47 protein-coding genes and 5 tRNA genes (2 of these 52 only partly in view) are annotated in these 57,671 nt (G+C 64.8%); 23 read left to right on the top strand and 29 right to left on the bottom strand.

The features are described 5' to 3' along the window. Positions 1–8: the beginning of a trans-sulfuration enzyme family protein gene (locus C1H84_RS14025; RefSeq protein WP_113607709.1), read on the bottom strand. The gene continues 1,150 nt to the left of window position 1, outside the view; only the first 8 of its 1,158 coding nucleotides appear in the window; its start codon is at positions 6–8; its stop codon lies beyond the left edge, outside the window. Positions 9–104: 96 nt separating this feature from the next. Between C1H84_RS14025 and tmk the strand changes: the two genes are divergently transcribed. The 4 genes from tmk to C1H84_RS14005 all read left to right on the top strand — a co-directional run bounded on the left by tmk (position 105) and on the right by C1H84_RS14005 (position 3,642). Beyond that, positions 105–758 carry a dTMP kinase gene (tmk, locus tag C1H84_RS14020; protein WP_113607708.1) on the top strand — a complete coding sequence of 218 codons (654 nt, stop codon included), beginning with the start codon at positions 105–107 and terminating at the stop codon, positions 756–758. Next, the gene (locus C1H84_RS14015; protein WP_113607707.1) at positions 755–1,909 is read left to right on the top strand and encodes a DNA polymerase III subunit delta'; all 1,155 of its coding nucleotides are present in this window, start codon (positions 755–757) and stop codon (positions 1,907–1,909) included. The genes tmk and C1H84_RS14015 overlap by 4 nt, the downstream gene beginning before the upstream one ends. 55 nt (positions 1,910–1,964) lie before the next feature. Continuing rightward, positions 1,965–3,485, top strand: coding sequence for an alpha/beta hydrolase (locus tag C1H84_RS14010; protein WP_244910914.1), 1,521 nt, complete (start codon positions 1,965–1,967; stop codon positions 3,483–3,485). Between the two features lie 82 nt (positions 3,486–3,567). After that, a tRNA-Thr gene (locus C1H84_RS14005) sits at positions 3,568–3,642 on the top strand. A gap of 62 nt (positions 3,643–3,704) precedes the next feature. On the opposite strand, the gene C1H84_RS14000 is transcribed toward C1H84_RS14005, so the two are convergent. Continuing rightward, the gene (locus C1H84_RS14000; RefSeq protein ID WP_047117948.1) at positions 3,705–4,547 is read right to left on the bottom strand and encodes an aldo/keto reductase; all 843 of its coding nucleotides are present in this window, start codon (positions 4,545–4,547) and stop codon (positions 3,705–3,707) included. 64 nt (positions 4,548–4,611) lie between these two features. Next, positions 4,612–5,061: a hypothetical protein gene (locus C1H84_RS13995; RefSeq protein ID WP_047117949.1), complete on the bottom strand. Its 450-nt coding sequence runs from the start codon at positions 5,059–5,061 to the stop codon at positions 4,612–4,614. Positions 5,062–5,135: 74 nt separating this feature from the next. On the opposite strand from C1H84_RS13995, the gene C1H84_RS13990 reads away from it, so the two are divergent. Both C1H84_RS13990 and C1H84_RS13985 read left to right on the top strand, forming a co-directional pair. Then, positions 5,136–6,032 (top strand): hypothetical protein, encoded by an 897-nt coding sequence (locus tag C1H84_RS13990; protein ID WP_047117950.1) that lies wholly within the window; start codon positions 5,136–5,138, stop codon positions 6,030–6,032. Between the two features lie 145 nt (positions 6,033–6,177). Next, positions 6,178–6,651, top strand: a complete 474-nt coding sequence (locus C1H84_RS13985) for a DUF4913 domain-containing protein (RefSeq protein WP_047117951.1) — start codon at positions 6,178–6,180, stop codon at positions 6,649–6,651. 181 nt (positions 6,652–6,832) lie between these two features. On the opposite strand, the gene C1H84_RS18045 is transcribed toward C1H84_RS13985, so the two are convergent. From C1H84_RS18045 to C1H84_RS13950, 8 genes are all read right to left on the bottom strand, one after another. Then, entirely contained in the window at positions 6,833–7,306 is a 474-nt protein-coding gene (locus tag C1H84_RS18045) for a hypothetical protein (RefSeq protein ID WP_146956095.1), read from the bottom strand. A gap of 5 nt (positions 7,307–7,311) precedes the next feature. Further along, positions 7,312–10,383 (bottom strand): RHS repeat-associated core domain-containing protein, encoded by a 3,072-nt coding sequence (locus C1H84_RS13980; RefSeq protein WP_146956093.1) that lies wholly within the window; start codon positions 10,381–10,383, stop codon positions 7,312–7,314. Continuing rightward, positions 10,380–13,658: a DNRLRE domain-containing protein gene (locus C1H84_RS13975; protein WP_146956091.1), complete on the bottom strand. Its 3,279-nt coding sequence runs from the start codon at positions 13,656–13,658 to the stop codon at positions 10,380–10,382. Before C1H84_RS13975 ends, C1H84_RS13980 begins: the two co-directional genes overlap by 4 nt. Positions 13,659–13,691: 33 nt before the next feature. Then, positions 13,692–14,291, bottom strand: a complete 600-nt coding sequence (locus C1H84_RS13970; RefSeq protein WP_146956089.1) for a hypothetical protein — start codon at positions 14,289–14,291, stop codon at positions 13,692–13,694. Positions 14,292–14,487: 196 nt separating this feature from the next. Then, positions 14,488–14,817 carry a TraM recognition domain-containing protein gene (locus tag C1H84_RS13965; RefSeq protein WP_047117954.1) on the bottom strand — a complete coding sequence of 110 codons (330 nt, stop codon included), beginning with the start codon at positions 14,815–14,817 and terminating at the stop codon, positions 14,488–14,490. 69 nt (positions 14,818–14,886) lie between these two features. Then, on the bottom strand, positions 14,887–15,078 hold the full coding sequence (locus C1H84_RS13960) for a YbdD/YjiX family protein (RefSeq protein WP_047117955.1): 192 nt from the start codon (positions 15,076–15,078) through the stop codon (positions 14,887–14,889). Between the two features lie 2 nt (positions 15,079–15,080). Further along, complete coding sequence (locus C1H84_RS13955) at positions 15,081–17,315, bottom strand: carbon starvation CstA family protein (protein WP_244910913.1); 2,235 nt, start codon at positions 17,313–17,315, stop codon at positions 15,081–15,083. Between the two features lie 112 nt (positions 17,316–17,427). Next, on the bottom strand, positions 17,428–18,405 hold the full coding sequence (locus tag C1H84_RS13950) for an NAD(P)H-quinone oxidoreductase (protein WP_053799312.1): 978 nt from the start codon (positions 18,403–18,405) through the stop codon (positions 17,428–17,430). A gap of 62 nt (positions 18,406–18,467) precedes the next feature. Here C1H84_RS13950 and C1H84_RS13945 point away from each other — a divergent pair. Next, a tRNA-Ser gene (locus C1H84_RS13945) sits at positions 18,468–18,555 on the top strand. 73 nt (positions 18,556–18,628) lie between these two features. Here C1H84_RS13945 and C1H84_RS13940 read toward each other — a convergent pair. Then, a complete protein-coding gene (locus C1H84_RS13940) occupies positions 18,629–20,668 on the bottom strand; it encodes an FAD/NAD(P)-binding protein (protein ID WP_113607702.1) in 2,040 nt (679 codons plus the stop codon). Positions 20,669–20,724: 56 nt separating this feature from the next. Here C1H84_RS13940 and C1H84_RS13935 point away from each other — a divergent pair, with 56 nt between their 5' ends. Then, positions 20,725–22,815: a prolyl oligopeptidase family serine peptidase gene (locus C1H84_RS13935; RefSeq protein WP_113607701.1), complete on the top strand. Its 2,091-nt coding sequence runs from the start codon at positions 20,725–20,727 to the stop codon at positions 22,813–22,815. A gap of 63 nt (positions 22,816–22,878) precedes the next feature. After that, a tRNA-Ser gene (locus tag C1H84_RS13930) sits at positions 22,879–22,970 on the top strand. A gap of 509 nt (positions 22,971–23,479) precedes the next feature. Here the strand turns inward: C1H84_RS13930 and C1H84_RS18305 are convergent. The 3 genes from C1H84_RS18305 to C1H84_RS13920 all read right to left on the bottom strand — a co-directional run bounded on the left by C1H84_RS18305 (position 23,480) and on the right by C1H84_RS13920 (position 26,841). Next, positions 23,480–23,638 (bottom strand): hypothetical protein, encoded by a 159-nt coding sequence (locus tag C1H84_RS18305; RefSeq protein WP_157359297.1) that lies wholly within the window; start codon positions 23,636–23,638, stop codon positions 23,480–23,482. A gap of 122 nt (positions 23,639–23,760) precedes the next feature. After that, complete coding sequence (locus tag C1H84_RS13925) at positions 23,761–24,690, bottom strand: hypothetical protein (protein WP_113607700.1); 930 nt, start codon at positions 24,688–24,690, stop codon at positions 23,761–23,763. Positions 24,691–24,720: 30 nt separating this feature from the next. After that, positions 24,721–26,841: a RecQ family ATP-dependent DNA helicase gene (locus C1H84_RS13920; protein ID WP_113607699.1), complete on the bottom strand. Its 2,121-nt coding sequence runs from the start codon at positions 26,839–26,841 to the stop codon at positions 24,721–24,723. A 146-nt stretch (positions 26,842–26,987) separates the two neighbouring features. On the opposite strand from C1H84_RS13920, the gene C1H84_RS13915 reads away from it, so the two are divergent. The 4 genes from C1H84_RS13915 (at position 26,988) to C1H84_RS13900 (ending at position 30,773) form a co-directional block, all read left to right on the top strand. Next, positions 26,988–28,421: a phosphomannomutase/phosphoglucomutase gene (locus C1H84_RS13915; protein WP_425323568.1), complete on the top strand. Its 1,434-nt coding sequence runs from the start codon at positions 26,988–26,990 to the stop codon at positions 28,419–28,421. A 9-nt stretch (positions 28,422–28,430) separates the two neighbouring features. Next, entirely contained in the window at positions 28,431–28,901 is a 471-nt protein-coding gene (locus C1H84_RS13910; protein ID WP_047117962.1) for a hypothetical protein, read from the top strand. A 91-nt stretch (positions 28,902–28,992) separates the two neighbouring features. After that, entirely contained in the window at positions 28,993–29,445 is a 453-nt protein-coding gene (locus tag C1H84_RS13905) for an RrF2 family transcriptional regulator (protein ID WP_047117963.1), read from the top strand. A 152-nt stretch (positions 29,446–29,597) separates the two neighbouring features. Then, a complete protein-coding gene (locus tag C1H84_RS13900) occupies positions 29,598–30,773 on the top strand; it encodes a globin domain-containing protein (RefSeq protein WP_047117964.1) in 1,176 nt (391 codons plus the stop codon). A 79-nt stretch (positions 30,774–30,852) separates the two neighbouring features. Here C1H84_RS13900 and C1H84_RS13895 read toward each other — a convergent pair whose 3' ends face one another. Then, positions 30,853–31,968, bottom strand: a complete 1,116-nt coding sequence (locus tag C1H84_RS13895; RefSeq protein ID WP_113607697.1) for an alpha/beta fold hydrolase — start codon at positions 31,966–31,968, stop codon at positions 30,853–30,855. Continuing rightward, complete coding sequence (locus C1H84_RS13890) at positions 31,965–32,492, bottom strand: PadR family transcriptional regulator (RefSeq protein WP_047117965.1); 528 nt, start codon at positions 32,490–32,492, stop codon at positions 31,965–31,967. Before C1H84_RS13890 ends, C1H84_RS13895 begins: the two co-directional genes overlap by 4 nt. Positions 32,493–32,638: 146 nt before the next feature. Here C1H84_RS13890 and C1H84_RS13885 point away from each other — a divergent pair, with 146 nt between their 5' ends. After that, positions 32,639–33,841, top strand: coding sequence for a multidrug effflux MFS transporter (locus tag C1H84_RS13885; protein ID WP_113607696.1), 1,203 nt, complete (start codon positions 32,639–32,641; stop codon positions 33,839–33,841). Positions 33,842–33,928: 87 nt separating this feature from the next. On the opposite strand, the gene C1H84_RS13880 is transcribed toward C1H84_RS13885, so the two are convergent. Beyond that, positions 33,929–35,761, bottom strand: a complete 1,833-nt coding sequence (locus C1H84_RS13880) for a phosphoenolpyruvate carboxykinase (GTP) (protein ID WP_113607695.1) — start codon at positions 35,759–35,761, stop codon at positions 33,929–33,931. 318 nt (positions 35,762–36,079) lie between these two features. On the opposite strand from C1H84_RS13880, the gene C1H84_RS13875 reads away from it, so the two are divergent. The 3 genes from C1H84_RS13875 to C1H84_RS13865 all read left to right on the top strand — a co-directional run bounded on the left by C1H84_RS13875 (position 36,080) and on the right by C1H84_RS13865 (position 36,958). Further along, positions 36,080–36,153 (top strand) — tRNA-Arg (locus tag C1H84_RS13875). 56 nt (positions 36,154–36,209) lie between these two features. Further along, entirely contained in the window at positions 36,210–36,794 is a 585-nt protein-coding gene (locus C1H84_RS13870; RefSeq protein ID WP_113607694.1) for a GNAT family N-acetyltransferase, read from the top strand. A 90-nt stretch (positions 36,795–36,884) separates the two neighbouring features. Continuing rightward, positions 36,885–36,958, top strand: a tRNA-Arg gene (locus C1H84_RS13865). 90 nt (positions 36,959–37,048) lie between these two features. Here the strand turns inward: C1H84_RS13865 and C1H84_RS13860 are convergent. The 6 genes from C1H84_RS13860 to C1H84_RS13835 form a co-directional block, all read right to left on the bottom strand. After that, positions 37,049–38,062 carry a LacI family DNA-binding transcriptional regulator gene (locus tag C1H84_RS13860; protein ID WP_113607693.1) on the bottom strand — a complete coding sequence of 338 codons (1,014 nt, stop codon included), beginning with the start codon at positions 38,060–38,062 and terminating at the stop codon, positions 37,049–37,051. Positions 38,063–38,151: 89 nt separating this feature from the next. Continuing rightward, the gene (locus C1H84_RS13855) at positions 38,152–39,570 is read right to left on the bottom strand and encodes a GH1 family beta-glucosidase (protein ID WP_053797352.1); all 1,419 of its coding nucleotides are present in this window, start codon (positions 39,568–39,570) and stop codon (positions 38,152–38,154) included. Continuing rightward, positions 39,570–40,451: a carbohydrate ABC transporter permease gene (locus C1H84_RS13850; protein ID WP_113607692.1), complete on the bottom strand. Its 882-nt coding sequence runs from the start codon at positions 40,449–40,451 to the stop codon at positions 39,570–39,572. Before C1H84_RS13850 ends, C1H84_RS13855 begins: the two co-directional genes overlap by 1 nt. Next, on the bottom strand, positions 40,444–41,574 hold the full coding sequence (locus C1H84_RS13845) for a carbohydrate ABC transporter permease (protein ID WP_113607691.1): 1,131 nt from the start codon (positions 41,572–41,574) through the stop codon (positions 40,444–40,446). Before C1H84_RS13845 ends, C1H84_RS13850 begins: the two co-directional genes overlap by 8 nt. A gap of 64 nt (positions 41,575–41,638) precedes the next feature. Next, positions 41,639–42,970: an ABC transporter substrate-binding protein gene (locus C1H84_RS13840; protein WP_113607690.1), complete on the bottom strand. Its 1,332-nt coding sequence runs from the start codon at positions 42,968–42,970 to the stop codon at positions 41,639–41,641. Positions 42,971–43,279: 309 nt separating this feature from the next. Next, complete coding sequence (locus tag C1H84_RS13835; protein WP_113607689.1) at positions 43,280–45,193, bottom strand: ExeM/NucH family extracellular endonuclease; 1,914 nt, start codon at positions 45,191–45,193, stop codon at positions 43,280–43,282. A 221-nt stretch (positions 45,194–45,414) separates the two neighbouring features. Here C1H84_RS13835 and C1H84_RS18300 point away from each other — a divergent pair, with 221 nt between their 5' ends. From C1H84_RS18300 to C1H84_RS18650, 3 genes are read left to right on the top strand one after another with little or no spacing between them, the layout of a single operon-like run. Continuing rightward, complete coding sequence (locus C1H84_RS18300) at positions 45,415–46,386, top strand: P-loop NTPase family protein (RefSeq protein WP_181728145.1); 972 nt, start codon at positions 45,415–45,417, stop codon at positions 46,384–46,386. Positions 46,387–46,389: 3 nt separating this feature from the next. Beyond that, positions 46,390–48,720, top strand: a complete 2,331-nt coding sequence (locus C1H84_RS13825; RefSeq protein ID WP_113607688.1) for a YhgE/Pip domain-containing protein — start codon at positions 46,390–46,392, stop codon at positions 48,718–48,720. Continuing rightward, positions 48,717–49,325 carry a TetR/AcrR family transcriptional regulator gene (locus C1H84_RS18650; protein ID WP_113607687.1) on the top strand — a complete coding sequence of 203 codons (609 nt, stop codon included), beginning with the start codon at positions 48,717–48,719 and terminating at the stop codon, positions 49,323–49,325. Before C1H84_RS13825 ends, C1H84_RS18650 begins: the two co-directional genes overlap by 4 nt. On the opposite strand, the gene C1H84_RS13815 is transcribed toward C1H84_RS18650, so the two are convergent. From C1H84_RS13815 to C1H84_RS13800, 4 genes are all read right to left on the bottom strand, one after another. Next, on the bottom strand, positions 49,322–50,932 hold the full coding sequence (locus C1H84_RS13815) for an ABC transporter ATP-binding protein (protein WP_113607686.1): 1,611 nt from the start codon (positions 50,930–50,932) through the stop codon (positions 49,322–49,324). The two genes, C1H84_RS18650 and C1H84_RS13815, sit on opposite strands and share 4 nt — an antisense overlap. A 21-nt stretch (positions 50,933–50,953) precedes the next feature. Beyond that, on the bottom strand, positions 50,954–52,087 hold the full coding sequence (locus C1H84_RS13810) for a DUF1611 domain-containing protein (RefSeq protein ID WP_244910912.1): 1,134 nt from the start codon (positions 52,085–52,087) through the stop codon (positions 50,954–50,956). A 187-nt stretch (positions 52,088–52,274) separates the two neighbouring features. Further along, positions 52,275–52,799: a SixA phosphatase family protein gene (locus C1H84_RS13805; RefSeq protein ID WP_053797343.1), complete on the bottom strand. Its 525-nt coding sequence runs from the start codon at positions 52,797–52,799 to the stop codon at positions 52,275–52,277. A gap of 93 nt (positions 52,800–52,892) precedes the next feature. Further along, complete coding sequence (locus C1H84_RS13800) at positions 52,893–53,678, bottom strand: winged helix-turn-helix domain-containing protein (RefSeq protein ID WP_047117976.1); 786 nt, start codon at positions 53,676–53,678, stop codon at positions 52,893–52,895. A gap of 617 nt (positions 53,679–54,295) precedes the next feature. On the opposite strand from C1H84_RS13800, the gene C1H84_RS13795 reads away from it, so the two are divergent. Beyond that, positions 54,296–55,036 (top strand): response regulator transcription factor, encoded by a 741-nt coding sequence (locus C1H84_RS13795; protein ID WP_047117977.1) that lies wholly within the window; start codon positions 54,296–54,298, stop codon positions 55,034–55,036. Further along, positions 55,033–56,550, top strand: coding sequence for a sensor histidine kinase (locus tag C1H84_RS13790; protein WP_113607685.1), 1,518 nt, complete (start codon positions 55,033–55,035; stop codon positions 56,548–56,550). Before C1H84_RS13795 ends, C1H84_RS13790 begins: the two co-directional genes overlap by 4 nt. A 105-nt stretch (positions 56,551–56,655) precedes the next feature. Here the strand turns inward: C1H84_RS13790 and upp are convergent, their stop codons facing one another. After that, the gene (gene upp / locus C1H84_RS13785; protein ID WP_053797341.1) at positions 56,656–57,303 is read right to left on the bottom strand and encodes a uracil phosphoribosyltransferase; all 648 of its coding nucleotides are present in this window, start codon (positions 57,301–57,303) and stop codon (positions 56,656–56,658) included. 145 nt (positions 57,304–57,448) lie between these two features. Between upp and tadA the strand changes: the two genes are divergently transcribed. Next, positions 57,449–57,671: the beginning of a tRNA adenosine(34) deaminase TadA gene (gene tadA / locus C1H84_RS13780; RefSeq protein WP_053797340.1), read on the top strand. The gene runs 251 nt beyond the window's last position; 223 of the gene's 474 nt are visible here — the first part of the coding sequence; its start codon is at positions 57,449–57,451; its stop codon lies off the right edge, out of view.

Here is a 57,671-nt window from a genome sequence, read left to right as displayed (position 1 = left end):
TTGGTCATATCCACCAGATTACGCCTGGCGTTTGTCTGCGTCCCGAAGCGTTTCACTTCATTTCATCGCACGGGATCCACAGGCAGGTTCGTTAGGCTAGTGGGGTGAGTATCGATTCGTCCGCCCCTGCCCGCGGCCTGTTCATTGTCTTTGAAGGCGGCGACGGCGCCGGCAAGTCCACCCAGGTCCAGCGCACCAGCCAGTGGCTGCGGGAGCGCAACGCCACCGTGCTGACCACCCGCGAACCGGGCGGCACGCAGATCAGCGAGGAGCTGCGCGCCCTGGTGCTGGAGCACGGGCACGGAGAGATCGACGCCCGAACCGAGGCCCTGATGTACGCCGCGGCCCGCGCGGCCCACGTCCAGCAGGTCATCATCCCGGCGCTGGAAACCGGCACCCACGTGGTCTGCGACCGTTTTGTCGATTCCTCCCTGGCCTACCAGGGCGTGGGGCGCGAGCTCGGCGTGGAGGCTGTCGCCTCCATCAACAATTTCGCCACCGGCGGCCTGGCCCCGGACGCCACCATCCTGCTGGACATCTCCGCGGCCGACGGCCGTTCCCGGCGCATCGCCGGCACCGGCGGCGTCGAGGAATCGGACCGGCTAGAATCCGAGCCGGATGCCTTCCACAACCGCATCCGCACCGCCTTCGCGGACCTGGCCGCCAAGTCGCCGGAACGCTACCTGGTGCTCGACGCCAACCAGGGCATCGAGCAGCTGCAGGCGCAGATCACCGCGCATCTGGAGGACCTGCTGTGATCCGCCCGGTCTTCGCGGATCTGGCAGGCCAGCAGCGTGTCATCACCACGCTGACCGAGCAGGTCGACCAGGGCGACCCCACCCACGCATGGCTGTTCACCGGTCCCCCGGGTTCCGGGCGCACCACCGCCGCACGCGCCTTCGCCGCGGCGCTGCAGTGCACCCAATCCCCCGCCGGCTGCGGCGCCTGCCCCACCTGCGTCAGCGTCGTTGCCGGCAAGCACCCGGATGTCACCTTCATCTCGACCGAGAAGTTCGAGTACCAGGTCAGGGACGTGCGGGAGATCATCACCCAGGCCCAGGACAAGGCTTCCCAGGCCCGCTGGCGCATCATCATCATCGAAGACGCCGACCGCATGTCTGAGCGCAGCGGCAACGTGATGCTCAAGGCCATCGAGGAACCACCGGCGAACATGATCTGGATCCTGTGCGCGCCGTCCCCGGCCGACGTGCTGGTCACCATCCGCTCGCGCTGCCGCGCAGTGAACCTGTCCATCCCCTCCACCGAAGAGGTCGCCCAGCTGCTGGTCCGCCGCGACGGACTGGACCTGGAACTGGCGCGCTTCGCCGCCCGCGCCTCGCAGTCGCACATCGGCGTGGCCCGCCTGCTGGCCCGCGACGAACAGGCCCGCATCCAGCGCGAGAAGGTCGTCACCCTGCCTTTGCGCGTGACCACCCTGCCGCAGGCCATGGAGGCCGCCGCGGAGATCTCGAAGCTGTCGGCCGAGCGCGCCGAGCACATCACCGGCGCCGACCTGCAGCACAAGGTCGCCGAGCTGCGCAAGGCCAACGGCCTGGGCGAGGAGGAGAACATCCCCGCCGGGCTGCGCGGGCAGTTCCGCGAGCTGGAAGAGAACGCCAAGCGCTTCGCCCGGCGGGCCAGCTTCGACGCCATCGACCGCACCCTGACGGACCTGACCACTTTCTTCCGCGACGTGCTCAGCCTGCAGCTGCACACCCAGGTCGAGCTGGTCAACGAGCACCTGCGCGAGAAGCTCAACGCCTTCGCCGCCCACCAGAGCCACGAAAAGACCCTGTCGCAGATCGACGCGATCGATGAAACCCGCCAGCGCATCGCCGCCAACGTCAACCAGCTCATGGCGCTCGAGGCCCTCATGGCCCGGCTGCTGCAGAACCCCGGCCGCCGCTAGCTTCCCGGATTCCCCCACCCGGACTGCGCATCCACCCCCAAGGAGAACCACCATCTTGTCCGCACGACGCAACCTGTACCGCCTGTCCGCCACGGCCGCCGCGCTCGCCCTGGGATTGACCGCCTGTGCGCCGACCTCCGGCGAGGACAGCGCGGGCAACGCAGCCGACGCTACGAAGACCGAGGTCCCTGCACTTCAGCAGTACTACACCCAGCAGGTTGATTGGGAAAAGTGCGGCAGCACCATCGAATGCGCTGACATCGAGGTCCCGCTGGACTATGCCGCACCGGAAAAGGACAGCATCACGCTGGCGCTGAACCGCCGCGCCGTCGACGGCGCGCAGGGCAACCTGCTGGTCAACCCCGGAGGCCCCGGCGGCTCGGGGCTGGACATGGTCGCCGAATCGGTCCAGCTGATGCTCAGCAACGACCTGCAGCGTGCCTACAACATCATCGGCTTCGATCCCCGCGGCGTGGGGCAGAGCACCCCGGTGACCTGCCAAACCGACAAGGAAATCGACGCTAGCCGCCAGGAGAACCTCAAGGCCTGGGATCCGGCGGACCGCGACGAGGTCGAGGCCGATACCGAGGACTACGCCAAGGACTGCGCGGAAAACACCGGAGACCTGCTCGGACATGTGGACACCGTCTCCGCGGCCAAGGACATGGACATCATCCGCGCCGTGCTCGGCGACACCCAGCTTGACTACCTGGGCTACTCCTATGGCACCTTCCTCGGCTCCACCTACGCCGATCTCTTCCCGCAGAAGGTCGGCCGGTTCGTGCTGGACGGCGCCATGGACCCGCTGGCCACAGCGCAGCAACTGACCCTGGCCCAGGCCCAGGGCTTCGAAGGCGAGATCGACGCCTGGCTGCAGAACTGCCTTGAAGGCGAGAACTGCCCGTTCACCGGAAATCTCGACGAGGCCAAAACCCAGCTGCAGGACTTCTTCGCGCGCATCGAAGAGCAGCCGCTGGAGTCCTCTGACGGGCGCACCGTGCCGATCATCGACTTCATCAACGGCTTCATCATCCCGCTGTACGACGACATGAACTGGCCGTACCTGACCCAGGGCATGGCCGCGGCCATGCAGGGCGACGTGGATTCGATCCTGTACTTCTCCGACCTGTCCGCCGACCGCCAGGAGGACGGCAGCTACGGGTCCAACTCGACCGATGCGTTCACCGCGGTCAACTGCCTGGACCGTCCGATGGACGCGAGCGAGCAGGCCATGGAGGCTGACGCCAAGGCGCTGGAAGAGGCCTCCCCGACGATCGGCAAGTACTTGGCCTACGGAGAGCTCACCTGCGACAAGTGGAGCTACAAGGCCACCGGCCAGCCCGAGTCGCTGGACGCTCCGGGGTCCAATCAGATCCTGGTGGTCGGCACCACCGGCGACCCGGCCACCCCATACGCCTGGTCGCAGTCGCTGGCCGAACAGCTTCAGAACGCCACCTTGCTGACCTACGAGGGCCACGGCCACACCGCGTACGGACGCTCCAACCAGTGCATCACCGACGCCGTGGACGGCTACCTGATTGACGGCAAGGTCCCCGAAGCGGGCACCGTCTGCTAATTGGCAGCGCGAATTCGCCCGTCGTTTTGACGTTGCTAGTTCTACTTGGATAAAGTTACACAGTGCCTGCTTGCAGGCGCAGGCCTCCTTAGCTCAGGGGTAGAGCAGCTCCCTCGTAAAGAGCAGGTCGCCGGTTCAAATCCGGCAGGGGGCTCCATGTGAAGAAAAGGTCCTTGGTTTCAGCTGAAACCAAGGACCTTTTCGCATCCGCAGTGGGTGCTAGGCGAAATCTGCGGTGGCCGGGTCGGCGGCGATACGGCCTTCGGCTCCCCGGTCCAGGCCGTTGATCGCGGCCAGGTCCTCGTCATCCAGGGTGAGCTGCAGCGAGGCGAAGTTCTCGATGATGCGCGCATCGGTCACCGACTTCGGGATGACCACGTTGCCCAGGGCCAGGTGCCAGGCGATGACCACCTGCGCCACGGAGGCCTTGTGCTTTTCGGCGATCTTCACCAGAACCGGGTCGGTCAGGAGGTCGCCGCCCTGGCCCAACGGGGACCAGGACTCGTGCAGGATGCCGTGCTGCGCCTCGTAGGCGCGCAGTTCGGACTGCGGGAAGTACGGGTGGGTTTCCACCTGGTTGATCACCGGGCGCACGCCGGTCTCGGCGTAGAGCTCTTCCAGCGCCTCGATGGTGAAGTTGCAGACGCCGATGGACTTGGCCTTGCCGTCCTTCTGCAGCTGGATCAAGGCCTTCCAGGTGTCCACGTAGGTGCCGCGCTTGGGCTGCAGCCAGTGGATCAGGTACAAGTCGACGTAGTCCAAGCCCAGACGCTGCAGCGACGCGTCGGCAGCGGCCAGGGTGTTCTCGTAGCCCTGGTCGGCGTTCCACACCTTGGTGGTGATGAACAGTTCTTCGCGCGGGACGCTGGATGCGGCAATGGCGCGGCCGACGCCTTCTTCGTTGCCGTAGATCTTGGCGGTGTCGATGTGGCGGTAGCCCGCATCGATGGCCTTGCCGACCACGATTTCAGCCTCGGCGTCAGGCACCTGCCATACGCCGTAGCCGAGCTGGTCGATGGTGTTTCCGTCGTGGAATTTCAGTTCTGGAACAGTTTGGGTCATGCACTTAATCTAGTGCATCCCCAGCCCTGGCCGCAGGGATTTTCAGGAACATCGTAAGGTAGCTTTACTTGAGCGCTTCCAAAAGCTGTGCAGCCCGGTTGACGTCCTCTTTCACGATCTGGGCGCGGTGCACGACGGACAGGACATTGATCGGCGAACCGGCTTCAGCCTGCATGCGCATCATGGCGATCACCTGGGCGGTGGTCGCCAGGTCGTTGGCAGACTTGGTCAGCGAGCGGTGCACGCTGGCGGTGGCCTGCGGAATCACCTCATCCTCGCTGGGAGTGATCCGCTGGGCATCGGTGCACAGCTGGCGTACCATGGGCAGCAGGTCGGCCATCTCGTTAGCCGGCTTCACCAGCTGGTTGTAGACCTCGACGTCGTTGATGCCTTCGAGCACCTGGAAAATGCGGTCCAGGGATCGGGTGAAGCGATCGTGGGCACGGCGCCACACGCCCTCGCCCAATTCGCGATTTGCCGCACGCTGTGCGCGCAAACGTGAGAAGAATGCCATCGCTCTACTTTGCAAGTTGTCGTTTCAAGTCAGTACCAAGCCTACCGGGCAGTACCGCCGCGTGGAGTATCGAAGTGGACTTCGGTGGCGTCGCGCAGGCTGAGTTGGGTTCAGGGATGCAACTGGTCGTACACGCTCAGCGTCGGGCGCAGATGCGAGGTGCGGAAGCGAACGCCAACGCAGAACACGAACGCAACATCGCGCAGCTTGTGCACCGCGATTTATCCTCTCCAAAGTTTTGGAACACTGCTGGCAGCGAAGCGATTGCAGATCGTATGATCGTGGCTAGTGAACTGGCGGGCCGGCACGAAGCCGCCTCCCAGGCATTCATGGCTGGCGCTGACCGTATCCGCAACCAGTTCGGGATCAACGTTGAGGATCTGAATCGGGATCATCCCACGGCGGCCACTGACCGGCACCGTGCCTTGCGCGATGCGCTGGATGACTATTTGGCTGGCCAGCGAGCCAAGGCCGAGCAGCCACCCATGGGCCAGGAGCCGTGGTTTGCGCAGCCGCAGGGGACGTTCCGGGATTATGACTACAACGATGGTTTGGAACGTCCTGTGGAGATCAGCAAACAGGAAGTGCTGCGTCGCTTGGAACTGATGCCGGCGGATACGGTGCGTGACCCGTCCATTGGTGGGCGCGACACGATTAGTTTTGTTCCGTCGTGGTATGGGCATGACGATGAGGTGGACCGGGCGATTGCCGGGAAGTTCCCGCACCTGGTGCCCGAGGGTGCAAAGCTGCCACCGGAGAGACCACTACTGGCGAGGCGGCGGAAGCCCAGCAGGACGAGGCCGCGCATCTGCGGCAAGCTGAACGAGCTGAGGGTCAAGAACATCTTGACCGGGTCAACGCTGACACCGCTGAAGCCAAGGAAGCGGGCACAACGTCCCCGGCGGGGGCTGGCCCGGAGGATGCGGGCACGCTGGCGTTGGATCGGCATAGTGCCGCGTCGGAACGGGTGATCGCTGTCTGGAAGCAGAAGGGCGGGAAGGACGCTGATTTTCCGTTGCCGCCGAGCACCCAGAATCCGCAGACGGCGATGAAGCACCGCAAACGCGGTATGGCAGCGGCAGCGCCGGCCCGCACCCAAGGACAGGAGCTGTCGCGATGGTCGGCATCCCACCGAATGATGATGAGCTGGATCTGGACGGTGACGAGCCCCAGGAACCCGCGGCGCAGCCGGCGACCTCGCCGCAGGATACCGAGCACGCAGTCTCGGAGCGGCCTTTCGTGTATGAGGACGCGCAGCAGTGGTTGCGCGGCTACGCGCTACCGCGTTACCTGCGGAAGTGCGGTCCTTCGGGGCATGCGTGGGCGCCGAACTGGTATGAGTACTCGGAAGTGTATTCGGTGGTTACCGCGTTGTGGGAGACGTGGGAGCAGATGCGGTGGGATGGACCGCAGCAGATCTTGGTGTTCTATCGCGACTACTTCTATCCGTTGATGGATCGGCTCACCGCTCAGGACGGCCCGTTCCATGCGTATGACAAGGTGATGCACCCGCAGCTTCCAGAGATGTTCCCGGTGGCTGAGGCGCCGGAGGGGTACTTCCGCTCATCGGTGGTTTCGGGAGGACAGTGAAAAACCTGGCCAGCTAAGTTCAGCCGGCCAGGTTTTATTGCATTGATTGTCAGATGTATTTCAATAATTAAATACCGATATATGCTAAGTGAATTTCATTTAAATAATGGTGAATTCATTCTGCGACTCGGCAGTATTATAAAATAGGTTTCCTTAATGCGAAAGAACGATCTTCGAGATATTAGAATTTTACGAACTTCGACAAGTTTTTAATTGCTTGTTCGTCGATCGAATATTTCGTACTCTTCTTTTGAAAATGAGGATACTTCGACTCGTCGAATGTAGTCTCGAATTTCTCTCCGAGCTTGGATGGCACTCGAGTGAATTCATAATGGTCAAGAAAGCTTTTTCCGAACCAGTATGTTGTGCGTTCTGAACTGGACGTTGTGCGAGCAATCCAATATCCGATCCGTGGAGCTGATGTTGAATTGAAACTAGACGTTCTGAGGCTACTCATCATTGCATCCCAAGACTTTTGCGACCAGCGAAGCTTTTTTGCGCTAATTATCAGACCGCTAACTACTGTCAGCGATAATACCAAGGCAAATCCATACTCTTCGATGTATATCATCAAGGCAATGATGGCAATGCCGAATAATGAGGATGTTAAAATATCACTTTTTGTCAAATATGATATTTTTTTGTTATTTTTCACGAACACTACCTCCTTTGTCTTGATTTTTTATACGCCCTATAATCTGTGTACATCCCATAGCTTGAATAGCTTGCGGTACCAGTGCTCCAGATTCGGTCAAATCTGTCATAGCGTTTTACAACTCTGTTGTTGTACTTTCGGTACTTTCTTGCTATTTTCTTCCTTTTATATTTGTTGACTCGGTGACCTTTGGGGTACTTCTTCATCTGGGATTTTTTCCACAGTTTACCCGCAGCTCGAAGTCCTTTACCTACGCCAAAGGTAACCGAGCCCGCGATATCTACCCAGCCTTCGCCCTTTTTTCCGTTACGTATTTTATAGATACCTCTGCCAAGCCCAATAGCCGCAGAACCTGCGGCACAGAGCGCACACCCAAACATACCTGCGACAGCGAGCCCTGTGCTTGCTCGATCTAACCATTTTCCCCACTGAAAGAGTCCACTAAGGTCATTCGTTCCCACTGGGTCTTGTGGGTAGGCGTAGGTCGTGGTGTTGCCGCCCTCGACCGGGTCCCGGCTGCTAAACAGCCCAGTGACCGAGTTGTAGAGTCGAGCGCCCATCAGGATCAGCCCGCTGGTGTCTACGGCGCGTTCATCGGCTCCGTGCCATCCGTAGGTGGTGGCGCCGGTGTTCACTGGTTCGGTGAGCTGGTTGCCGTACTCGTCGTACTGCGCCCATCCGGTGATACCTTGCCCTGCCCCGGTACCGGTCAACGGCACGGTGGCGACCACGTCCCCGTGAGGGTTATTCACCGCAAGTTCCACAGTGTTCCCGGTGATGGTCAACGCCAGGTCTCCACCGATGGTGGATTCGTACCTGGTGGTGATGGTTTCGGTGCCTTGCTTACGAGTGGTCCAGGCAGGGTTATCCGAATCATCGGCGTAGTGCTTGGTTTCGGTTCCGGCAGCCGCGGTTCCGGACGAGGTCACCGTCAGGCGGCGCCCTGCAGGATCCCGGGCGATGGTAGAGGTGGTGCCGTTGCGGGTGATGGCTGCGGCAGCGTCATCAGCGAAGTACTTCACCGTGATCGCCCCAGCCCCGGCCTTGACCCCGCCAGCAGCTGCTGGTGCATCGGCGGCTGGGATCGTGGTCTGCCGTCCCAACCCGTCATACACATACCCAGCGCCCACACCGACACGGTCTGCGGCGTCGTAGGCCCAGGTCCGCTTAGCGGTCTGGGTGCCGTTGACCGTGGTGGTCAGCGAGGCGCGGTTGCCGTTCTTATCAAATGCATACTTCCGCACCGTCGTTGGAGTCACGGCCCCTTCCTCGGGGTCGGTGTTCACCGTTTCTCCCGGGGTAGCGGTGATGTCCTTGACCTCGGTGAGACGTCCAGCCCGGTCATAGGTGAACGCACGGTCATAGGCCGCCGCACGGTCCCCGGCAGTCGAGGTGCCAGCGAGCACATCTCCTTCAGGGGTAGTTTCACCCATGATGCGTCCGGTGACGTCACGATTCAGTTCCCACGCGATCCAGGTGCCGATCGAGCTGGTGCCGTCTTCGGCTTTCAACGGTCCGTCATAGGCCAGGCGGACCTGCTTGCCGGATTCGTCGTAGTCCATCCTCTGGATGAAGCCCCCGGGGATGGCCTGGGTGAGGACGTTGCCATCCCCGTCGTAGGTGGCTTTGTAGGTTGCGGTGTTGGTGCCGCCGTGTTTGGACACGGTCATGCTGGTGACTACACCTTGGTATTCACCCATGTTCTCCGCGTCATTGGATAGGGCCCCGTACTTATACGTAGTGGTCGAGACCGGGGAGACCGTCTTGGAGACGTTGCCGAACAGGTCGTATTCGGTGGTAGTCGTTTCTCCTAGTGAGTTGGTGTAGGAAGTGGTACGTCCCCACAAGTCCTGGGTCCATTTCACTTCGGATTGCGGCAGGGAGCCGGAAGCTACTGCCCGCACGCCGTTCTGTACTCCGGTGACGTCGTAGAGCTTCTCCACCGGCTGTACCGCAGTGGTGGTGATTCCACTAGTGGTGACCGTGGTCTTCTCTTCCTGGCCATCAGCCCGGTACGTCTGGGTGGTGATGCGCTTGGCCCCATCGGTTCCGGTCGAGGACTCGGTGAACGTGGCTGGCTGACCGTAGATGTTGAACCCGGTCTGATGCTTAGCGACCGACCCGGCACCCTGCGGGGTGTTCTTGCACAAGTACCCCGCATATTCCGGTTTGCTTCCGCAGTCACTATCCGCTGCGTTCGCTCCAGCGGTGTAGTAGATGCTCTTCGTCGTTCCAGCATCAGCGCCGGCGGACTTCGGCTGCCGGGATTCGATCACGCGTCCTTGGTCATCGAACCGGGTCTCGGTCACAATGTTGTCACCGCTGGTACTCATGACTTGGGTGACCTTAGTGGGTGAACCGATCACCCAACCTGAACGCAGATTGTTCTTATCGGTGGTCGCCTTCCCGTTCTTGTCGACGGTGTAGGCGTTGTAACCGTTCTCCACCTGGGTGATGATCGGTTCGTTGTCAGCGTCGCGATCAATCTTCCCGGAGCTGGCCTTCGAAGTCGCCACCGTTGTCGGCAGCATGCGCGGCATGCCCCCTGCATCAACATCCGTGATCGGAGTGTAGCTGGTCTTGGTATGTACCCGGGAGGGCTCATCGTTTTCATCGGTGGTCACCGGTGAATAGGTGTCGGTGACGTAGCCTCGCAGGAACTCGGCGGTCGCCTCATTCTTGGAAATTTCTTCAGCTTTCTCCGTGGCGTCAGTTTTCGTTGAGAGTCCGTTACCCTCCTTGTCAATCAGCGTTTCCAGATCTGAGTAGTAGACATTCACCTGAGCGTGTTCTTCATGGCTGTTCAACACCCCATTGACGACGTTCGCGGGGGTTCCTGCTGCAGCCTGGATGGTGCGGATCGCTCTAGCATCATAGGCCCGCTCGATATTCCCCTCCGCGTTGAACACGTTCGCGGTGAGCTGCCACGCACCTGCCGCATAGGAGGCGGTGTTAACGACGCGGTTCTGCGCATCAACGTATTGCAGGTCAGCGTACTTGTAATCCGCCATAGCGACCGAAGCCGCTTTGGACGAACCAATATTCTTGCCTGGACCGAACACTGCATAACCGGTCACCGGCTTGTGGGTACCGTCCTGTTCCCGTCCTGTTCCCAGAGCTTGACCTGGCTCTCTGCCAGCTTGGGCGTGTTAGCTCCGTCCCCTGACGGGTTCAGGCCATACACGAACCGAGCATACTGCACTCTGGTATTTCCATCGATGGCATTGCCTCGCTCGACCAGTTCCAGCCAATCGGACCGGTTTGAATCGTTGGCCTTACCGTATTTGTAGTAGGTTGGCGCATCTACTCGGGTGCCGCTACTGGTTTTCTCCTCCGTTGAGGCAAGCAGGGGTACCCCTGCCGCAGATTCTGCCCCGTAGGTGTAGGTCGTGATGTCTCCGGTGCGAGAATCCTTGACGCTGGTCAATCGGGAGTCCAGGCTGGCGCCATCGTAGCCGTATTCAGCAATATTGACGGTCTTCATGGCGCTCGTGGCAGGATCCCAGGCGGTGTAGGTGACCTTGGTGATCTTGCCTGCGGCGTCATAGGACAGGTTGATGCGACGGCACCCCTTCACCGCAGTCGTCTCGGTATGCACAAGTGTCGCTGCTTCGCAGTTAAGGTTCGTTTCAGTACCGGCGATGACCATGGTGGTTTGACCGGCGGTATTCGAAACGAATTTGCTAGTCCCGGTGCCGTTGCCGCCGGTGACGGTCTCGGCGATCCATTCCCAAATCTTGGGGTTGCCCTCAAGGTTGGCGCCGCGCTTGAACGTGGTGACCGTTCCATCTTCTTCTGTGATCTTGATCCGCGCGCTGGTTCCTGAACCTGATACGACCAGTTTCCAACCAGACGCAATGGCATCTTCGTTAGCAGGCTGATAGGTGCCGGTTTTCAGAGATACACGCCCGTTACCTGGCTGGCGGAACACCGCCGCGGTTTCATCATCACTGATCAGGGTGATGGTGCCATCCAATGCGGTGGATTCAGCGACCAGCAGTCCTGCCAGGCCTTCGTCCGGGCCGTCGATGTTAGCGCGCCAGCCTTTGCCGAAGATGCGGGAGTTGGCTCCGATCCCGGAATAGGAGGAATAGGAACGGCTTACTGATAAGCCGGTGTTGCCGGCGTTGACCTCGACATCGGTTTCCGAAAGATTCAGCTCACCAGTGGTCAGAGCGACCTGGCCGTCGCCGGCCTCGGCCACGGGGTAGTTATCCCCGAACGCGTGCGGCAGCTTGGTGACCTGAACTGGTTTCTTGGACTTGTTGGTGGTGCATTGCAGCTTGGAGGCCGCTGGTGCGCCGGCATAGTCGAAACATACCTGCAGCTCCACCAGTGCGGCGATACGGTCCTTGCCCAGCTCTTTGAGCTTCCCGGCCGGAGCCGCAGAGATGTCGATCATGGTATCGAGTTTGACTGGCTGACCCGCTGCGATCTCTGGCAGGGATGCTGCTTCATGCCATCCCGCGTTGGAACCGTAGGTGGCGGTATCGGCGGTCACGCTGTCAGCTTCGCGCCAATACACCTTCGGCGTCACCGCTCCAGTGGAGGAGGTGGGGCCTTGGCCGGTGACTTTGAACGAATCGGAGGTCGTGGACCCGGCTGCAGGAGAAGTCAAGGAAGCCACCCCGTTGCCGAAGGTCCACGTGATGGTGCCCGATGTATTGGCAGCCTTGTCAATGGCTTTTACCCGCAGGATGTTCGCCCCGGTCGGGTTCCAAGACACCGTAGATTTCCCAGAGGAAGCCGCGACAGTTTTCCAGGCCTCGTTATTGAGCTGATAAGAAAACTTGTCGGTGTCCGCGCTGGAAGAGAACGTGAAGGTGTTCGACCCAGGCTTAGATGCTTGCCAGCCGTTGTTAGTGATCCCGGCTGATGAGCTGATGGTCGGGGCTGTGGGTGCAATTGAGTCGACCGTGAATGTCGTGGCAGCTCCGGCCGCTTTGGACCGCAGCGTCCCGTCATTGGCCCAGGCCTTGACGGTATAAGTGCCGTTTTCTGCCAAGTTGGCCTTGTAAAGGGAAACCTGCTTGGAGGCGACCATGGAACCGGCTTGCTTGCTCAGTGTGCCGGTACCGGTCATGTCGAACTCGGCTTTGACGTTCCCACCGTCCGGGTCGGTGACCGTCGAACGGAACGTCGGGGTCTTCGACTTCACCCATAGCTTCCCTGAACCATCCTTTACCGATTCACCGGAGTTGAAAGAAACACCAGAGGGGGTGCCGGGGTAGGAATTGTAGGTGACGACGAATGTGGGTTCGTTCGGATCGTTCGCACCTGTGACGTAGTTCGCTGAGCGGTAGCGTTTCCAGGTGTAGTTGTTCGTCTCATCGGCCGCGATCAACCGCACCCCGTAGTTCTTGGTGGGGTTATCTGCCCAGTACTGGGCAATCGGAGTGATCGGGTAGTAGACGTACCCGGCAGCACAGCTCGAAGAGTAACCTTTGGACACGTTGTTTGTGCCTTCGCCACTGGATGTGGCGGTTGGCTGTTTGGTCCAGCGGACGTCGGTGGAAATCCATTCGCTGGTGACGCGTTGGACCTTCACCGGGGAAGAGGTGCACGAGTACGAGTGGTAGTTGTGCATTCGCAGTTCGGCCTTGGTGATCTTCTTCCCGTCCAGCGCGGTGGAAGCGAACTGCAGGAAAGAACGGGACTTCAATGTCCCGCCGTTGAACGTTCCCACACGTAGTTCCGGATCACCGGCCTTGGAGCCGGGAACGTCGGCCTGCACCCAGGTATCGGAGGCATTGGAAGACCAGGTCGGGTCAATGGTGACCGGGTACTGACGTTCCGGATCTTGCAACCATGCGGCGTCAGCGTTCAAGGTGAGTACCGGGACGCCGTCTTCTTCGGTGAGGGTGGTTTCCACCAGGCGTTCGGCCGGGTGCAGTCCGGAGGCTTCATCGATCTTGGCATCCCACATCGTGGGGGCCGGGGCGAAGAACACGGTCTCGCCCTTGCTGTTTACCGCGCGCAGGTCACCGGTGTCCTGGTCTTTGCTCAACTTCAAGCCCTTGGACAGCTTGATCGGGAAACGCAGCGACACCTCACCCTCAGGGGCCTGCTCCAGCACGGTGCGGTGCGAGAAGCCCGACCGCAGCGGCTCAACGATCACGCTCGCATCCACCGGCTGGGATTCGGCGGGCATGTCGAGTGACGGCGCTTCTGATTCGGCCGCTTGCTCCGATGAATCAGCGGAGGACTCTGAAGGCTCAGGGGTCGGGACGGAAGACGAGTCATCCTCGCCCTCTGCGGGCTGCTCATCAGCGACCTCCGGAGCCTTGGTGTCGCGGGGAGACTCGGCAGGAGTATCCGAAGGGACTGGGTCCACGGTGGAGGTTTGTGGCATGACGTCGCCGGATGGATCTTCGATGACGGGTACCTACACCTGATCGGCATAGGTGGCTTGGTTCTCACTGATCTGCGGGGCAGGTAGTTCGCCCTCCCACCCCAGCTTCATGGTAGATCCTTCGTGCTCCCCGGTGGACTCCAGCTCAGCGAGCACAACCGAATCCTGGGTGGGACCATCACCGAGCGCGTCCTTGCCGTCAGCGACGGTGAGCTCGGTGCCATCACCTACGACCGGGGATGCGGCGTCGGTGAGCTCCCCGTCGGTGCCCAAGGGCACGAAGCTGCCTTTTTCTTCTTTGAAGCGGGCTGCTGAGGTCGTCTCGGACGTCCAGGTTCCATCCGGGTTGGCGAACACCTGTTCGGTGGCCGTGCGGAGGGACAAATCCTCGACGCGGTGGCCGGTGGCTTTCGCGGTAATTTGGGCGGACACCCCGTCGGGACGTTCGGTGACGTCTTGAACGGTTTGTGTGGCGTCTTGCGGTTCTTCGTCGGCGAACGCCGACGGGGCGATGAGTCCTGAGGCCAGCAATGCGCTGGTGCTGGCGATCGCGATAGTCGATAGGATTTTTCTCTTGCGTACTGTGAAATCTGTCCACAGGCGCGCAGAGGTATCCCCTCTGAGAAGGTACACTTTGACCCCAATTTTCGATAAGAAATTAAGCTGACACATAGCCAGCACATAGATTCTGCTATATCTGGCGCGCGCGAAATACCAAAAAGAACGCTCTGGGGAAAAAGTATCCTAAACGTTATTTAGCCTAGTCAACAGACAGAGCAACGATATTCGTCGTAGCAACAGACGAACGGGAATCAACTTCTGCGATTCGCTAGATCTTCAACTGTCCCTCGTAATATCGTTGCGAGTCTTGCACATCTTCTCCGTAGGGTTTGGTGGAGTAGTGCTGTAGCTCGATCAGTCCAGCCGGCATGCCCGAGCTGGTCAAGATCGCTCGACCCCGTGGGAGCGCCGCCAAATCGGCCACGTCCAAGATCCGCTCGCGCTGCATCGAGCTAGAGACGGAGCGCCCGCTGCGGCCACTGGTGCTGGAGGAGCGTTTGTCCAGATCACCGACGAGTTGGGCGAGGAACGGTAGGAACTTATCATCCGAGAGCCCTGAGCCGGCGACGCGGATGTTGGCGGCACCCCAGAACGCCATAATCGACCCACGACGGCAGAACGGGCAACCACCGGGTGGTTGCCCGCTCTTCCCGGGGGATGCGCAGCGTCAGCAGCAGCGTCCCTGCGGGTGCTTGTCCTGCCAGTCGGAGTAGTCCCTCCAGAACGCCCGCTCGGTCATCGGGGTCTGCCCCGGATGGGTCCGCGCGTGGTGTTCCAGGTAGTGCTGGTACTTGTCGGCGCCCAGCACCCCGTCGACGAACCGCTTTGCCTGGCCCAGGCGTTCGCGCAGGCCGGCCATCGCTAGTGCCCGCCCCGGTGGATCCGGTGCTCCGGGGCAACCTGCTTCCAGGCCGCCGCCAGCTCCTTCTCGGCAGGGCTGGAAATCAGCCCCGACGGGGCGTACATCTTGGATTCGACCACCGGATCCTCGGTGTCCACTCCTCCACCGTTGATCTTCGCTTTCACCGTGGCGACGATGGCCGAGGTGATGACCACGGCGGTCAGGATCAGGAAGACCACGGACAGCCAGCCCTGGACACCGGTGTTGCGGACCACCGCTTCCATGGCCTCCACGGTCTTGGCCGAGCCCAGCGATGTCTCGCCGGCGGCCAGCGCGTCCTTGTACGCGAAATGGTTGGCGAAGTAGCCGACCTTCACGTCCGGGGAGAAGATCTTCTGCCAGCTGGCGACGAACGTGACCACCACGGCGAAGGCCAGCGGCAGCACCACCACCCACAGGTACTTGAACTGGTTGCGCTTGGCCATGATGGCCATGACGACCGCCAGCGCAATGGCCGCGAGCAGCTGGTTGGAGATGCCGAACAGCGGGAAGAACGTGTTGATGCCGCCCAGGGGGTCGGTCACGCCGAGGATCAGGATGTATCCCCAGCCGGCCACCATGATGGCGGTACACACCCAGACGCCCGGACGCCACGAATTGTCCTTGAACTTCGGGAGGAAGTTGCCGATGGTGTCCTGCAGCATGAAGCGGGCCACGCGGGTACCGGCGTCAACGGCGGTCAGGATGAACAGCGCCTCGAACATGATCGCGAAGTGGTACCAGAAGCCCATCATCGCGGTGCCGCCGAACCACTGGTGCATGATGTGGGCGATGCCCACGGCCAGCGTCGGTGCGCCGCCGGTGCGCGAGACCACGCTGTTCTCGCCGACGTTGTTCGCCAGCTCGTTCAGCGTGCCCGGTTCAAGGTTCACCCCGGCCAGGCCCAGCGAGTTCACGAACGCCACCGCGGTTTCCACGGTGCCGCCGGTGGCCGCCGAGGAGGCGTTCATCGCGAAGTACACGCCGCGGTCGATGGAGATCGCCGCGACCAGCGCCATGATGGCCACCATGGATTCCATCAGCATGCCGCCGTAGCCCAGGAAGCGAGTCTGCTTTTCCTTCTCGACAAGCTTCGGGGTGGTGCCCGAGGAGATCAGCGCGTGGAACCCGGACAGCGCGCCGCAGGCGATGGTCACGAACAGGAACGGGAACAGGTGCCCTGCCACCACCGGTCCGTCGTTGCGCGAAGCGAACTCGGACACGGCCGGGACGCTGATCTGCGGCTGGACCACCAGGATCGCCACGGCCAGCAGCAGGATCACGCCGATCTTCATGAAGGTCGACAGGTAGTCGCGCGGGGCCAGCAGCAGCCAGACCGGCAGCACCGCGGCGATGAATCCGTAGATGATGATGGCCCAGGCGATGGTGGTGCGATCCAGATGGAAGAGCTCGGCGCCCCACGGCGACTCGGCGATCCAGCGTCCGGAGATGATGGCGAACATCAGCAGCGCGAAGCCGATGATCGACACTTCCAGCACCTTGCCCGGGCGGATGAAGCGCAGGTAGATGCCCATGAACAGCGCGATCGGGATGGTCAGCCCGACCGAGTAGACGCCCCATGCGGATTCGCCCAGGGCATTGACCACCACGAGCGCCAGGATGGCGGTAATGATGATCATGATCGCCAAGGTGGCGATCAGCGCGGCGGTGCCGCCGATCAGGCCGAGCTCCTCGCGGGCCATCTGGCCCAGCGAACGGCCGCCGCGGCGCATGGAGAAGAACATGACCAGATAGTCCTGGACTGCTCCGGCCAGCACCACGCCGACGATGATCCAGATGGTGCCCGGCAGGTATCCCATCTGGGCTGCCAGGATCGGCCCGACCAGCGGGCCTGCGCCGGCGATGGCGGCAAAGTGGTGGCCGAAGAGCACACGCCGGTCGGTGGGCACGTAGTCGCGGCCGTTGTTGATGCTTTCGGCCGGGGTCGCGCGGAAGTCGTTGGGCTTGGCGATCTTGCGCTCGATGAACTTCGAGTAGAAGCGGTAGGCGATCAGATAGGTCGCCACCGCGGCGAAGACGAACCAGATGGCGTTGATGGTCTCGCCGCGGGAGAAAGCCAGCATGGACCAGGCGATGCCGCCGACCAGCGCAATGGCGACCCACACCGCGATGCGCAGCGGGGTCCAGCGCTTCTCTTCCTGTTCGGCCACATCCGGATCCACGCCGGCTGGGGGCAGGGTGTTCTGGGTACTCACTCGGAGCAACCTCCTCGTAGGGGGACAAGTGATGCACGTGACCCTCGGCTATGCCGCAGGTCACGATGTTGGGGATATGCCTGTCACTCTACGCCCACCCGATGGGGACAAATCAAACTTCGATGACAATTTTTCCGGTATGCACGCCGGAGTCGAAATATTCATGGGCCCTGGCCAGTTCGGAAAATTCAAAGGATTTGCCGACGTTCAGCTCCAGCTTGCCCTCCGACAGCAGGGGCATCACGCGCTGCACTGTCTCCTGGATGATCTCCGACTTCTCGGACAGCGGCCTGGCCCGCAGCGTGGTGCCGATGATCCTGGCGCGCTTGGCCAGCAGCAGTCCCAGGTTCAACTCCGCCTTGGCACCCTGCTGCAGTCCGATGACTACCAGCCGGCCTCCGACGGCGAGCGCCTTGAGGTTCAACTGCAGGTACTTGGCGCCGACCACGTCCAGGATCAGATCCACCCCGCGGCCGCCGGTCAGTTCCTTGACGCGTTCCAGGATGTCCTCGTCCTTGTAGTTGATCCCCGCATCCGCGCCCAGCCGCGCGCAGTACTCCAGCTTGTCGGCCGAGGACGCGGTCACGTAGACGGTAGCCCCGGCGGCCTTGGCCAGCTGGATCGCCATGGAACCGATGCCTCCGGCGCCGCCATGGACCAGCAGGCTCTGCCCCTGGCGCAGCCCGCCTTCCAGGAACAGGTTGGACACCACGGTGGCGGCCACCTCGGGCAGCGCGGCCGCGTCGGTGAAGGACATGCCGTCGGGGATGCGGATCAGCAGTTCCTGGGCGACGTTGACGTATTGGGCGTAGCCGCCGCCGGCCAACAGTGCGGCCACCCGGTCCCCGAGGTTCCACCCGGTGACGCCCTCACCCAGTGCCGCAACGGTTCCTGACACTTCCAGTCCGGGGATGTCGCTCGCGCCGGGCGGCGGCGGATACACGCCGCGGCGCTGTTGGACATCGGCCCGGTTGAGCCCGAAGGCCGCGGTCTTGATCAGCACCTCCCCCGGCCCCGCCACAGGCACTTCGCGCTGCTGCGCTTCGATCACTTCCGGGCCGCCGGCTTCGCGGTAAATATAGGCGTTCATAACGTCGTTCATCGTTGCCAATTCCTGTCCCTAGCTATTCATGCCGTATAATTTTTCGGGTTGGATGGTTGTCCGAGCGGCCGAAGGAGCTGGTCTTGAAAACCAGTAGGCGGCAACCCCGTCTCATGGGTTCAAATCCCATACCATCCGCGTGAGTAGAAACCTCCGGTTCTCGGTTCCCCGAGTTCCGGAGGTTTTTCATTCCACGGGAACTCCTTGGAACCTACGGCTGCATCTCATAAGCGGGTGCGCCGTGCTCCAGCTGCAGCTCGTTGTAGGGAAGCCCCACGAGCCGGGCGACCTCGTTGACCACATACTGCGCGTCCTGCAAGGTTCTGGCCGCGGGGTTCTCGATGCTCCCGGCCTGGGCTGCGATGGCCGTGCCCCACTGCACCGAGGACAGCTGCAAGCCCAGCACGAAAATCCCCCGGTGTGCCATCCCCTCGCTGTTGACCAGCCGGTAGGGCTGTCCCACCACGTCGAAGCCGCTGCCCGGCAGCACCTCGCCTTCGGCGTTGTTCCAGGTGTGCACTCGGGCCACATGCTCGGACAGCAGCTGGGTGATCAGCGGGGAGTCGTTCTGCAGGACGCGGTTGGCGGGCATCATGGCCTCGCACAGCGTCCGGGCGGTGTGCACTTCCGAATCTACCCAGGGCGATGAGGCGGTGAACTGGCCGTTGACCTCGTCGAAACCGAATTCCGGATCCGGCCCGACGAAGGTCACCAGTCCGGCGCGCGACAGCGCGAGCAGCTGCTCGATGCGCTGCAGCGGCGGTCCGGAGGATAGTCCTTCGACCAGCGGCTCGAAGTGCGCCTGCACTTCCTCGATGCGTGACTGCTCGTCCAGGATCCCATTGGCGACCAGGTCCTTGATGACCATGCGCCCCAGGTTCATGGTCATGATGGCGCGGGAGAGCGGATCTTCCAGTCCGGCGGCGCTGCGCCGCGCGTTCTCCTGCATGTAGTCGCGTACCGCCTGCTGGTACTCCTCGCTGGAGCCGAAGCCCACCTCGTCGAAGGGGCGGGCCAGGGCCGGCACGTCCAGCCATTTGATCTCCGGGAAGCCGGCGATGAATTCGCGCAGCTTGCCCAGCCAGACCTGGCTGCCTTCGTGGTGCTCAGCGTCCAGGATCGCCTCGAGCGACCTGATGAATTCGGCGGCCGGAATCTCCCAGCGGCCGTCGCAGTTCACGGCGCACTGGCGGTAGTAGGCCAGCAGGATGTCGCGGTGCAGGCTCGGCCAGATATGCCGGGAGAAGACCAGCGCCGCCTCCGGGTTCCCGGCGCGCGCCTCGGCCAGCCTGCCGATGAGCTCTTCCGCGTCGAAATGGTGCAGGCTGATCTCGTCCGGGATGAACTGGTCCACCACAGGCTTGCCCCAGTACGGCGTTCCGCGGCGCGAGGCGACCACCAGCTGCGGTTCACGCCCGGAGGCCACGTACTCGAACCGGGAGCCGGGCTCGTCGCCGACTTCCCGGAAGATGCCTCCGCGGCCAGCGGTCAGCTCCGCCATGCCGTCGAAGAAGTTCAGCCCCAGTCCCCTGACCAGTGCGGGCTGGCCCGCGGCGAACTGCGAGTAGTCCAGGTCCGCTGGCACGTTCGGGGGCATGTAGGTGGCACCGGACTGGGCGGCCGAACGCTGCAGCTGCTTCTGCCACGGGTTCAGTTCCGCGCTCTGGTGCCCCAGGGCGAGCACCACTCCGTCGGCTTCCAGTGTTTCAGCTGTGCCTTGCCCTTCCGGGCCGCGGCGGAATTCCACGCGGTAGCCGTTCGCTTCGGGGCGCACGGCCACGACCTCGGCCTGCACATGGGAAATTTCGAAGCCGGGGTGCGCGGCCAGGATCGCGGCACTCGTGTCGTACACGTGCTCCAGGTATTCGCCGTAGAGCGCGCGGGCAGGATAGGTGCCGTCCTGGATGCCGTGCAGCTGCGCAGCGTGGGCTTCGCTCATCCGCTTGCCGTCCCCCTGCGCGGCGACGAACTGGCGGAAGCTCAGCCCGGGTTCGCTGCCCCGGCGTTCCGGGGCCACCGTGGGGAAGGAGGCCGGAGTGTTCATCAGGAAGTGGTCCGACTGCTTCGGGCTCCAGACATGGCCCGAGCCCGGACGGTACGGATCGAAAACTGTCACGCGCACACGCACCGCCGCATCGGGAAGCTTCTGGGCCAGTGCGGCGAGGCGCTCGACAACGCTCGTGCCGCGCGGCCCGGCTCCGACGATGGACAGGCTGAACTCGGGTCGGGGGTTCTGCGTCAAGGTGCTCACACTCCTAGGGTATTACCCTCCGGCGCACGTTCCGCACCGAGCCTTAGACTGTGAGCATGACTGACCGTGCTTCCACCGCCGCCCATCTGCCCGATACCTATACCTGGCTCGAGGGAATCCACGATGCAACCGCCTTGAACTGGGTCCGACGGCAAACCGAACGCACCGAGGCCGAGTTGTACGACACCGAGTTCGACGGCACCGTCCAGCGCATCAAGACCGTGCTGGATTCCCAGGACCGCATCCCGATGGTCACCAAGCGCGGGAACCACTACTACAACTTCTGGCGCGACGCCGAGCACCGCCTGGGCTTGTGGCGCCGCACAACCTGGGATTCCTACCTGACGGACTCGCCCCGATGGGAAACCCTGCTGGACCTCGACGCCTACGCCGAGCAGCAAGGCAGCGAGTGGCACTTCGCCGGCTCGCAGCTGCTGCGTCCCGCCGAAGGCGAACCGCACCGTCGTGCCCTGATCCGGCTCAGTCCCGACGGCGGCGACCAGGTGCGGGTGCGCGAATTCGACCTGGATGCCCTCGACTTCCCGGAGGACGGCTTCGACCTGCCCGTCGCCAAGACCAACGTCTCCTGGATCGATGCGGACACCCTGCTGGTCGGCTCCGCCACCACCGAGGCGAACACGACGCGCTCCACCTACGCCAGCACCCTGCGGCGGCTTTCCCGCGGGGCGGACCTCGAAGCCGCCGAGGTCGTCTACGAGGTGGATCTGGCGCACGTGGCAGCTTTCGGCTACTTCGACTCCACCCCGGGATTCGAGCGGATCGTCACCACGGATGCCATCGACTTCTACAACTCGCGCACCGGCGTGATGCTCGGCTCAGAGCACCGGATTATCGAGGCGCCCACCGATGTCGAGGTCAGCCTGCACCGCGAGTGGCTGCTGCTGGCCCCGCAGACCGACTGGACGCACCTAGGCCAGCTGATCCCCGCCGGCTCGCTGGCTCTGGCCAAGCTTGAGTCGTTCTTGGAGGACGGCACGCTGGAACGGCTACTGTTCACCCCGGATGCCAGCACCTCGCTGCAGTCGCTGAGCTTCACTGCGAATTATGTGCTGCTGACGGTCCTGAAGGACGTTGCCGCGGAAGTCCGCGTCATCGACTTGATCAAAAATTTTGATCAGTCCACGCTTCCGCTGGAAGACCCGATGCTCAGCGTCTCGGTGGCCGCGGTGGATGACGAGGATGGCGAACGGCCGGACGACTACTGGATGACCATCACCGGTTTCATAACGCCAACCACGCTGCTGCGGGGCACCGTGGGCGGCGGCCAGGCTGCCGTCAAGACCTCGCCCGAGCGCTTCGATGCCACCGGATTCGAAGTCACGCAGCATTTCGCGCGGTCGGCCGATGGAACCAGGATTCCCTATTTCCAGGTCTCGGCCCGGCAGATGCCACTGGACGGGAAGAACCCGGTGCTCATGGACGGATACGGTGGGTTCCAGCACAGCATGATTCCCGGTTATGCACCGGCCATGGGCGCCGGATGGCTCAGCCGCAGCACCGCCAGCGGCCGCCGCCCGGTCTATGTCATGACCAACATCCGCGGCGGCGGGGAATACGGCCCGGCCTGGCACCGCGCGGCGCTGCGGGAGAAGCGCCACCGCGCGTACGAGGACTTCGCGGCCATCGCCGAGGATCTCGTGGCCCGAGGAGTCACCCGGCGGGCGCATTTGGCGGCCACCGGCCGGTCCAACGGCGGACTGCTCATGGGCAACATGATCTCCGGATACCCGCGGCTGTTCGGCGCGATCTCCTGCGGGGTCCCGCTGCTGGACATGCAGCGCTACACCCAGCTGGCCGCCGGGCATTCCTGGATTGCCGAGTACGGCGATCCCGAGGTCGAGGAGGACTGGAAATTCCTGCGCACCTTCTCCCCCGTCCACCGGCTCTCGGACCAGCCGCACGCGCACGACGACTATCCGGCGTCGCTGATCTGGACAACGACCTCGGATGACCGGGTGGGACCGTCGCAGGCACGCGTCATGGCGGCCAAGATGATGGATCTGGGCATCGAGAACGTGCGTTATCACGAGCCGGACGGCGGTGGCCACGCAGGGTCGACAGACAATGAATCCACGGCCAAGATGCTGGCGACCAGCTACGAGTTCTTATGGCGCCAGGTCAGGTAGAACCCTCGTTTTGGAACACGCGCCCATCTTCGGGTAGGCTTAATTCTGCTGGAAACAGCGGATGGACACGTGCCAGAGCGGCCGAATGGACTTCACTGCTAATGAAGGGTCGGGGTTAAACTCGACCGGGGGTTCAAATCCCCCCGTGTCCGCCAAAAACCCCCTAGATGACTAGGGGGTTTTGCTTTTAACAAGCTTCCTCCCCCGAGACTATCCGGCGCCGCGGTAAAGCGATCCGCACGTCCGGTTCCGGCATTCTCCAACTTAAATGGTCAGGCCCCGCAGAATCCTAACGAATCCTGCGGGGCCTACACGGTGAACACCCGGTCCCCCAACCAAATGTTCCAGCGACCAGAAGCATCCCCATAATGTCCAGTCAACCGCTTAACGCACTTCTGAGATTACCGCTCATTTCATCCCGAAGCAAGAAATATCGACCAGATCGCTAAAACTAGGTAGTTTGCAAAGACAAACTAGGTAGCGACGAGCCTCACGCTCTGGGTAGGAGCGTTTAAACCTTATTTGCTTGAAGAAAACAGTGAACAAGGACACTCTCGAGGAATTTTCCGCACGTCGGTTTCATAATTCCGGGCGCTTGTGGCGTCGCCGCTTCCGGATACGCGAAAACCCCGGGTCTAAACCCGGGGTTTTCGCAAAGCACTATCTATTTGAGGTTGCGTTCAACGTCGTGAGCCGTCTCCTTGACCTGGTCTTCAGCCTGCTTGAGGTTTTTGGCTGCTTCGGCATTGAGCAACTCGTTGCGCAGTGCGTCGTCGCCGATTGTCTCGCCCGGCTGGGACCTGTCGGCCTTCTTGTCTGACATGGTCGATCCCCTTCCACAATTCGTTGCGGCGAAATGTGGAATCCAGACTAACAAGTCATTTCCACTGGTACAACGGCGTGTCCCCAACGTTCATGGATCTCCCAGTCGCGCGATGCCGGCACCTAGTCCTGGCGCTTGACGAACGTGCGCAGCATGTTCTGCACGATGTCGTCCGGCAGCGAGGTGTGGCGGGCGATGATGTCGGTCATGCTCTGCAGGTCGTTATCGGCGATGGCGTCGAAGAGCGCCTCGCGTTCGGCTTCCGGCAGATCTGCTGCGTCGAAGTGCACCGGACCGTCGGGTCCCTGGCCCTCGAAACGGAAGTCCGCCACATTGCCCTGGATGTTGTCTCCGGACATCGGCGAGGAGGCGATCATGCGCTCCAGGTCTTCCAGCGGCAGCCCCGTGTAGCCGTGCAGGACACTTGCGGCGCCTGCGAAGTTCGAATCGCGCAGCATGGAAAACAGCTGGTCGTATTCATTGGGCGGAAGCTGCTCGCTGGAGAATTCACGCTGCTCTCCGTCGAGTTCGAACGCCATCTTGAAGTGGGTGGCGCTTGGCTCGGATTCGGAGCCGAACTGGTCATGCCATTCCTGCGGAATGACCCAGGAATCCTCGGAAGACGCCGGGCCTTCCGCAGGGAGCTGCTCTGCCTGGGCGGGCTCGGAAGCCGGGGTTCCCTCATCGATGGCGGTCTGCGCTTCCAGCTTTTCGCGCAGCGCCTGAATGTCCTCTTCGCTGACCGGAAGCTCCTTGGCCGGTGCGGTCTGCGGGTACTTGTCGAGGCTGCGCACGGCAATAACGCAGTTCTTCACCGTATCGCCGGTCACCGCGCGGTAATTCTGCACCGCCCCCATGACATCGCCCTTGGCGAGGTTACGGTAGATGGCGTTGCGCGAGGCATCGTCCAGTTTCGCGTTAGCCGCCTGCGCGGCCTCACGCGTCACCGCTTGGGCAACTTCCGCGGAGTTCTTCTTGCGAAGCGACTGCAACCCGAGGTAGCCCAGGCCAATCACGGCAATGATGACGATGAGCCAGATGAGAAATTCCATACATCCAGCGTACTTCGTTTAACTGAACATTTACCCAGCGATTCCCAAAGTGAAAGGCAAAACACCGGGAGCCCCGGCGATGCGCAGGGCCCTTCCGGCCATGGCCAAGGACCACCGCGAATCGGTCAGGTCGTCGACCAGCATGACCGGCCCCGGGGCATTGGCCAGCAGCGCCTCGAGCGGTTCCGGGATCTCGAAGGCATCGGCCACCGCCGCAACACGGAAGGCCGAGTTGCCGCCCGGCCCGTTCTGCGGCGGCTTCCCCCGGTATTCAAGCTGTCCCAGGTACCTCAGCCGACCCACGGCGGCCAGCTGCTGCGCGAGCGAGGTGACCAGCTGCGGGCGGGTGGAGGACGGCATCGCCACCACGCCCACCGGGCGCTGTTCCCAGTTCCATTCCGAGAGCACCTTGATGCAGGCCTCGAACATTGTCTTGTCGATCGGGCGGTCGGCGGGATCGGCGAAGAGCTGGCGCAGCCGGTTGCCCCAGCCAAGATCGGTCAGGCGCGCCAGCGCCCGGCCGATCGAGACCTGCTCGTCCTCGGGAATCTTGCCCTTGAGCGTGTGCCCCAGCCGATTCAGTCCAGAGGGATAGAGCTTGCGCGGTTCGATGCTCACCCCGGCGCGTCCCAGGGCATTTTGCGCGTTGTCCTTGGACTCTTCGGGAATGTGGTCGTTGTACCAGGCGCCGGCGCAGTTGTCGCAGCGCCCGCAGGCAGCGGAGCGCGGGTCGTCCAACGACGCGGTCAAAAACTCCATGCGGCAGCCGCGGGTGTTCTCGTAGTCGATCATCAGCCGCTGTTCGTGCACGCGGCTGGCGGCCACGCGCTTGTAGCGGTCAGCGTCGTAGGACCAAGGCAGGTCGGTACGCATCCAGCCGCCGGCCACGCGTTCCACGGCGCCGTCCACGGCCAGCACCTTCAGCAGCAGTTCCAGCGGGGAACGGCGCAAGTTCACCGCGCTCTCCAGCGCCGGGACGCTCATCGCTCCGTCGGCCTGGCCCAGCGCCTCCAGCACCGCGGTGGCGCGCACCTGGTCAGGCATGGAGCTGGTGGCGAAGTACTCCCAGATCTCAGCGTCGTCGGTCCCCGGGAGCAGCAGCACGTCGGCGTTGATGCTGCCGCGGCCGGCGCGGCCGACCTGCTGGTAGTAGGCCACCGGAGAGCTGGGGGCTCCGATGTGGATCACGAAACCCAGATCCGGCTTGTCGAAGCCCATGCCCAGCGCGCTGGTGGCGATCAGGGCCTTGACCTCATTGTTTTTCAATGCCGCTTCCAGGCGTTCGCGCTCTTCCAGATCGGTGCGCCCGGTGTAGGCGGCCACCTGGTGGCCGGCTTCGCGCAGCATCCGGGCGATGTCCTCCGCGGCGGAGACCGTCAGCGTGTAGATGATGCCCGAACCGGTGAAATCCTCGATATGGCTCAGCAGCCAGGCCAGCTGCATGCGCGGGGACGGCAGCCGCAGCACCCCCAGGCGCAGCGAATCGCGGGCCAGCGTGCCGCGCAGGGTGAACACTTCCCCCGCTCCCCCGGCCAGCTGCTCGGCCACGTCCTCCACCACCCGGGAGTTGGCCGTCGCGGTGGTCGCCAGCACCGGCAGCCCGGCAGGCAGCTTGTTGATCAAATCGCGGATGCGGCGGTAGTCGGGGCGGAAGTCGTGGCCCCAGTCGGAGATGCAGTGCGCCTCGTCGATCACCAGCAGACCCAGTCGGTCCAGCAGCATCGGCAGCTGCTGTTCGCGGAAGGACGGGTTGTTCAGCCGTTCCGGGGAGACCAGCAGCACGTCGATCTCGTCGCGTTGCAGCTTCTCCAGGATCTCGCGCCATTCAAGCACGTTCGCGGAGTTGATCGCCGCGGCGCGCACCCCTGCACGTTCGGCGGCGGTCACCTGGTCGCGCATCAGCGCCAGCAGCGGGGAGACGATCAGCGTCGGCCCGAAGCCCTGCTCGCGCAGCAGCAGAGAGGCGATGAAGTACACCGCGGACTTGCCCCAGCCGGTGCGCTGCACCACCAGGGCGCGGCGGCGCTGGGCCACCAGCGCGCTGATCGCTTCGAACTGGCCGTCGTGGAACTGCGCGTCCGGGTTGCGCACCAGGGCGCGCAGCTTGGCCGTGGCGGAGGACAGCAGGTCCGAGTGCAGTGAGGCATCCATGCCCCCAGTATTTCAGTTCCCACCCACGAAATGCCCGCACCGCACGCGCGCTGGGGATCCGCGGTGCGGCACGGGCCTGAAATGTAAGGCAATTCCCATGGTCCACGGCGTGATCCACCGGCCAACGTGCCGTTCCAGCCGGTAGGCTGAAAGATGTGAGTGAAGAAATTGATCTGAGCCAGAGCTTCAAGGCTTACGACGTGCGCGGCATCGTCGGACAGTCGCTGAACGCCGAAGCAGTGGAGGCCATCGGCGCGGCCTTCGTCGACATCCTGGGCCTGACCGGGGACACCGTGCTGGTGGGCGGCGACATGCGCCCCTCCTCGGCCGAATTCTCCGCGGCCTTCGCCCGGGGCGCCACCTACCGCGGCGCCAACGTGGTGATGCTGGGGCAGATCTCCACCGACGAGCTGTACTTCGCCTCCGGCCAGCTGGACGCCGCCGGCGTCGTCTTCACCGCGAGCCACAACCCGGCCCAGTACAACGGCATCAAGATGTCCAAGGCCGGCGCGCTGCCGATCTCTTCGGACACCGGCCTGTACGACATCCGCGACCTGGCCCAGCAGTACCTCGACGAGGGCCTGCCGGTCTCCTCCGACGCCCCGCAGGGCTCGGTCAGCCGCCGCGACGTGCTGGCCGACTACTCCGGCTACCTGCGCAGCCTGGTCGACCTGTCCGCCATCCGCCCGCTGAAGATCGTGGTGGACGCCGGCAACGGCATGGGCGGGCTGACCACCCCTGCGGTGCTGGGCGACGCGGTGCTTGACGGCCTGCCGCTGGAAATAGTGCCGCTGTACTTCGAGCTGGACGGCACCTTCCCGAACCACCCGGCCAACCCGCTGGAGCCGGAGAACCTCAAGGACCTGCAGGCGGCGGTGCTCAAGCACGGCGCGGACCTGGGCCTGGCCTTCGACGGCGACGCCGACCGCTGCTTCGTCATCGACGAGCGCGGCCTGCCGCTGTCCCCGTCGGCCATCACCGCGCTGGTGGCAGTGCGCGAAATCGCCCGCGTGCAGGCTGCCGGCGAGGCAAGCCCGGTGGTCATCCACAACCTGATCACCTCCAAGGCAGTGCCTGAATTCGTCACCCGCGCCGGCGGCACCCCGGTGATGACCCGTGTGGGCCACTCGTTCATCAAGGCGGAGATGGCCGAGCAGGGAGCGGTCTTCGGCGGCGAGCACTCGGCCCATTACTACTTCCGCGACTTCTACAATGCCGACACCGGCATGCTGGCCGCCATGCACGTGCTGGCGGCGCTGGGCGGGCAGGACTTGCCGCTGTCCCAGCTGGGCGCCGAATACGAGCCCTACGTCGCCACCGGGGAGATCAACTCCGAGGTGGAGGACAAGGCCGGGGCCACCGCCCGGGTCGTGGCCCGCTTCGAGGGCCAGCCGGTGGAGATCTCCACCATGGACGGCACCACCATCGCCGCGGCCGACGGCAGCTGGTGGATCAACCTGCGCCCGTCGAACACCGAACCGTACCTGCGGTTCAACGGCGAGGGCGCGACCGCAGAAATCATCGAACCGATCCGCGACGCCGTGCTGGCGATCGTGCGCCAAGAACAGCCAACCGACTAGGGGACAGCCATGAACTTCGAATCACTGGACGAAGGCGTCAAGGACGCGCTGAACAAGGTGCTGAGCACCGCGCTGGGCGTGGCCCGCGAGCAGCTGGAGGAGCAGGGCGTCTTCCTGCCCTTCGCCATCGGCCTGGAGCCGCAGGAAGGCTCCGACGAGGGCGAACTGCGCCTGATCGCGGTGCCGCCGACGGACGACCCGGAGGATCCGGAAGCCGACATCGACACCGAGGCCATGGCCGCGGACCTGGTGGAGGTGCTCAACCAGCAGGGCACCCATTTCGAGGCCATCGCCATCGCCTCGGACGTGCTGCTCCAGGAGAACGACCAGGACGCCATCCACGTGGTGGCCGAGCACAAGGTCGGCGCCGCGCTGGCCATCGTGCAGCCCTACCTGATGCCGGCCGAGCCGGGCGGCGAGTGGACCTTCGAGGACCCTGCCGCCGAAGCCGCAGAAGCCGTCTGGGCCAACGCCCGCTAAAACGAGCCCGCAACAACTTCACGCCCTCCGGCCGACCAGCAGTGACCTGCACCGCTGACCGGCCGGAGGGCGTCGTCGTAGACTGGAGAACATGAAACTCAGCGCCTTTGCCGATGTCTGCCTGCGGACCGTCATGGTGCTGGGCGCGCCCGGAGCCGGCCAGCTGACCAGCCGCGAGATCGCGGACCTGGTCTCGGTGCCCTACAACCACGTCACCAAGGCGGTCCTGGAGCTGCGCACGCTGGGCGTGCTGGACGTGGTGCGCGGCCGCAACGGCGGCGCCTCAATCACGCAGACCGGCCTGCAGACCTCGGTCGGCGCCCTGCTGCGCACCCTGGACAAGCGCGAGGACGTCGTTGACTGCACCGACCACGACGCGAACGGCAACTGCCCGCTGGCCGGCGGCTGCCGCCTGCGCGGCGCCCTGCGCGCGGCCCGCGAGGCCTTCTACGCGGCCCTGGATCCGCTGACGATCCAGGAGATCTGCGAGACTTCCCCGGCCATCACGCTGCTGCCTTTCCCCACCGTGCGACGCAGCGCGTAATCTTTCCCACCAGAAAACCACTAGTCAAACCGGAATTTTCCGGATGTGCCGCAGCTCAACTTGCAATTCGTTTCTACGTGGCGTAGAACTTAAAGCATAAATCTTGCATTTCAAATGCAAGATAAACCAGACACTCTCCGAGGAGATACACCATGCTGTCCACCCAGTCCCGCCCGGTCATCGAAGCAACCCTGCCGATCATCGCCGAACGAATTTCGAGCATCACCCCGAAGTTCTACCAGCGCATGTTCGCCGCCCGACCGGAATTGCTGGATGGCATGTTCTCCCGCTCGAACCAGAAGAACGGCACCCAGCAGCAGGCGCTGGCCGGATCCATCGCGGTCTTCGCCACCTACCTGGTCAACAACCCGGAAACCACCCCGGAGACCATGCTGTCCCGCATCGCCCACAAGCACACCTCGCTGGGCGTCGTCGAGGAGCAGTACGGCATCGTGTACGAGCACCTGTTCGCAGCCATCGCCGAGGACCTGGGCGACGCGCTGACCCCGGAAATCGCCGAAGCCTGGACCGAGGTGTACTGGCTGATGGCCCAGGCGCTGATCAAGATCGAGAAGGGCCTCTACGCCCGGCAGGCCAACGCCACCATCTACAGCAACTGGAAGCTCGTCGAGCGCACCGCGACCGGCGCGGATTCGGTCAGCTTCAGCTTCGAACCGGCCGATGACACCGCCGCCACCATCGCCAAGCCGGGCCAGTTCGTCTCCATGCGCATGCCGATGGCCGACGGCATCCGCCAGGTCCGCCAGTTCACCCTGAGCAACGACGTCGAGTCCACCACCCGCCGCACCGTCACCGTGAAGCTGGACGTGGACGGCGAATTCACCCCGGTCCTGCACAACTCGCTAAAGGTCGGGGACGTCGTGGAGCTGTCCAACCCGTACGGCGACCTGGTCATCGACACCGAGGGCGCCCCGCTGGTCATCGCCACGGCCGGCATCGGCTGCACCCCGAGCGCCGCGGCCCTGCAGACCCTGGCCGCGGCGGGCTCCACCCGCGAGATCACCGTGCTGCATGCCGACCAGGAGTTCGCTTCCTGGCCACTGCGCGAGCAGATGCTCGAATCGCTGGGCCAGCTGCCCAACGCCAAGATCCGCACCTGGTTCGAGCGCGGCGAGCTGCCCGAGGGCCTGGACGCCAAGGCCGGCTACATGGACCTGACCGATTCGCTGACCGCCGACAGCCAGGTCTATCTCTGCGGCCCGCTGCCGTTCATGCACGCGGTGCGCTCGCAGGCGCTGGCCGCCGGCATACCGGCCGAGCACATCCACTACGAGGTCTTCGGACCGGACGTTTGGCTCGCCGCCTAAGGCGCGCAGCCCACTAGACCGGAACAGCCCGGACTGGCCATATGGGGGTCCAGTCCGGGCTGTTCTGTCTGCCGGGAAACTATTCGGCGGAGCCGTCGGATTCGGAAGGCCGCTTGGCCACCGGGGGCTTCTTGGACAGCGCGCTCTTCAGGTCGAGCTTGCGCGGGTCCAGCTTGCGCGGATCAAGCCGGTCGGCGAAGCCCCTGGCCTTGGATTCCGGGGCGGGCTGGCCGCTATCGGCCGCGCCGGCGTCAGGGGCCTGCGCCGCGCCGGCGGCGGCTTCTGCTTCCTGCGGGTCGATTTCCTCCAGGGTGGAGGTGCGCTTGAACGATGCACCGCGCAGCTTGGGCTCCACCGGCTCACGCAGCACCTGGTGCAGCTGCTGCCCGGTGATCCAGCGGCGCAGCACCGAGTTGAACAGCAGCGGGTTCTCGATATTCCACTGGTGGTGCATGCCGGGAACCACGCGGATGGCCGCCTGCGGCAGGGCCTCGGCGATGGCCGGGAAGGAGCGCTGGACGAACTTCGGCTCGCTGGCGCCGGCCAGCACCAGGGCGGGACCGGTGTAGGCCGACAGGTCCGCCGGCAGTCCGCCGGAATCGAGGTCGCCCATGATCGCGCGCATGTTCTCCGGCTTGAGCTTGACCCCGTGCTCGGCGAACAGCTCGCGCTCGTTGTCCACCATGCCGTAGGCGCCAGCCTGGAACTTCCAATACCACTCGCTGCCGATCAGCTTCAGCTGCATACGCTGCACCGCCTTGGCCGCGGTGCCCAGCGGTGCGATCGACACCCCGGTGGCGAATACCGACTCGACCAGCTCCGGGTGGCGCGCCGCCACGTGCAGGGCGATGACGCCGCCCAGGGACATGCCCACCAGGTGGACGCCGCCCTCGGAAACCTCGTCAGCGATCAGCGCTGCGACATCGTCCGCCGCGGAGTCCAGGCCCTCCCAGTTCTCCTCGAACCGGGCGCCGAACGCCGGCAGATGCAGGGTGAGGATGTTGAAGTCCCCGAAGGCCAGCACCTGCGGATCCCAGCTCCAGTTGCCCACGTTGCCGCCGTGCAGGAAGACCAGGGTCTGCACCGGAGCGCTGTCCTCGGGCTTTCGGCGCGCCGGATGCACCTCGGGATAGTCGGTCGCGTCCCGCGCCGGATCGGCCATAGGGTTCTTTCCCTGGTCGTTGGCAGAGGTCATGGCAAATGCTCCAATACTGCGTCAAGCCACTCCAGCTCGGCGGCCTGTTGTCTGATTGCATGGTCCAAGGTGGCGGCCATGAGGAAGCTGCGGCGGTCAGCTGCCGCACGCATGTCGATCCCCTCGCGCTGGGAAAGGTAGTCGTCCAGCACGTATTGGGTGGCTTGGCGGCGTTCGAGCAGCAGCTGCTCGATGCCCTCGCGCTCCAGCTCCGCGGCGAAGAAGACCTGCCCCATGAACGGATCGCGTTCCGGGGAGCGGGCGGCCCCGCTGGAAAGCCACTGGTTCAGCACTTCCCGGCCGGCCTCGGTGATGTGGTGTTCCTGCCGGTCCGGATAGTTCGACTGGGGGACGGTGCGCACGGTGGCGTACCCCTGGTCCACCAGCTGGGCCAGGGTGCGGTAGATCTGCGCCTTGTCTGCATTCCAGAAGTGGTTAATAGAGGAGTCAAAATGCTTCTTGAGCTCGTAGCCGGTCATCGGCGACAAGCACAACAGCCCGAGGATCAATCGTGCCAAAACCATAACTTCATCTTTTCACAGTTAGTTGATTTTGCACCCACCCGCCCGGGCGTGGGAAAAGTGTTCCCCGATTGTGACCTTGGTTCATACGCCGCGCATTGCGCGGTCATCTTTCCCAGTTCACCTGCAGCGATCCATAGAATTGCCTCATGCCCAATGCCCCTGAACGTTCCCGCCTGACGCCGCCGCTGTTCGCCCTGCTGATCCTGCTGGGCACCACCGGCCCGTTGGCCACCGACATGTACCTGCCGTCTTTTCCGGCAATGACCCGCGAATTCGCCACGTCCGCTTCGGGAATCCAGCTCACGCTGACCGCGTTCCTGATGGGCATCGCCTTCGGCCAAATCTTCTGGGGGCCGCTCTCCGACCGGCTGGGCCGGGCCAAGCCGCTGCGCTGGGGCACCGCGCTGTTTGTCGTCGCATCCATCGTGGCAGCCGTGGCGCCTACGCTGACGACGCTGACGATAGCCCGCGCCCTGCAGGGCCTGGGCGGCGCGGCAGGCCTGGTGATTTCCAAGGCCATCGTCGCTGACACCACCCGGGGCGTGCAGACCGCCCGCATCTTCTCGCTGCTGATGACCTTCGGCGGCGTGGCACCGGCTGTGGCACCGTTGATCGGCTCGGTGCTCGGCGAGTTTGGCGGTTTCCGCACCGTGCTGTGGTTCATCGCTCTGATTGCGCTGCTGATGGCGGCGGGCTCCTTCGGCATCTACCGGGAAACCCACCCGCAGCACCAGCGCTCGACGGGAAGCTTCGTGGCGCCGCTGCGCATCGCGCTGTCCAAGCCCCGGTTCGTGGGCTACATGATCCAGTTCGCGTTCGCCTTCGGCGCGATGATGGCCTACATCTCCGCCTCGCCATTCTTGTACCAGAACGTGATGGGCCTGAGCCCGCAGGGCTATGCGGTCTTCTTCGGCATCAATTCGCTGGGGCTGGTGACCGCCGGTCTGGTCTCGGCCCGGCTGGCCACACGCGTACCGCTGCGCCGCACGATCAGCATCGCGTTGAGCGTCCTGCTGGCCTCCAGCATCGCCATGGCCGTCATGGCCCAGCTGGGGGTGCGCAGCCTGGCCCTGGGCGCGGTCATCTTCGTCATGGTGACCTCGGTGGGCTTCACCATGGGCAATACCACCGGGCTGGCCGTGGCCGAGGTCCGCGAGGTTTCCGGATCCGGCTCCGCGCTGCTGGGCTGCGCGCAGTTCTTCATCGGCGCGGTGGCCACCCCGCTGGTCGGCCTGAGCGGCGATAACTCTCCCATTGCCTTCTCGATCACCGCGCTCGCCTGCGCCATCGTCGCGGCCAGCGCCCTGGTCTACACCGCGGACCGCTTCCACCAGCCGAAGCTGGGTTAGGAATCCCGGCGGGCGCAAAAAATCCCCGGCACCCGTGCTCCGCCCCGAAGGGCGGATGGCGGGTGGCCGGGGATCCTCTTGTAATGCCTAGGCGCTCAGGCGGGCCTTCAGGCCGTCCAGCTCGGCGCGCAGCGAAGCCGGCAGCGCCTCGCCGAACTTGGCGTACCACTCTTCGATGCTCTCGACCTCGGTCAGCCACTCGTCGGTGTTCACCGCAACGGCGGTTTCCACGTCGGCCGGGGTGAAGCCTTCCAGACCGGTCAGGTCCAGGGCTTCGCCGGTTGGCACGTAGCCGATGGCGGTTTCCTTGGCGTCCGCGGTGCCCTCGATGCGCTCGACTGCCCACTTCAGGACACGCGAGTTGTCGCCGAAGCCAGGCCAGGCGAAGCCGCCCTCAGGGGTGCGGCGGAACCAGTTGACCAGGAAGATCTTCGGCATCTGCTCTGGGTTGAGCTTGCCCGAGATCTGGTCCCAGTGGTTCAGGTAGTCGCCGGCGTTGTAGCCGATGAATGGCAGCATGGCCATCGGGTCGCGGCGGACCTGGCCCACGGCGCCGGCAGCTGCCGCGGTGGTCTCCGAGGACAGTGTCGAGCCCATGAAAATGCCGTTGGTCCAGCTGCGGGCCTCGGTCACCAGCGGGATGGTGGTCTTGCGGCGGCCGCCGAACAGGATCGCGTCGATCTTCACGCCGTTTGGCGAGTAGTAGTCCTGCGACAGCATGTCGACCTGGTCGATCGGGGTGCAGAAGCGGGAGTTCGGGTGCGCTGCCTTGGTGCCGGACTCCGGGGTCCAGTCGTTGCCCAGCCAGTCGGTCAGGTGCGCAGGAGCCTCGTCGGTCATGCCTTCCCACCACACGCCGCCTTCGTCGGTCAGCGCGACGTTGGTGAAGATGGAGTTGCCCTTGGTGATGGCGCGCATGGCGTTCGGGTTGGTGGACCAGCCGGTGCCCGGTGCCACGCCGAACAGGCCGTATTCCGGGTTCACGCCGCGCAGCTCGCCGTCCTTGCCGATGCGCATCCAGTTGATGTCATCGCCCAGGGTCTCGGTCTTCCAGCCGTCGATGGTCGGATCCAGCAGCGCTAGGTTGGTCTTGCCGCAGGCCGACGGGAAGGCGGCCGCGATGTGGTACGACTTGTTCTGCGGGCTGGTCAGCTTCAGGATGAGCATGTGCTCGGCAAGCCAGCCCTCGTCGCGGGCCATGGCCGAGGCAATGCGCAGCGAGTAGCATTTCTTGCCCAGCAGGGCATTTCCGCCGTAGCCGGAGCCGTAGGACATGATGGCGCGCTCTTCAGGGAAGTGCACGATCCACTTGTCTTCGTTGCACGGCCAGGCGACATCTTCCTGTCCCGGCTCAAGCGGGGCACCAATCGAGTGCAGTGCAGGAACGAAGAAAGCGTTCTCCGCTTCCATCTTGCGCAGGACTTCATTGCCGATCTTGGCCATGATGCGCATGGAGGTGACAACGTAGGCGGAGTCGGTGAGCTCGACACCGTAGGCTGGCTGCTCTGCATCCAGCGGGCCCATGACGAAAGGAATCACGTACATGGTGCGGCCGCGCATGGAGCCGTCGAACAGGCCGTTCAGACGCTCCTTCATGATCTTCGGGTCTTCCCAGTTGTTGGTGAAGCCCGCATCTTCTTCCTTTTCGGAGCAGATGAAGGTGCGCTCTTCTACGCGGGCAACGTCCTTGGGATCGGAGAATGCGGCGTAGGAGTTGGGGAAGTTCGGGTCGGTCAGCTTGACCAGGGTGCCGGCTTCAACAAGCTCGGCGCACAGGCGGTCATTCTCTTCAGCTAATCCGTCAACCCAATAAACACGATCCGGCTTCGTCAGTGCGGCAACTTCCTCGACCCAGGCTGCCAGCTTCACATGCGAAGTGGGCGCTGCGTCGATTACGTTCTGATCCGAGCTCGTGCTCATTGTCGATTCCCTCCATTGGGCTGAACTAGCGATAAAACAAGGCTAGGGGGTGGCACTTCCCCAAACCCTGTGACTCAAACCTCACGATTCAAGGTGGGCTAAACTGAGTTAGTACAGATCCCCGGAATTCCGGGGGTTTGCCAATTCAACACCCCGCGTTAATGTGATGAAGGTCACGTAGACCGGTACCCTTTTCGGTTCTTCATAAAACCGGTTTTCCGCCGCTTCCCGGCGATACGCGCCCTCGATTTGTACGTACACGCAACCACCTGTATAGTTATTCGAGGTTCGCCACGGCGGAGCAAAACAAATAAATATGCGCCCATAGCTCAGCTGGATAGAGCGTCTGTCTACGGAACAGAAGGTCAGGGGTTCGAATCCCTTTGGGCGCACAAAGTGAAATTCCCACTCGAAAGAGTGGGAATTTTTTTGCTTCCCGAGGAGCGTTATGCAATTTCCAGTGAGTTCAAGCCACGGCGCGATACTGCGCCTCCTTCACCTGGGCGACGCTGAGGAATTGGCCGCCGCCTATCGTCGAAACAGGGAACACCTGGCCCCCTGGGAACCCGAGCGCACCGAGGAATTCTTCACGCCGGACTGGCAGCGGAGGAATCTCGAAATCCAGCTCGGTAGCCACGCCGCCGGGCTCGCCTATCCGGCGGCGCTCTTCGAGGAGGGCCGGATCATCGGACGCTTCACCCTCACCGGGGTTGTCCGGGGGCCCTTTCAAAGCGCCAACCTCGGATACTGGATGGATGCCAAGCTGGCCGGCCGGGGATTAGCGACCTTCGCGGTGCGCGCCACCTGCCGGATCGCCGGCTCGGCCCTTGGCCTGCACCGCATCGAAGCCAGCACGCTGCTGCACAATCACGCATCGCAAAGGGTGCTGCAAAAATGCGGCTTCGAGCAGATCGGCATGGCGCCGCGCTATTTGAAGATCGCGGGCCACTGGCAAGACCACAACCTCTACCAGCGCCTGCTGGAAACCGGGCCCGACGAGGCACTTGCCGGGCAGGACTTCCCTTCAATGTGAGACCGGGCACTTTTGGCCTTTTCGATTTTTGCCGCCGCGGAATCTCGTGTATTGTTATTCAAGTCGTCAAGGCGGCAAACAAATGAATATGCGCCCATAGCTCAGCTGGATAGAGCGTCTGTCTACGGAACAGAAGGTCAGGGGTTCGAATCCCTTTGGGCGCACAAAGTGAAATTCCCGCTCGAAAGAGTGGGAATTTCTGTTTTAACCTGCGTTCCGGCTTCCCGCCGGAACGCAGGACATCCTGGAGAGTGCTAGTGCGAAGCGCGCAGGATCAATTCGGTGTCCATGATGCTCCATTCGGGCACACTTTCGCCATTGATCCGTTTGATCAGTATCTCGGCCATGACCGCCCCTTGGCGCTCCGGATGCTGGGCAATCGTGGTCAGCGGCGGGACGGCGTTGCGTGCGAAAGCGTCGTCGTCGACCGTGGTCACGGAGACATCCTGCGGAATATTGAGCCCGGCGCCCGCCATCGCCTGCAGCGCGCCGAAAGCCATTTGGGCGCTGGCCACGAACAACCCGTCGATGTCTGCACCCGATTCGATCAGCTGGCTCATCAGGTGGTGTCCGCTATCGGGGGTGAAATCGCTTTCCAGCACCGCCGCTGGTTCGAGTCCCGACTCGGCCAGCGCTTGGGTGAACCCGGTCAGGCGGTCGAGGCTCGCTCCCATATCCTGCGGTCCGGCTATGGTGGCGATGTGCCGGCGTCCGCGATCGATGATCACGTTGGTGGCCTGCTTCGCCGCGGCGATATTGTCGATGTCGACCACGTAGATTTCGTTCTGGTCGGTGCTCATGGTTCGGCCGCCGAACACCAGCGGGAGCTGCCCGCCGAGATCCGCGTAGGAACGGTCGGCGGAGTGGTGGGACAGCACCAGGGCGCCGTCCACATTGCCGCCGCGCAGATAGCGTGTGGTTTTCCCGGGATCGGATTCGGTGGACAGCAGCAGCGAGAGCATGAACTCGGTATCAGCCAGATACTGGGCGGCGCCCTGGACCACCTTTGCGAAATACGGATCGGCGAAGAATTTTGCGGTGTTTTCCGGAACCACCAGCGCGATCGCATTGGTTCTTCCTTGGGCCAGCGAGCGGGCCGCCCGGTTGGGCACGTAGTTCAGCTCTCGGATCGCCTGTTCCACCGCGCGCATCGCTTCCGGTTTGACCTTCTCCGAACCATTGACGACGCGGGACACCGTGGCGCGGGAGACCCCGGCGCGCTCTGCAACGAGTTCCAGCGTCGGTTGCTGCTTGCGTGCTTCGGACATGCTTGTTCTCTTTACTTCAAGGGCTTTCGCCGATCCTGGACGCTGGGGATCCGGGGCGCGGTTTGATCGCCGCACCCCGGGTCCGGGCGTCATGCCATTGTACGGTTGGCGGCGATGAGCCTGGCGTAGGCCCGGCCGCTGTTCTTGATGGTGCGTTGCTGCGTCCGGTAGTCCACGTGGATGATTCCAAACCTCTTGTTGTAGCCCCAGGCCCACTCGAAGTTGTCCAGCAGCGACCAGAGAAAGTAGCCCCGCACGTCCACCCCGTCGGAGAGGGCCCCGGCCACCGCGTCCAGATGGCTGAAAATGTATTCCTCCCGCTCCGGGTCCTCCACCGTGCCCTGTGCGGTGACCGCGTCCTCATACGCCGCCCCGTTTTCGGTGATGTACAGCGGCGGCAAGTTCGGATAGTCGTCCCGCAGCCGGTTGAGCAGCACGCGCAGCCCTTGCGGGTTCACCTCCCAGCCCATGGCCGTGCGCGGAAGATGGCGGGTGGGGAAGGTGACGTGCTCGCTGCCGACGAACGGCGAGGATTTCGGCGAATCCGTGGGTACCAGGGCCGCCGGTTCGCCAGCGGCCAGCGGATGCCCGGACACATTGTCGTCATGGTAGTGGTTGACGCCGAGGAAATCGATGGGCTGCGCGATGAGCATCGCATCCGCGTCCTTGATCACCGCATTCAGTCCGAGGTCGCCGACGTCCTCCAACAGGTCTGCCGGGTATCCGCCGCGCAAGATCGGGTCCAGGTACATGCGGTTCCACAGGGCGTCGATTCGGCGCGCGGCTTCAAGGTCCACCGGGTCGGCGGGGTCATCGGGCACCGCGTTGGTCAGGTTCAAGGTGATGCCCAGGTGTTCTGCTCCCAGCTCGCGCAGCCGGGCAGTGGCCAGCCCGTGCGCCAGATGCTGGTGGTGCACGGCGGCCAGCGCGGCGGCAGGTTCCCGCCGTCCCGGCGCGTGCTCGCCAGCGGCGTAGCCGATCAGCGATGAGCACAAGGGCTCGTTGAATGTCGTCCAGTGGGTGACCCGGTCCCCCAGCTTCGCATGGACCACCTCGGCATACTCCAGGAATCGGAACGCGGTATCCCGGTTGGCCCAGCCGCCGAGTTCCTCCAGTGCCTGCGGCAGGTCCCAGTGGTACAGCGTCAGCCAGGGCAGGATGCCGTGCTCCAGCAGCTCGTCGACCAGCCGCGAGTAGAAGTCCAGCCCCTGCTGGTTGACGGCCCGCCCTCCGGGCACGATCCGGGCCCAGCTGGTGGAGAACCGATAGGAGTCCAGATGCAGCTCGCGCATCAGGGCCACGTCTTCGCTGTAGCGATGGTAGTGGTCCACCGCGACCTGCAGGTCGTCCCCGCCAGCGATGGCCCCGGGAGTGCGGGCGAACGCGTCCCAGATGGAATCCTCTTTTCCGTGGGAATGCGCTGCGCCTTCGATCTGTGCCGCCGCCGTGGCCGAACCCCAGATGAAGTGCTCGGGCCACGCGAATGATTGGGATAGATGTCGAGTCATTAGCCTTTGACAGCTCCTGTCATGATTCCGGAAACGAGTTGCTTGCCGGCCACGACGAACAGCACCAGCAGCGGAATGGTGGCCATCAGCGCACCGGCCATCACAATGGTGTAGTCGACGTAGCGGGCGGATTGCAGCTGGCTCAATGCCACCTGCAGCGTGGGGGTCTGCGGGGCCACCAGCATGGGCCACAGGTAGTCGGTCCATGCGGTCATGAAGGTGAATAGCGACAGGATCGCCATGGCCGGGCGGGCGGCGGGAACCCCCACATGCCAGAACGTGCCGATCATGCTGGCGCCGTCCACGCGGGCGGCCTCGATCAGTTCATCGGGGATGTTGTCCACCAGATACTGGCGCATGAAGAACACCCCGAACGCTGTGACGAGGGTCGGGATCATGATGGCTCCCAGCGAACCGGTCCAGCCGAATTCCTTCATCATCATGAACAGCGGGATGATGCCCAGCTGGGTGGGCACCGCTAGGGTCGCGATCACGAAAACCAGCAGGCCCTCGCGGCCGCGGAAACGAAGCTTGGCGAAGGCGTACCCGGCCAGCGTGGAGAAGGACACGACCGACAGCGTGATCACGGAGGACACCACCAGGCTGTTGCCCAGGGCCGCCCAGAAGTCGACGGTGTTGAACACCTCGGCCACGTTGCTCCAGAAGTGTCCGCCCGGCAGCAGCGGAGGCCTGGCCGAAGCGAAGACCCCAGAATCCGAGGATCCGATGACCATCGAATACCACAGCGGGTAGGTGCTGCCCAAGAAGAACGCGAGCAGGATGCCGTAGACCAGGAATCCCGGCCGGCTTTCGGTTGTGAAGCTATGGGACCGCTTGCGTCGCGGCAGCGGGGCTGCCCTATTAAGGGTCTGGTTAACCATGGTTTCTCCTCCTGGCCTCTGCCATGTCCTGTCCGCTGGCCGGTATGGCGGTTTTGCCGGCTCTCCGGCCGCGACGCGCTGGCCGGCGGCCGGCGCGCTTCTCGCCGGAGGAAGCGATCTTCCTGGACAACAGGAAGTTGATGACTCCGATGAGGATGATGATCAGGAACAGCATCCAGGCCACGGCCGAAGCCCGGCCGAAGTCCCCGCGATTGAACGCCAGATCCCACAGATACAGCACGGTTGTCTGGTATTGGCGGTCGGGTCCGCCGGGGACCGAGCTGCTGGCGTTGAAAAGCTTCGGCTCGGTGAAGATCTGCATTCCGCCGATGGTGGCCGTGATGATCACGAAGATCATGGTCGGCCGGATGCTAGGCAGCGTGATGGAGAAAAACCTGCGCAGCTTGCCCGCGCCGTCGAGCGCGGCCGACTCGTGCAGCTCGCGCGGAACCGCCTGCATGGCGGCCAGCAGGATCAGCGCGTTGTATCCGGTCCAGCGCCAGTTCACCATCGTGGCTATGGCCAGGTGGGATGGGAACACGGAGGTCTTCCAAGCCACTGGATCCACGTTGAAAACCTGGAGCAGGTTGTTGATCAAGCCGTATTTTTCGTCGAAGGCGTTGGAGAAGATCAGCGTGACGGCGACCGGGGTCACCACATATGGCACCAGCACGCTCATGCGCCAGAAGGTCTTGGCTCGGAGGTTCTGGTCCAGCATCGCGGCGATGAACGTCGCGATCGCCAGCTGCGGGATGGCCGAGAGCAGGAAGATGCTGAACGTATTAAACAGGGAGTTCCAGAACAGCGGCGAGGACAACTCCGCGGTATAGTTTTCCAGCCCCACCCACTCCCCCGCTCCGCCCAGCAGATCCCAGTCGTTGATGGAGACCACGAAGGTGTAGACCAGCGGGAAGAGCCCGACGAGTGCGAAGAGGATGAAGAACGGTGCAACGTAGAGGTACGGCGAGTACTTGTAGTCCAGCCGGCTGAAGAAGTGGCGGTGCCGCTGTTTCCCGGTCAGCTGGTCCTCCCGGAGCTTCTCGGGTGTGGGTGCTGACGGCCGAGCTTTGCGCCCGGCAGGCCCGGTGCTGGCTCCGGGAGGCTTGTTGGTCATGGTGCTCATGAAAATTGTTCGCTTCTTCCTCGGTACCCGGGTCGGCAGACCCGGGTACCGATTGCGTCGGCCGCTACTTGATGTCCAGGTCCTTCAAGGTTGCCAGCGCGTCGTTCCACGCTTTCTGTCCATCCGTTCCGGAATCCAGCGCGATGGTGGCCGGGCCGAAGACCTGCTCCTGGATGACCGAGTCGTTCGGCCCCTTGAACTGGGCCTTGACTCCCTCGGCGCGGTTGGCCAGGATCTTCCCGATCGGCGCGTCGTTGAAGAACTTGGTCAGGTCATTGGCTCCGGTCACCGCTTCGGACTGCTGCGCGTCGAGGCTGCTCGGGAAGGTTCCGGCCACCTCGAAGGCGGCGGCTTGGGAATCCGCGCTGGTCAGCCACTGGGCCAGCTTCGCCGCCTCGGCCGGATGCTGCGAGGTCGCAGGCACGGTCAGGAAGGTTCCGCCCCAGTTCGCAGGGCCGCCGGGGAAGACGTCGGCAAAGTCCCAACCGCCGGTCGAATCGCCGCCGGCGCCCTCGATCTGCCCCTTGACGACTCCGAGCATCCATCCCGGACACGGCATGGTGGCGAAGGAACCGTCGACGAATGCCTGTCCCTTGCCCCAGTCCCACTGGGTCTGCCCGGAAGACAGTCCGTTGGAGGCCGCATCGGCCAGCAGGTCCCAGCGCTCGCGCAGCTGCGTGTTGCCCTCGATGTTCAAGGTTCCGTCGGCCTTGTAGTAGCCCTCGTCGAGCTGGTTGACCATGGAATTCCATACGAAGCCGGATTGGTCGTAGAAGGCCTTGTCCGAGGCCTTCACGTAGTCCTTGCCAACGTCGACGAACTGCTCCCAGGTGGCGTTGTCGCCACCGAAGAGTTCGGCCACCGCATCGCGCTCGCTGGGCAGGCCCGCTTCCTTGAAGAGGTCCGCGTTGTAGCACAGCCCCATCGGCCCGATGTCGGTGCCGTAGCCGATGATTCGGCCTTCGTCGTCGGTGGCCTGCTGGACCTTCCAGTCGACCCATTGGCCGGCAATGTCACCCGCGCCGTAGTCGCGCAGGTCGGTGAACGAGTCGGAGACGGTCATGACCTGGCCAAGCCACCCCTCCTCGACGGCCTGCACGTCGGGAAGGCCCGCACCTGCCGCCTGCTTGGTTTTCCAGTCGGTCAGCGCGTTGCCGCCGGTATCAATGTTCGTCGCCTGGATCTTGACTCCCGGATTCTCTGATTCGTACTTCGTATACAGGTCATCCAGCCCCATGGTGCCGAAGGTGGTCACTGTCAGGGTGATCGGGTTGTCTGGGGATGCCGGCTGTTCACTGGTCGCGTTGTTGTTGCCGCCGCAACCTGTGGCCAGCAGGGCCAGGCTTCCGGCGACGGCGGCCGCTTTGGCGATGCGGGATGTGCGTGTGATGTCCACGGTGACTCCGTTCAGAGTGCTGAGCTTGCGAGTGAAATTTCGAGCGTCCCGAGATGCCGTGAGAGCGCTCTCAAAATTGAGGAAAAAATAAAACTCCGCAGAGTTTCCGATGCAGCATGAGTCGCAACAGCACTCGCGCATCAACCGTGTGAGCGCTCTCACAAATCATCTCCACTAAGATTGCCCGGGGATCCACGAAGTGTCAACCCCCAATTTCCCTGCCGTCGGGGCGTCGACGCAAGCGGCCCGGTCGCGTGCACGCAATCTGCGCGCAGGCGACCGGGCCCGGCAGCTATTAGCCTGGCGCCGCTATTTCTTGTCCAGCTGCAGGCCCACCAGCACCGGATCGTGGTCAGAGGAGCGGTACTGGTCTCCGGTGACCAGCTGGGTCACGTTGTAGTTGTAGCGGCTGTACTCGTAGCCGATGGATTCGGTCGCGTTGATGTTCCAGATGTCCTGTCCTGCCACCTTCCGCGCCAACGGCTTCGAGGCGAAGACGTGGTCTAGCGAACCGGTCAGCCCGGCAAACAGGTAGCTGCGCGAATCGGCCTTGGCGCCCAGGTCGACGTACCCGGCATCGGCCAGCACCTTGATCGGATCCTCGGCCGAGTAGGAGTTGAAGTCACCGGCCAGCAGGATCTGGTCGGTGTTCGAGGTCTTCTTCAGCGAATCGGCGAACTCGACCAGCGCGGTGGCCTGCTCGACGCGCGCGGCGTTCCACGCGCCCTGGCCGTCGCCCTTGTCGGCGTTGGCCGACCCGTCCTTGGGATCGGATCCCTTGGACTTGAAGTGGTTGGCAACCACCAGGAAGCGGGTCTTCTGGTTGCCGCCCACACGCTGGAAGGCCTGGGCCATCGGGTCGCGGGCGTTGTCGAAGGCGGGGTCCTGGAGGATCGTGGACTTGCCGATCAGCTTCACCGCATCGCGCTGGTAGATCATCGCCGTGCGAATCACGTCCTCGTCGGCCCGAACCGCGCCGGGGCTCGGCACGTAGCTCCAGCGGTTCTCCCCGGCCGCGGCATTCAACTCGCCAACCAGGTGCGCCAGCGCGGCGTCGCGGTCCTGGCCGAAGCGCGCCGAGTTCTCGATCTCCTCAAGCACCACGACGTCGGCGTCGAACTTGTTCAGCGCCGCCACGATCTTGGACTGCTGCCGCTCCAGACTTGCCTCCGTGGCCGCGCCGCGGGCGTCGCAGCCCCCGCGCACCGTCACCGGAACACCCTGGCGGTCGTTGTAGTAGGTGCAGCCCTCGAGGCTGTCGCCGGTAGTCGTGAAGTAGTTGAGCACGTTGAAGCTGCCGACGCTCACATTGCCCCCGACGTCCTCCGGCTCGCCGCTGTCGATCTGCTCGAAGCTGACCGGGATGTCAGCATCCTGCGCACCGGTCACCTGTCCGGTCGGCTGCAGCCTCCACAGGTCGTAGCGGTAGTCCATGATCACCGGATCGGTGAAGGTCGCAGCCGCTCCCACGGTGACCCGGCGCTGCGCATCGAGGTACGGCAGCGGCACCGAGGTGTTGGAGGCGCTTGAGAAGTTCAGCGTCGCGCCGTCGTCCAGCACGATGGCCCGCTGCTCGTTCTCGGCGGCCAGCTGCAGGGCCTGGGCGCTGCCCGGGGCGAAGACGTCGGTGGGCTGGCGCAGCGTGCGCTCTCCGGGCACGATGCTGCTGGTTCCCTGCGCGAGGGTGACCTCGCCGAACTGGTTCAGCGAGTAGTTGTCCGAGACAGTGAACCGACCCTGCGGGTCGACCACCATGGATTCGAAGCGCTCGCGGGCGGCATCCGAGGCCGGCAGCGCGATCGCCAGCGGCTTGACCGCTTCGGCCGGTTCGTCCAGCTGCTGCACGCCGGAGGCGCTGATCTGGGTCAGACCGAAGTATTCGGACACGGTGCCCGCGACTTCCACGTGGTCGCCCACGGCGAGCGAGGAAACCTGCCGCGGCGCGTAGATGAAGATGCCGGAGCTGCCCAGCGGCGAGATCTCCGCGCCGCTGCCCGCGGTCTGCAGGTAGAAGCCGCGGATGCCGCCTTCGGCATAGGCCCCGGTGACTACACCCTGGACCGTCACCTTTTGCCCCGCGAGAGGAGAAGCGTCGGTGGTTCCCTGGATTTCCTCGATCGAGGTGATTCCGGGGTCGTCGGCCGTGGCCGGCACGATTCCGCCAGCCGCGAGGCTGGCGCCCAGAACAGCGGCCGCAAGAGCCATGCTGGTGCGTTTGCGCATGTGATTCCCAACGTCGGTGTCGTGAGCGCGGACAGGTGACCGCGCCGTAAGCTCAGCACCGAATAAACCAGACGAACTTGAATTCGCCGTGAATTCCCCCGGGCGCACTCGGTGACAGCTCATGAATCATCCAAATGCATTACGCGCTTTACGTCCAGAGGTGATGCAAAAGATATTCCCACTAATTGAACTGACCGGTCAGTTCAATTAGTCTCGTTAACGTGCTTGTTGCAGACTCGATTTCATTCCAGGGACGCCATAGCGAACTGGTTCCGCCCACTTCCCTGAGCGTCGCGCCCGGGGAAATGCTGCTTGTCGCCGGGGAACCGCAGGGCGCGCGCACCGCGTTGGCCCTGCTGCTTTCAGGCCGGATGAAGCCCGGCGGCGGCACGGTGACCTGGGGCAGCAGCTCGCGCCTGGCCCACCTGCGCAAGCACAGCGCGGTGGTCGACTCCCCGAACATCAACGATCCCGAGGCGCACCTGAAGGTCCGGGACGTGGTCAGCGAGGACCTCTCGCTGATCCCCTCGCCGCCGTGGCGCAAGCCGAATCCCAAGAAGTGGATGGCGGAGCACGGCTACGGCGACATCGCCGGCGACTGGGTCGACGCGGTCGATCCAGTGCGCATGACCGAGATGCTCACGCAGCTGGCCGCCGAGAATCCGCAGACCAGGCTGCTGGTCGTGGATTCGCCCGACCGGCACCTGGGCGAGGACGAGGCATGGCTCGAAGCCCTGGAGCGCTTTGCCCTGTCGGACCGCCAGTTCGCCGTGGTCGCCACGGTGGCCCGGATCCCCGACAGCTGGACCGGTCCGGTGGCCTACCTCGGGGTGGCCGAATGGGCCGATGGCCTCGCATCGGATGAAGCACCTGCACCGCTCCCCGACGCCGCGCCGGAAGAAACCTCTGAGGACTCCGATGACCGGATCCGGACCGGGCTGGACGAGCACGTCGAACCGTCCGAACCAGGTGAGCCTGCCGAGCCGGTTATGCCGATCGAGCCGGCCACCGCCATGGTGCCGGCCGTCGCAGAACCGCCGCACGAGCCCGCCGAATCGGAGCCCGCCGAACCCGAGCCTTCCGAACCGGTTCAAGACCCATCGGCCAGCGCGGAACCCGGAACGCCGGAAGAACAGGACACCCCCACGCCGACCCCGCGGCCGGCCAGCGACCCCAGCCAAGCAAAGGACTAACCCATGACGACACTGCGTCTGGCGCTTTCCGAACTCAAGCGCATGACCCGCGGCACGCTGCCCAAGCTCGCGCTCATCGCCATCACCTGCGTGCCGCTGCTGTACGGCGCGCTCTACCTCTACGCCAACTGGGATCCGCAGTCCAACCTGGACAATGTCACCGCCGCGGTGGTCAACCTCGATGAGGGCGCCACCGTCGACGGCAAGGAGAAGCAGGTCGGCGACACCGTGGTCGAGTCGCTGGACGAGGACGGCACCTTCAGCTGGGCCCAGCTGGACACCCGCGAAGCGGCCGAGCAGGCGGTCTCCGACGGCACCTACGCCTTCGCGATGATCCTGCCCGAGGACTTCTCCGCGGCGCTGACCTCCCCGGGGGACTTCAAGGACGCCACCCAGGCGGACATCGTGCTGCTGACCAACGACGCGAACAACTTCATGGTCAGCAACTTCGCCAAGACCCTGGCCGGCGAGGTGCGCACCTCGGTGGCCAATGAGGTCGGCACCGAAACCGCCTCCGCCATGATCGCCGGCTTCGTGGACATCCACCAGTCGATGGGCGAGGCCGCCGACGGCGCCAAGCAGGTCTACGAGGGCACCCTGTCCCTGGGCGACGGCGTGCTCACCCTGGCCGACGGCACCACCAAGCTGGTGGACGGCAGCTCCCAGCTGGCCGACGGCACGCTCGCGCTCAAGGCCGGCACCAGCTCGCTGAGCACCGGGCTGGATTCGCTGGTCGCCGGGCAGGGCAAGCTGGCCGACGGGGCCGACTCGCTCGCCTCCGGCGCCGCCGAACTCTCCGCCGGCGCAGGCAAGCTCTCCGCCGGGCTGGACACCTTGGAGTCCAAGACCGCAGCGCTGCCTGACTCGGTAAAGCGGCTGGATGACGGAGCGCACAGCGCCAAGAAGGCCGCCGACCAGCTGGCCGCCGGCTCCAAGCAGGTCGCCGACGGCAATGCCAAGCTCGCCGCCACCGCGGACGGGGCCATCGAGGTGATCGACCAGCTGCAGGCCGACGCGAAGGACCGGCTGGGCCAGGTGGAAGATGCGATGTCCCAGCGCCTGGATGCACTCGTGGCCTCCGGCGCGCTGAGCGAAGAACAGGCGGAGAAGATCGCCAAGGACCTCGCCGGCGCCGTGGACGACTCGACCGCGAGCCAGGCGGTGAAGGACGAGGCGGCGAAGGTCCGCGCCGAGCTGGGCGCCGTGCAGTCAAGCCTTGACGCGCTGGCCGGCGGCTCCCAGCAGGTGGCCGACGGCAATGCCGAGCTCGCCAAGGGCCTGGGCACCCTGTCCGCGGGCACCGGCAAGCTCAACGCCGCGGTCCCCTCCCTGGTGGAGGGCATCTCCACGGCCGCCGACGGCGGCTCCGACCTGGCGTCCGGCGCCAAGACCCTGGCCTCCGGGGCCTCTACCCTGGCCGGCGGCCAGCACGACGCGCTGGACGGCGCCACCCAGGCGGCCTCGGGAGCCGGCGAGCTGGATTCCGGCGCCGGGGCGCTGGTGGACGGCTCCGGGGCGCTGCACTCCGGGCTGGTGCAGCTCTCCGAGGGCGTCGGCGAACTCTCGGACGGCACCACCCAGCTGGAGGACGGCTCGGGCGAGCTGTCCAGCGGCCTGGCGGACGGCGTGGGACAGGTCCCCGACCCGGATGCGAAGACCAGCGACAAGCTGGCGAACGTGATCGGCGACCCGGTCTCGGTGACCCAGCAGAAGCAGGCCGAGGCGCACGCCTACGGCGAGGGGCTGGCCCCGTTCTTCATGACCCTGGCGACGTTCATCGGCGTGCTGATCCTGACCCAGGTGGTCCGCCCGATCACCACCCGCGCGCTGGCCTCCAACGGCGTGAACTGGAAGATCGCCATCGGCGGCTGGCTGCCCTTCGCCGGGCTGGCGCTGCTGCAGACCAGCCTGCTGTTCGCGGTGGTGCACTTCGGGCTCGGCCTGAACACCGCCCACCCGTGGCTGACCTGGGGCCTGTTCCTGCTCGCGGCGCTGTGCTTCAGCGCCCTGATCCAGGGCATCTACGCCCTGCTGGGCACCGCCGGCAAGTTCGTGGTGCTGGTGCTGATGGTGCTGCAGCTGGTCACCGCCGGCGGCACCTTCCCCTGGGAGACGCTGCCCGAGCCGCTGCACGTGCTGCACCAGATCCTGCCGATGAGCTCGGTGGTGCTGGGCATGCGCCACCTGATGTACGGGGCGGATCTGGGCATGCTGTCGGCCATCGGCGGCGTGCTGGTTGGCTACACGCTGCTGGGTCTGGGCTGCAGCCTGCTGGCGGTGCGCCTGCACAAGACCTGGACGCTGAAGACCCTGCAGCCGGAGCTGGGCGAATGACAGGGCAGTTCGGCGCCCGCCCGCGGGTGCGCGCCACCGATTCGAAGGAGCGGCTGTTCGCCGCGTCGATGGCGCTGCTGGGCCGGCGCGGGGTCAACGCGGTGTCGGTCGACGAGATCGCCCGCGCCGCAGGGGTCTCCAAGGGCACCGTCTACTACAACTTCGGCTCCAAGGAGAAGATGATCGGCGCGCTGTTGGAGTTCGGCGCGCGCAAGCTGCTGGACCAGCTGGGCCGGGACGCGGCGGTGGAGGATCCGATGGCGGCGCTGGAGGCGATGGTGCGCTCCGCGTTCGGCTTCGTGCAGGAGTACCCCTCCTACGCCCAGCTGTGGGTCAGCGAGCAGCAGCGCGGCGAAAGCCCGTGGGGCGAGCAGGTGCAGGAGTTCCGCCACCGGATCACCGACCAGATCACCGAGGCGCTGCGCCGCGCGGTGCAGGTGCCCGAGCCGCTGCTGGCCGCTTCCGCCCGCGCGATGTTCGGCGCCGCATTGCTCACCGCGCGCGAACGGTCCGACGGCGAGGCGCCGCCGGATCTGGACACCAATACACTGGCGGTGATGGCCACGGTGCACGGGCTGCGCGCGATGTCCCGGGACGCTCGCTAGGTGCGCGCCTGCGGTTCCCAGCCGCGGGTGGGCTGCAGTCCGGGCAGCGTCCCGCGGTAGAGCAGCACCCCCGGGTAGTCCTGCAGCAGCCTGCCCGCCTCGCGGGCCGCGCCCGGCAACAGCGCCCCCGGCAGCCCGTCGAGCACCAGCAGCGCCGGCTTCTCCAGCAGCGCCCGGGCCAGCAGCAGCCCGGCGCGCTGCGCGTCGTCCAGCGGTTCGCCGCCGCGGCGCAGCATGGTCGCCTCCGCGTCGGGCAGCTCGTCGACATCCAGCCCGAACAGCTGCGCCAGCCGCAGCGCCTCCTCCAGGCTTCCCTGCGGGCGCCGGTAGCGCAGCGCGCGGGCGATGGACCCGCGTTCGAGCACCATCCCTGACAGCGCGGCGCCCAGCAGCCGGCGCCGGCTGCGTTCGGGGACCAGCCCGAGGTTCCGTCCGCCCACCCAGGCCCCGTGGGGCTGGGGATCCGAGGCCAGCCCGGTGGTGGCCAGCCGGTGCAGCAGCTGCTGCGCGGCCCGGCCGCCGCCCACCTCGATGCGCTCGCCCGGACCTGCCAGCAGCGTGGGCCAGGCCCGCCCGTCCGGGCCGGCGGCCGGCTGCAGGCGCACCACGTCCGGGGTGTTGCCAGGCGCGCCCACCGGCAGCCGGGTCCCGGCGCCGGTGCCGCGCGCGGCCAACTGGGCCAGCAGCGGGGCCAGGATCCGCCGGGCGGCCTTGTAGTTCTGCCGGTATTCGACCATGCGCCCGAATTCCCCGAGCACCGCGCTGCTGATGCCCAGCAGCAGCAGTCCGCTGGTGATCGCGGAGGCCGGCAGCCCGGCGCTGGAGGCAAGGCCCACCAGCAGCACGCTGCCCATCAGCGGCACGGCCAGCGCGCTGGCGCGCAGCGCCCCGGCGAATCGCGCGCGGTGCACTGCGGCGGCTGCCATGCGACCGGCGGTGTCCTGCAGCCGGCCCACCTCGCGCCCCACGCCCCCGGCGGCCCGCACGGAGGTGGCGGCGCCCAGGGTTTCGGCGATCCGCGAGGCCAGCGCCCCGCGGCGCCGGCGCAGCACCCGGGCCGCGCCGTAGGCTCCCGGGGCCAGCACCCCGAGCAGCAGCAGTTCCAGTCCCAGCGGGATGAGCAGCGCCAGCGCCAGCGGCGGCGCGCTGAGGTACAGCCCGGCCAGCGCGAAGAGCAGCAGCGGGATGCCCGCCATGAGCGGCACGATGCCCTGGATCACCCAGTTGCGCACCGAGGAGAGGTCGTTGGTGGAGCGGGCGACGGTGATGCCCAGCCCCGGGGCCCGGTCGGCGGTCAGCGACTGCTTCAGCAGCCCGCCGCGCAGCTGCGCCACGTAGTGCTGCCCCAGCTTCTCGGCCAGCACCCGCTCGGCGAACTTGCCCAGCCCGAACGCGAGCGCCAGGCCCAGCACCAGCCAGAGCCCGGAAACGGTGAAGGCGCGGGTCAGCTGCCCGGTGAGCCAGGCCAGCAGCACCGTGAGCGCGCCCATGCCAAGCCCCAGGCCCAGCAGCCACGACAGCGCCGCCCGGCGTCCGGGGGCCCACAGGGCCGGCAGCTTGCCGCGCCGCGCCCGCTCGCCCATCCCGGTGTCCGTCTTCTCCTGCATGGCTTGCCTTCGCCGCCGCGGCTAGGAGCGCGGCAGCAGCGCCGTGGCGACCTGCGGGTCGCACAGCTCGAAGGTGTCGATGACCTGGGTGCGCAGGTTGGCGCGGGCCTCGTCGGCGGCCAGCGGGGAGGCGGTCAGGCGCCCGGAGACCGCGGCCAGGTCCAGTCCGGCGGAGAGCAGGATCTGCTCGCCGGCCAGCGCGCCCAGCGCGTCCTGGGCGCTGAACAGCACCCGGTCCACGTGCCGGGAGAAGACCGGGTCGTTCAGCAGGCGGGAGGTCTCGCCCTGGAACAATCCGTCGGCGATCTCGATGACGACCACGTCGGCGCCGGTGGCGGCCTGCTCGCGGATCATCGCCACCAGCAGGTCGCGGACCTGCTCGTAGCGCACCATGTAGGTGGTCGGGTAGCCGAAGTCGGTGAAGTCGGCCACTGACACCGCGCCGGCGTCCTTGAAGAGGTTCGGGTCGTTGCCGGCCCCGGTGCCGGTGGCCTTGCCGGCTGCAACATCCAGCCCGGCATTGGTCAGCCCGTTGACCAGGCAGCCCAGGGTGGTGGACTTGCCCGAGTTCATCGAGGTGCCCAGCACCGCGATGACCGGCACGCCGGTCCGGGCCGGCTGCGCGCTCGCGCCGGCCGAGGGGGTGTGCACCTGCAGCGGGGCGAAGTCGGCCAGGTTCACGACCTGCCCGTCGCGGGCCAGCAGGCCCAGCGGCTCCAGCTCGGTAGCCGCCTCGATGGAAGCATGCATGGATTCCACGCGGCTTGCCACGCCGCCGCCGGCCACCAGCTGGCACGGGCCCAGGTCCAGCGGCACGTGGGCCAGGAACTGGTCCGGTGCGTAGCGGTCGCCGTAGGCCACCAGCACCAGCTGGCCGATGAACAGCTTCTGGCGGCGGCCCTCGGCCGACTGCAGCGCGGTGTGCTGGCCGATCTCGGTCACGCGGGCCACCACCACGTCTCCGGCGGCAGGGGCCAGCGCGGCGCCGCCCAGAAGATGGAAGTCGCCCGGGTTGCGCTGCAGCTGCGCGCCGACGAAGCGGGTGGTGTAGGCGGTGCGGATGGCGGCCACGGTGCGGGCGCCCAGCTCCTGGCGGTCGCTCGACGGCGCGGCCGACGGGGTTGGGTGCTCTTCGATGATTGGTGCAATACCCATGGCGGGTTCTCCTTGCTCGCTTTCCACGGGGATCCTGCGCCCCGCGGCCGGCCGTTCGGCTCGACTATTTACAGTGAAGTCGCACAGGGTTAACCGAACGTGGACATCCGATGAGATGGTCAGGAGAATCCCGTGAGGGTTTTCTCATCTTGGGCCGCAGGCGTCCGACCCGCGGATTGCCCGGGCTTCATGGGCGCGGAACGGCGAAGTGGGTGACCTTCGCGTCGCGCGCGTCCAAGTGCGAATAGGGGTGGCCGGTCTCCAGCACCGTGGTGCCCAGGGTCGGGTAGTTCATCGCCAGCTCGTAGACCGCTTCCTCGTCGGAGTCGGCCGAGGCCAGGCGCAGCGCCAGCTCCTGCAGCACCGGCTGGTGCCCGATGACCAGCAGCGTGCCCACGGTGTCCGGCACCTCGTTGATGATCGAGCACAGCGCGGAGACCGAGGCGGTATATATGCGCGAGTCGATGTACGGGGTCGGGCCCTTCTCCCCCAGCTCGGAGAGCACCCAGGCGCAGGTCGACCGGGTGCGCAGCGCGTCGGAGCAGATGATGTAGTCCGGGATGAGGTCGTTCTCCACGAGCCAGGCCCCGGCGGCGGGGGCTTCGCGGTTCCCGCGCGAGGCCAGCGGGCGCTCGTGGTCGGGCACGCCCAGCGGGTAGTCCGCCTTGGCATGGCGCATCAGGATCAGGCGGCGGGTCTGGGCAGCATTCATAGTCCCCAGCTTAAGACAAGCGCGGCGGGCATACCCAATGGTTTGCCCGCCGCGCCGCCGGTTCGTCCCGCCCAGGGACGCCGACTCCGAAGACTAGATGGAGTATTCCGGCGCCGCCCAGACAACGACCTCCGGGTGCTCGTAGAAACGGTAGCCCTGGCCGCGCACGGTGCGCACAGTGTTCGCCAGACGGCCCAGCTTCGAGCGCAGGCGGCGGATGTGCACGTCGATGGTGCGCTCGTTGGGCACCTCGTCGGCATTGCGCCACAGGTTTTCCAGCAGCTCCTCGCGGCCCACGGTGCGGGTGCCGTTCTCCACCAGGAAGTTCAGCAGCTCGAATTCCTTGAAGGTCAGGTTCAGGGTCTCGCCGTCCAGGTAGACCTCGCGGCGCGACAGGTCGATCAGCACGCCCGACGGACGCGGGGTGCTCGGGCGCGCCTCGGCGCGCGGGCGGCGGGAGAGGGTCGGATCGCCCAGCGCCTGGCGCACGACGTCGATCGGCTCGCCCTGGGCGCTGGTCGGTGCCAGTGCCACGGCCGCGTGGGTCTGGGCCTGCGGCGACAGGGTCGCCAGGAAGGCGCGCACCTGGGTGGCCAGCTTGCCCAGCGAGGTGCCCTGGGCCTGGGCTGCCGCTTCGTCCAGGCCTACATACAGCACGAAGCCGCGGGCCGAGGTGTCAGCGCTCTGGGCTCCTGCTGACTGGACAGGTGCGGCGGCAGGCTGATGCATTGGTTCGCGGGTCTCATGCACGTTGGAAACGGCGCGCAGCGGGCGATAGCCTGCCGGGGCATAGCTTCCTGCGGCCGCGCGCTGCGCCGCCGCTGCCCGGTTCTGGGCATTGCGAATTGAAACGTGAACGTATCCGGATCCTGCCGACATATTGCTTTTCCTCTATGTGTGCGAAGGCCAAGTGATTTGGCGCTGATGCTTCGGGTTTTGCTTGCGCTGCCAGCGGCCTTCGTCCACCAGCAGCAGTTGGGTTTCCCGTCAACGGCTGCCCGTGAACCGAATTCCAGTAACTCAGAAATTCGATGCGGTGCCGCTGACGCCGAGCATTCGACAACAGCAAAGGGAGGCCAGCGGCGATGTCCCGCCGGGGTTCCATTTACTGCTCTGCGCCTTACTCACACCTCTAGTTTCCTCGTAACATTGGGAACTTGCAAGTAACAATAAGCACCCATGTCCACGATGTGAGACGGATGTGTCCGAAAGTGACGTGCGCCACTTTAGGCAAAACATGGCGATCTAAGCGCTTAACTACTCAATATGTTCAGGATTTTTTGGATCAATGCGCAGTATGCCTACCCTATGCAGAGGTCTGAATATTCATTCATTGACATTCGATGTTCACACTTCAAACATTCGCCGTTCTGCACCCTTGACCAAATTAAGCGCTATCTGATTGCAAATATCTCGCATAAAATCGTCATGTGGACATAGCTTCTGCACAGGTAAATCATAAAGTCAGCCCAAGGCAATAGGGGATGCTCTTAAACATGAACGATTCCCGATTCTCTCCCGCCCAGCTTCCACGTCTCACCCATCCGGACGGCACGCCGATCAAGGTACTGGTGGTTGACGACGAGCCATCGCTCGCCGAACTGGTAGCCATGGGAACCCGCATGCTCGGGTGGGAAGCGACCATGGCCCATGACGGCCCCGAAGCCGTCGCCACCGCACGTTCCTTCACCCCTGACGTCCTGGTCTTGGACTGGATGCTGCCGGGCTTCGACGGTCCCGAGGTGCTGCGCAAGGTCCGTACCCACCTGCCCGACGTCCCGGTGCTGTTCCTGACCGCCAAGGATGCAGTCGAGGACCGCATTGAAGGCCTGGGCGCCGGCGCCGACGACTACGTCGCCAAGCCCTTCAGCCTGGAGGAGGTGCTGATCCGCCTGCACCGCCTGGTCGAGCGCTCCGGAGCCACCACCGCAGATACCGCGGAGCTGGTGGTCGGCGACCTGGTGCTGAATCTCGACTCCCACGACGTCTCCCGCGCCGGACGCGAGATCCAGCTGACCGCCACCGAGTTCGACCTGCTTTCCTACCTGATGAACAACGCGCGCCGCGTGGTGTCCAAGTCGCAGATCCTTGACAATGTCTGGCACTACGACTTCGACGGCCAGGCGAACATCGTTGAACTGTACATTTCCTACCTGCGCAAGAAGATCGACGTCGACGCCGAACCGATGATTCACACCGTGCGCGGCGTGGGATACGTTTTGAAGCCCGCTGCATGAGCATGTTCACCACCACCCCGAAGGTGAGTTCTCCGCATGCGCTGCAGCGCAAGCTGATGATCATCCTTCTCACGTCGGTCACGGCAGTCTCCGCGCTGCTCGGGCTGCTCTACAACGCCGGCATGCGCCAGACGCTCATGGACCAGCTCGGCGACCAGCTCAAGCTGACCACCGAGCGCGCCCTGAACTACTCGCAGGAAGCCGGCAACGGCCGGATCGAGGCCCCCGGCCAGTCCGCCGGCACGCTCACCGCGCGCTTCGACCGGCTGGTCTTCGTTGGCGGCGTGCTGGACAAGAAGACCGGTGAATTCAAGCAGCTGGGCCAGCAGGACGCCATCCCGATGGTGCAGCTGCCGGTCAGCGACCTGCACACCCCCGGAGCATTCCACCCGCGCCGCGCAAACCTGACGGTTGGCGACTACTACCTGGTCGCGGTGCAGGACGCCGGCACCAACACCGTGCTGGTGGTCGGCCTGCCGCTGTCCGACACCGACGTGGCGTTGCGCGAAATGGCCTGGCTGACGCTGTTCATCGCGATGATCCTGATCGTCGGCGCGGGCCTGGCCGGTTCCTGGCTGATCAGCCGCTCGCTGGCTCCGCTCAAGCGCGTGGCGGGGGTGGCGGCCTCGGTGGCCGACACCGACCTGGATTCGGGCAAGGTCGAGCTGACCCAGCGCGTGGCCGAGGAGGACGCGACCCCGGGCACCGAGGTCGGCAACGTGGGCTACGCCCTGAACGCGATGATCGACAACGTCTCCACGGCGCTGACCGCCCGCGAGAAGTCGCAGGCGCAGATGCGCCAGTTCGTCGCCGACGCCTCGCACGAGCTGCGCACCCCGCTGTCCTCCATCCGCGGCTACACCGAGCTGCTCGCCGCGACCGAGCACTTCTCCCCCGACGGGCAGCGTTCGGTGGAGCGGGTGTTGCAGCAGAGCCACCGCATGGGCTCGCTGGTGGAGAACCTGCTGCTGCTGGCCCGGCTGGACGAGGCGAACGCCTTCCGCCGCACCAAGCTGGATCTGGGGCTGCTCACCGCCGACATCACCGAGGACTTCAAGGTCACCGCGGACGACCACATCTGGGAGTTCGACTGCCAGGACCCGCAGACCTTCGTCTACGCCGACTCCTCCTCGCTGCGCCGGGTGATCACGAACCTGCTGGCCAACGCCCGCAAGCACACCAGCCCGGGCAACACCGTGACCGCCACGGTCCGCCAGGACCCGGACAGCAACGAGGCGGTGCTGCTGGTGCACGACACCGGCGAAGGCATCGACGCGGATTTCCTGCCCACGGTCTTCGAGCGCTTCACCCGCGCGGACAAGGCCCGCTCCGGCTCGGACGGCACCACCGGCCTGGGCCTGCCGATCGCCAAGAGCATCGTGGAAGCCCATGGCGGCAGCATCTCGGTGCGCTCGGTCCCCGGGGACACCGTCTTCGAGGTCAGGCTCCCGCTCATCGACCAGGACGCCGAACCCGCCGGCTCAGCCGGACGTTCCCCCAAGGCCTCGGTCTAGCCCAGGGGCAGGAGCGAATCGGGGATTGAGAAAGGGGCTGCCCGCACCAGTGGTGCGGGCAGCCCCTTTCGCGTTGTCCGGCGGAGAACCGCCGGCGCCGGAAAACTAGGCGATCGGCGGGGTGACGCCGTACAGGCGGTCGCCGGCATCTCCCAGGCCCGGGATGATGTAGGACTTATCGTCCAGCTTCTCGTCCAGCGAGGCCAGCACCACGTGCACGCGGTCGTCGTCGCCGTGGATCGACTTCAGGCGTTCGACGCCCTCCGGCGCGGCGATCAGGCAGATGCAGGTCACCGAGCTGGCGCCGCGCTCGAAGATGAACTTGATGGCCTCGGCCAGGGTGCCGCCGGTGGCCAGCATCGGATCCAGTACGAACACCTGGCGTCCGGACAGGTCGTTCGGAACGCGGTCGGCGTAGGTGATGATGTCCAGGGTTTCCTCGTTGCGGGCCATGCCCAGGAAGCCGACCTCAGCGGTCGGCACCAGGCGTGTCATGCCTTCGAGCATGCCCAGGCCTGCGCGCAGGATCGGGACGACGAGCGGGGTCGGCTTGGCGATGGTGGTACCGGTGGTGACCGCGACCGGGGTGACGACCTCGACCTGCTCGGTCTTCACCTCGCGGGTGGCCTCGTAGGCCAGCAGGGTGACCAGTTCATCGGTCAGCTGGCGGAAAATCGAGGACGGGGTGTTCTTGTCACGAAGAACTGAGACCTTGTGTGCCACCAACGGGTGGTCGACTACCTGTACGCGCATGCATCAAAATCTATCAGCCCGGCCTTTGCCCGATCGAGGAATTCCGGCAATTCCCCGACGGAAATCCGGATTATGTGCCCAAGCGAACAGTAAAACCGCCCGCCGTCCCCGGCGGCGGCACCCGAACACGTATGGTTGGAGCACTATGAACCGTGAACACGAAGCCTGGATGGACCTCGCGCTGGACGAGGCCCGGGCCGCCTTGGCCACCGACGACGTCCCCATCGGCGCGGTGGTCATCTCCCCCGACGGAAAGCTGCTGTCCACCGGCCGCAATGAACGCGAAGCCCTGAAGGACCCCACCGCCCACGCCGAGGTCGTCGCCATCCGCAACGCGGTCTCCGTCCTGGCCGCGCGCGGCGAGGACG

This window comes from Glutamicibacter soli (genome assembly GCF_003309065.1).
In the GTDB taxonomy this organism is placed as follows: domain Bacteria; phylum Actinomycetota; class Actinomycetes; order Actinomycetales; family Micrococcaceae; genus Glutamicibacter; species Glutamicibacter soli.
Note: the sequence above shows the minus strand (reverse complement) of the source record. Positions and strands in the feature narration are given on the sequence as shown.

What these genes read in the sequence shown, in the direction of transcription:
- C1H84_RS13885 (WP_113607696.1), top strand. Translation starts at nt 32,639, where the DNA reads ATGCCCAATGCCCCTGAACGTTCCCGCCTGACGCCGCCGCTGTTCGCC.
- C1H84_RS13910 (WP_047117962.1), top strand. Translation starts at nt 28,431, where the DNA reads ATGAACTTCGAATCACTGGACGAAGGCGTCAAGGACGCGCTGAACAAG.
- C1H84_RS13850 (WP_113607692.1), bottom strand. Translation starts at nt 40,451, where the DNA reads ATGGTTAACCAGACCCTTAATAGGGCAGCCCCGCTGCCGCGACGCAAG.
- C1H84_RS13845 (WP_113607691.1), bottom strand. Translation starts at nt 41,574, where the DNA reads ATGAGCACCATGACCAACAAGCCTCCCGGAGCCAGCACCGGGCCTGCC.
- C1H84_RS13790 (WP_113607685.1), top strand. Translation starts at nt 55,033, where the DNA reads ATGAGCATGTTCACCACCACCCCGAAGGTGAGTTCTCCGCATGCGCTG.
- C1H84_RS13900 (WP_047117964.1), top strand. Translation starts at nt 29,598, where the DNA reads ATGCTGTCCACCCAGTCCCGCCCGGTCATCGAAGCAACCCTGCCGATC.
- C1H84_RS13795 (WP_047117977.1), top strand. Translation starts at nt 54,296, where the DNA reads ATGAACGATTCCCGATTCTCTCCCGCCCAGCTTCCACGTCTCACCCAT.
- C1H84_RS13805 (WP_053797343.1), bottom strand. Translation starts at nt 52,799, where the DNA reads ATGAATGCTGCCCAGACCCGCCGCCTGATCCTGATGCGCCATGCCAAG.
- C1H84_RS13995 (WP_047117949.1), bottom strand. Translation starts at nt 5,061, where the DNA reads ATGGCATTCTTCTCACGTTTGCGCGCACAGCGTGCGGCAAATCGCGAA.
- C1H84_RS13835 (WP_113607689.1), bottom strand. Translation starts at nt 45,193, where the DNA reads ATGCGCAAACGCACCAGCATGGCTCTTGCGGCCGCTGTTCTGGGCGCC.
- C1H84_RS13825 (WP_113607688.1), top strand. Translation starts at nt 46,390, where the DNA reads ATGACGACACTGCGTCTGGCGCTTTCCGAACTCAAGCGCATGACCCGC.
- C1H84_RS13880 (WP_113607695.1), bottom strand. Translation starts at nt 35,761, where the DNA reads ATGAGCACGAGCTCGGATCAGAACGTAATCGACGCAGCGCCCACTTCG.
- C1H84_RS13925 (WP_113607700.1), bottom strand. Translation starts at nt 24,690, where the DNA reads ATGGAATTTCTCATCTGGCTCATCGTCATCATTGCCGTGATTGGCCTG.
- C1H84_RS13800 (WP_047117976.1), bottom strand. Translation starts at nt 53,678, where the DNA reads ATGTCGGCAGGATCCGGATACGTTCACGTTTCAATTCGCAATGCCCAG.
- C1H84_RS18305 (WP_157359297.1), bottom strand. Translation starts at nt 23,638, where the DNA reads ATGTCAGACAAGAAGGCCGACAGGTCCCAGCCGGGCGAGACAATCGGC.
- C1H84_RS13810 (WP_244910912.1), bottom strand. Translation starts at nt 52,087, where the DNA reads ATGGGTATTGCACCAATCATCGAAGAGCACCCAACCCCGTCGGCCGCG.
- C1H84_RS13855 (WP_053797352.1), bottom strand. Translation starts at nt 39,570, where the DNA reads ATGACTCGACATCTATCCCAATCATTCGCGTGGCCCGAGCACTTCATC.
- C1H84_RS13965 (WP_047117954.1), bottom strand. Translation starts at nt 14,817, where the DNA reads ATGGCGTTCTGGGGTGCCGCCAACATCCGCGTCGCCGGCTCAGGGCTC.
- C1H84_RS13950 (WP_053799312.1), bottom strand. Translation starts at nt 18,405, where the DNA reads ATGAACGCCTATATTTACCGCGAAGCCGGCGGCCCGGAAGTGATCGAA.
- C1H84_RS13960 (WP_047117955.1), bottom strand. Translation starts at nt 15,078, where the DNA reads ATGGCCGGCCTGCGCGAACGCCTGGGCCAGGCAAAGCGGTTCGTCGAC.
- C1H84_RS14000 (WP_047117948.1), bottom strand. Translation starts at nt 4,547, where the DNA reads ATGACCCAAACTGTTCCAGAACTGAAATTCCACGACGGAAACACCATC.
- upp (WP_053797341.1), bottom strand. Translation starts at nt 57,303, where the DNA reads ATGCGCGTACAGGTAGTCGACCACCCGTTGGTGGCACACAAGGTCTCA.
- C1H84_RS13920 (WP_113607699.1), bottom strand. Translation starts at nt 26,841, where the DNA reads ATGGATGCCTCACTGCACTCGGACCTGCTGTCCTCCGCCACGGCCAAG.
- C1H84_RS13985 (WP_047117951.1), top strand. Translation starts at nt 6,178, where the DNA reads ATGGTCGGCATCCCACCGAATGATGATGAGCTGGATCTGGACGGTGAC.
- C1H84_RS13890 (WP_047117965.1), bottom strand. Translation starts at nt 32,492, where the DNA reads ATGGTTTTGGCACGATTGATCCTCGGGCTGTTGTGCTTGTCGCCGATG.
- C1H84_RS13815 (WP_113607686.1), bottom strand. Translation starts at nt 50,932, where the DNA reads ATGCAGGAGAAGACGGACACCGGGATGGGCGAGCGGGCGCGGCGCGGC.
- C1H84_RS13975 (WP_146956091.1), bottom strand. Translation starts at nt 13,658, where the DNA reads ATGCCACAAACCTCCACCGTGGACCCAGTCCCTTCGGATACTCCTGCC.
- C1H84_RS13935 (WP_113607701.1), top strand. Translation starts at nt 20,725, where the DNA reads ATGACTGACCGTGCTTCCACCGCCGCCCATCTGCCCGATACCTATACC.
- C1H84_RS13905 (WP_047117963.1), top strand. Translation starts at nt 28,993, where the DNA reads ATGAAACTCAGCGCCTTTGCCGATGTCTGCCTGCGGACCGTCATGGTG.
- C1H84_RS13895 (WP_113607697.1), bottom strand. Translation starts at nt 31,968, where the DNA reads ATGACCTCTGCCAACGACCAGGGAAAGAACCCTATGGCCGATCCGGCG.
- C1H84_RS18650 (WP_113607687.1), top strand. Translation starts at nt 48,717, where the DNA reads ATGACAGGGCAGTTCGGCGCCCGCCCGCGGGTGCGCGCCACCGATTCG.
- C1H84_RS13860 (WP_113607693.1), bottom strand. Translation starts at nt 38,062, where the DNA reads ATGTCCGAAGCACGCAAGCAGCAACCGACGCTGGAACTCGTTGCAGAG.
- C1H84_RS13870 (WP_113607694.1), top strand. Translation starts at nt 36,210, where the DNA reads ATGCAATTTCCAGTGAGTTCAAGCCACGGCGCGATACTGCGCCTCCTT.